The following is a 41,960-nucleotide window of genomic DNA, read 5'->3' as shown; positions in this document are numbered from 1 at the left end:
CCCGCCTGCTGGGCAGGGAGTGGGGCTCACACGACGACGCGCCCCCGGCGCACACCCTCACGATGATCCGCTACACCACGACAGGGGACGCCGTCGGCCGCCCGAACAGTCCAGCTCGCCTATCTGCAGAACCTGTGACCGGCGGGGCCTGGCTACGACGGCAGGCCGTCGGCTGCGGCTCGGAGTTCGGCGTAGGCGTCCAAGCGCTCGTCGTCATCTGGCAGCAGTAGCCGTCGTTGCTCCTCGGCGTCGCGGGTGACCCACACCCCAGGGCCCGGCGAGTCAGCGAACTGATCAGCGGGAACATCACCCGCAAGCAAGGCCTGGTCGACGACTACTTGCGCCGAGGAAGCCTGTGCGCGGGCGATCGGCCCTGAATCCGACACAAATGAACCCAGGGCCTACCCTTCACCAGCCGACTCCGTCAAAGGCCCCACTGAGGCCCATGTGCAATTGAGGAAGAACTCCAAATATCCAAGAATTTTCAGTAGTGCACTGGAGAGAAAGACAATGCATCAAGCCTGTCGCCAATGTACATTGGCCCCATTTCGGGATCCTTCATCATTCTGTACAGAAATTCGGGAACGGACATTTCATAAGTGAGCCATGAGTCTTCCCCTTCCTCCTTTACGATGATTTCCCATTCGCTAGGATTGTCGACGCAAGTCCGCCAGAAGAAGCTGTCACCAACCTCTGAGGCGCCCCATTGCAGCAGCCCTCCCTGTCCTGGATAGACGCCGTAGGGCTCAAAGAATGCAGCAATCCATGGATTACCGGCCGCCTGATCGGCCAGGCGCAGAGCCTTCTCTACAATGCCTTGAGGATGGTCGGAGAAATCCGGCGCATAAACGTCTATAAAGTCGCAGAATTCGCCACGCCCAAATACTTCGACATACTCCTTATATGACCCTGGAAGGCCGATCCCGAGTGCGCCTTCAATGGCATCCCATTCGATCTCGGAATGTCGGCCATGCCATCCCACGGCATCCGCCAAATTCGCCAACCATGACATTGGTCTCACCTTTCAACTAGGGAATGTTTGGGACCGGGAATTCGATTCGAGTGCCGCGGTTTCCGACGGCAGTTAGAGTCACGGTGTCGGGAAGCGGGTTCCTGTCAGTATATGCCGGGCGCGACGTAAAGTATATCGACTCACCGGTCTTGAGGGCCGAAGCTATCCTGGCCTCCACGGAAGACATGACTGGACTGTTGGCATTCGCCCATAGCGGCACGAGATTTCGGCGGTCCTCGCCATCCCCGCCCAAGCTTCTGGCGAGTAGGTGCCCCCTATTAAGGCCAGAATTTCCCTTATATCCCGGAGGTACATTCCAGACATTTTCTATGGGATATTCGGTGGGGCTTCCGATGATGTTGGTGAGCCCATCCGCCTGCGGATTCTCAAGCTCGCCAGTTCGCTTGGTTTTTTTACCCACCCAATTTATATCCGCTATATTTAGGCACGCCTGAACTCCCGTAGCGCGCCCAACGTTATCCACGGGTTGGTAATAGACCGAACTCTTCCCTCCGTTAAGGCAGTCCCGTTCAGCCTCGTCGTCGTCGAATTCCTTATTTCCTGCCAAGGCTACAGAATCCTTAGTGACAAGAATTCCGGACTCATCTCGAATGGAAGTTGGATTGAACGGTTCAATAGGCTGACCGCCGAATGCCGTACCTGGGATACCCTGCTGGGTCGGCCCGAGTTCCGGGCCGTTGAGCGGTGTGCCGGCAGGTGCGGAGGTGGAGCAATGCGTGCACGGGACGGGTTCGATCGTGTGGGGGTCGGGCTTCGGTTGGCTGGGACTCGTCGCCCCGCCGCCGCGCGGCTGTGCGTGGTGGTGGCCGGTAGGGGTGTCGCAGCTGCTCCGGGAGAACGGGTTCAGAGCAAGAGCGCCCCCTTCGAAGATTCCTCCCCAGGGGATGCTTCCGAACATCTCCGGGATTGCTCCGGCGCCGAGCGGAGAGGCATACATGCCCCATGACGGCACATCAAGCGATCCACCAGAGTAGCCAAACGGATGCATCGCATCGTTGACGCGCTGCTGTTCCAGCATCTGCTGCATGTCGTACTGCTGCCGGGCAGCAGGAGCGTAGTCAGGCTGGGTCGGGGCAGGCTGCGGCGCTACGGCCAGCGGGGGCGTCGAGACTGCGGGAGGCGGCGTGGGATCCTCGTTGTCCCCGTCGTCACCGCCGCCGCCTCTGGGTGCTGCTACGGGGAACGGAACACAGGCGCGGTGTCCGCTGGTGTCGGCCGCGTTCATCGGGTCGCTGTTCGCGTAGGCGTAGAGGTTGGCGGCCGATGTGGTGCCGATGGCTAGTTGGGCGGAGTCGCGGCTGGTGAACTCGGCGGTGGAAGGGTCGTACCAGCGGCTGGCCGCATTGACCTGTCCACTGGTCGGATCGGTCCAGCCGCCTTGGTAGCCGAGCCGGCTGCCGGTTGCGGCGGTGCCGTCCGGCTTGCCCCACGGGTCGAAGGCCCCGGAGCCCGCCATGGCAGTGCCGTTGGCAGTGAACGTGCCGACCAGGTCGCCGTGCCGGTTGCTGTAGGCGAAGTTGGCGGTGCCGGCGGCACCGACGGAGATGAGGCCGCCGTTGGGGGTGCGGCTGTACGTCTCTGTACCGTCCGTAACGAGGTGGTTGCTCGAGTCGTCGTAGCCGAAGGTGCGGCCAGCGGTGGAGGCGAGTCGGCCAAGCGCGTCGTAGGAGTAGGCCTGGCCTCCCTGCGTCACGAGTTCGTCGAACGCGTCGTAGCTGGCCGTGGAGGTGGTGCTGCCGCTACTGACGGACGACCTGGTGCCTCGTGGGGTGAACGTGTAGGCGTTCGCCCCTGCGGTGAGCAGCTGGTTGCGCTGGTTGTAGGTCGCGGTCGTCGCACCCGACCTGGTGAGGTTGCCATTGTCGTCGTAGCCGTAGGAAGTGGTGCTGTCCCCCTTGTTCCAAGTAGACAGCCGTCCCGACTGGTCATAGGTGTAGCTCGCGTTCGGCGTGCCGGCGAGTCCGGTCGTATTCTGGGTCTTCAACCGGCCCGAAGGGTAGTAGCCGTATGTCTCGGAAGCCTTGGTGACGCCGGAGGTGCTCAGGGTGTCGCTTGTGAGGTTCTGCTTTCCGTCGTAGGTGAACGATCGCGTCGTGCTGCTGCCGTAGCTGACGGATTGCAGGGTTCCGGACGGGTTGTAGGCGTAGCCGACTGTGCTTGCGGTGAGCGGGTCGGTGAAGGACTTCAGGCGTCCCGCTGTGTCGTAGCCGAAGTTGGCGGTGCCCGCCGCGTTGGTGCGGGATGCGAGGAGGCCGTCCGCGTTGTAGGTGAAGCTCGCCTGGCCCTGCGGACCGGAGCTGGTCCACAGCATTCCGCGGTCCTCATAGCTGAAGGTCTGCGGGCCGTTCGGGGTGGAGACAGAGGTGATCCGCCCGGCGAGGTCATAGCCGATGGTGCGGGTGGGCGTCGGCGCCTCGCCTCCGCTGCCGTTCTGAGCGGTGATTCGTCCTGCGGGGTCGTAGGTGTACTGGATCTTCACGCCACCCGGCTTGAGGACGGTGACCGGCTGCAGGTTCGGGTCATATGCCGTGGCGTATGTGCGGTCGGCGAGGTTCGGGTAGGCGGAGGTCGCCGGTTCGACGGTGGATTCTGCCAGTCCGAGGGTGTTGTAGGTGAAGTAGGTGCTCTGGCTGTTGCCGTCGGTGTAGACAGTGCGGTGGCCCGCGGCGTCGTAGCCGAGTGTGGTGGTGATGTTGTGGGTGGCGTCCACCGGTTGGATCTGGCGGACCGGCTGGCCGAGTCCGTTGTACTCGGCATGGCGGGTGTTGCCGTCGGCGTCGGTGGATGCAAGGACGTTGCCGTTGGCGTCGTACTGGATGCGACTCGTCGACACCACCGCTCCGCTCTCGTCGAGGTCGGTAACGCTCACCGGGCGACCGACCTGGTCGTAGGTCGTGGCAGTCGCCCGTCCGGTTCGGCCGGGTGTGTCAGCCGGCGCGGTGGTCCGCACGGGAGCGCCGACGAGGTCGTAAGCCGTGGTCGTGGTGTTGCCCAGCGGGTCGGTTGTACTGGTCGGTTCCCCTACCGCGTTGTAGGAGTTGAGGGTGCTCTCCCGATTGGCGGTGATGACGCTGGTGCGGTTGCCGGCGTCGTCGTAGCCGAAGCTGCCGGTGTAGACCGCGGGGGTACCGCCGCTCGTGCCGTGGGTGGTCTGACGGACCTGCTTGCTGATCGTGACGGGGCGGCCGAGGTCGTCGTACGTCGACAGGACGACTGCGCCTGTCGGGTCGGTGGCCGACTGAATTTCACCGTCGAGGTCGTAGCTGTAGAGCCACTTGCGGGTCACCCCGGCGACCGCTGGCAGGTCCTTCTCGACGAGGTTGCCGAGCTGGTCGTAGATGTTGGTGGCCGTGTTGCCCTTGGCGTCGGTGAGGACCTTGGGGCGGCCCATGGTGTCGAAGTCGGTGCGGGTGATGGCGGTGAAGGTGCCGCTGGCGTCGGGTGCGGTGTAGGTGTTGCTCGCGGTGGCGAGGTGTTCGCCGGCGGCGTCGAAGGTGTGGGTGGTGGTGGTGATGTTGCCAGTCGGGTCCTTGGTCTCGGTGCTCTCGCCGAAGGTGTTGTAGCCGGTCCGGGTCTGGGGAGCGACGGTCAGCGTGAGGGGCTGGCCGGTCGCGGGGTTGAAGGTGGTGGTGGCCACCGGTGGTTCGGTGGTGACGACCTGCTGGCCCGCCTCGTCGTGAAAAATGTTGACGGTGTAGGTGGCGGGGTTGGCGCCGCTGACGTTGCCGTTGGGGCTGGTTTGGGTGAGCGGCAGGCCGCGCTGGTCGTAGGTGAAGGTGGTCGTGGAGTCCTGCGGCGGGTTCTTGGCGGTCTGCGTGGTGACGTTCCCGGCGACGTCGTAGGTGAAGTCGGTTTCCCGGGTCGGGGTTCCGTCGGTGATCGTGGAGCGCACCACGTGGCCGGCGGCGTCGTAGGTGTTGCTGCTGGTGCGGTTGAGACCGCCGGGGTCGACCGTCGTGCTGGTGGCGCGGCCGGCGGCGTCCCAGGTGTTGGTGACGGTGGTCTTGCCTCCGCCGGTCACGCGCTGGGTCAGGTTGCCCGCCGCGTCGTAGCTGTTCTGCTGCAGGACGATGTTGCGCTCGGTGCCGTCGAAGTTCTTCGCGACGGGGTCGAAGTTGTGGAATCCGTCGGCGTCGATCTCGGAGACGGTGTTGTCGTCGTTGTAGTACGTGTGCGTGGAACGCCCCATCGCGTCCGTCACCCTGGCCAGGCGGCCGGCCGGGTCGTAGGCACGGGACTCCACGATCTGCGGACGGGCACTGATCGGGCTGGTCGGGCTGCCGATGTAGTTGGCGATCGTGGTCTGCTGGAGCCAACCCATCGGGGCGTACGAGTAGTTGTAGGTGGTGCCGGCGGCATCGGTGCTGGAGACCTTGTTGCCGTACGTGTCGTAGGTGTAGCTGGTTGAGCGGCCGGCCGGGTCGGTGACCCGCGCGAGGTGGCTCGTCGTGCTGGAGTACGACCAGGTGGTGGTGCGCGGCGCGTCACCGCCGGTGAGGTCGGCGACGGTCTGGGTGAGGGGGTTGCCGTCGGTGTCGTAGGCGGTCGCGGTCCGGCGGGTGTGTACGGTGCCGGTGACGGCGTCCGTCGTGGCCGGGTCCGTGCGGGTGAGCGGGTTGCCCTGGCCGTCCCAGGTGAACGTGGTGGTGACCTTGGTGGGGGTCTGGCCCTGGCCGCAGTTGGTGCACGCCTCGGTGCTGGAGGTGAGGCGGCCGAGATTGTCGTAGGTGTAGGTGGTGACCAGGCCAAGCGGGCTGACGGTCTTGGTGAGGTCACCGGCCGCGTTGTACGAGTTGACGGTGCTCAGGTTCGCCGGCACAGACGCCTGGTTGGGGTAGGCGGCGTGGTCGACGTACGGGGACTGTGAGGTGACGAGTCCGGCCGGCTGGGTTCCCGTCGCCGGGTTGCCGTCGCTGCCGACGGCGGCCTCGGTCCCGCTGGTGCGGGCGAGGTAGGAGGTGCGCCCCTGCGGGAAGTCCGAGGTGGCGGGCACGGTCGTGGACAGCAGCTCACCGGCCTGGTCGTAGCTGTACTGCGTGCGGTAGGTGGCGTCCCCGGCCCCGTTGGAGCGGGCGTCGCTGCGATCGGTCACCGTGTCGTTGACGGCGCCGAGGTGGTCCGGTGTGCTGTCGAGGTAGTAGTGGGCGTAGCTGGTGTGGCAGTGGGTGGTGTCTTGGCAGGTCGTGCGGGAGAGTACGTTGCCTCGGTCGTCGTGGCCGGTGGTGGCGGTGTGGCCGTCGGCGTCAGTGACGGTGTAGGGGAATCCGTTGGTGTCGTAGGTGTAGCGGGTGGTGTTGTTCCAGGCGTCGCTGCGTGCGATGAGCTTGGCGGTGCGGGTGTCGTAGCGGTACGTGAGGGTGTTGCCGGTGGGGTCGGTGACGGTGGCGGTGGTGACGGGCGTGGCGGTGCCGCCGTTGCCCATGGCCTTGTAGTGGGCGGCGACCGTGGCGGCGTCGAGCCGGCTCGTGTAGTACGAGGCCTCGGCGATGCTGCCGGTGAAGTGGTCGGCGCCGCCGCCAGGCCAGTTCCAGCCGGTGGTGGTGCCGGCGCCGAGGTAGACGTACGGCGTGCCGTTGAAGGTGATCTTGCGTCCGCTAATGTCGGAGGCGCTGGGCTGTCCGTCGATGTAGATGGTCTGGCCGCTGTCGTCGGCCGCGAGGACCACCTGGTGCCACTTGCCGTCGTTGACCGTCCGGTCGGAGGTCATGGCCGCGCCGGAGCCCATCCAGAACTCGCCGTGGATGCGGCCGTCCGATCCGACGTACAGGGCCGGGTTCCAGCTGTTCCCGAGGGGGGCGCCCACGGGGAAGTCCTGGTAGCTGTAGAGCGGTCCGCCGCTGGTGGTGTTGAACCAGAGCTCCATGCTGGCGGGGCCGTGGGTGGGCGCGGCGTTGGACGGGAGCTGGATCTGCGAGGTGGTGCCGTTGAAGACCGCCGCGCGCTGGTTGCTGTAGTCGTTGGACGGGCCGTTGGCGTTGAGAGTGACGTTGCTGTACGTTCCGGCCGTCAGATCGGGCATGGCGGTGCCGAGTTCGGCGGCCGCGTACCAGGAGCCGGACGGGTCGTTGAGGCGCCAGTACTGGATAGGTCCGGCCTCGACGACGGCGGCGCGGTAGGCGCCTGCGGCGTCCAGGCCGCCGGTGGTGCCGGGGGTGGTGGCGACACGGTAGTGGGCGGCGATCGTACCGGGGGTGAGCGGGTAGCTGTAGATCGCGAATTCGGTGATCGCGCCGTTGAGGTGGCCGCTCACGTCGGTCGGGTGGTTGGGCCAGGCGCCGTCGTCCGTGCCGGCGCCGAGGTAGACGTAGGGGGATCCGTTGTAGGTGATGGGACGGGCGACCGTGCTGGCCGCGGCCTTGGTTCCGTCGAGGTAGAGGGTCTGGCCGTTGCTGTCACCGCTGAGCGCGACGTGGTGCCAGGCGCCGTCGTTGACCGCCGCCGGGGTGGCCAGGGCGTTCGCGGTGTCACCGGTCCACAGGGCTCCGTAGAGCTTGCCGTCGGTCCCGACGTACAGGGCGGGGTTCCACTTGCTTCCCTGCGGGTGGTCGGCACCGAGTGGGAAGTCCTGGTAGCCGTAGATGACGCCGGGACTCTTGGTCTTGAACCAGAGCTCGACGGTCGTGGCGCCGTAGGGCTTGGGAGCGGTGTTAGCCGGCAGCTGGATGTAGGAGGTGGTGCCGTCGAAGCTGGTGGCCGTGGAGGTGCCGGAGGCCCAGGGACCGCTCTGGCAGCAGGTGGTGGAGTGGTAGCTGCCCCGGTTCTGCGCCAGTGCCGCGGAGGAGACGACCTCGGTGGCCTGGTTGCCGCTGGTGTCACCCATTCGCCAGTAGCCCGTGGGGTGGGCGTCGACGACGGCCGCGTCGTACTGGGTGGCGCCGCCGCTGGTGGCTACCTGGTAGAGGTTTGCGACCGATGTGCTGTCCAGGCCGCGCGGGAACGCCATCACGTCGGCGATCTGGCCGTTGAAGTGTCCTGAGTCGTCACTGGGGGCGGCGGGCCAGCCGAGGGAGACGGCGCCGGCGCCGACGAAGACGTGCTCGGTGCCGTTGGGGGTGATGCTGCCGGTCAGCGGGCCGGCACTCTGAGCGCCGTCCACGTAGAGCTGTTGCGATGTGGGGCTGTCGGCAGACAGTACGGCAAAGTGCCACTTGTTGTCGTTCACCGTGGCGGCGCTGGCCATGGTGTGGGAGGCGTCACCGGTCCACAGCTGCGCGTGGAGTTTGCCGTCGGTGCCGACGTACAGGGCCGGGTTCCAGTGCAGGCCCCACTGGCTGTGGGGCGCGTCGAGGGGGAAGGACTGGTAGCTGAGCAGAACGCCGGCGCTGCTGGTCTTGAACCACACACCCAGCGTTCCCGGGCCCGACTGGGGTGCGTAGGAGGCCGGCAGCTCGGCCCAGGAGGTGCTGCCGTTGAAGGAAGCGGACCCGGCGGAACCCGTCATCGGCCCGGCGGCGCCTAGGGTCACGCCGGAGTAGGTGCCGTTGTTGGGGGTGGGCCGGGGGCTGTAGACCTGGTTCGAGGCCTGGACGCCCTGGCTCTCCGACAGGCGCCAGTATCCTGCGGGCTGCGATCCCATGACCTGGCCCCGGTACTCCTGGGAGGAGCCGGAGACGGTCGGGTTGGCGAGCTTCCAAGTGCCGCCGTTCGCGTCGGTGACCTGGGAGGCGCGGTCCTTGGCGGAGTCGTAGGCGGCGGCGAGCTGGGTCTTGCCGGAGGGCAGCTTCAGCCCCGACAGCTCCGTCGAGGGCTGGCTGCCGGCCTGCCACAGCGCCTGGACAGTCGGGGCGCCGAGGGTCCGGTTGTAGAAGCTGACGTCGCTGATGCTGCCGGTGAAGTAACTGGCCCGGCCGGTGAAGTCGCTGAACGGGCTGTCCTGCCACCAGGCGCTGGTGAAGCCGCCGCCGATGGCACCGGCGCGTTGTCCCGGCGCGAGGACCGGGCCTGCCAGCGTGCCCTGGGCCTGACCGTCGAGGTACAGCGTCTGGGACGCTCCGGACGCCGACAGCATGGCGAAGTGCCACTGGCCGTCGTTGACCGCCTTGGACGACTGCATGGGGATGGAGGAGCCGGCCCAGAACTTGCCGTGGAGCTTTCCGGAGGTCCCGACATAGAGCGCGGGGGTGTAGTCGCCCGCCGTGGTGCCGCTGCCGGGGAAGTTCTCCGTCTGGTAGCTGAAAAGCACGCCGGAGCCGGTGGTCTTGAACCAGAGTCCGACCGATGTGTAGGACGACGTGGCCAGTGCGGTCTGCGGAAGCGTCACATAGCCGGTACTTCCGTCGAAGGTCGCCGCCGTCGCGGATGCCGCCGGCCCGGGGGTGCCCAGGGTCACGCCACTGGAGGAGTAGGTGGCGTTGTCGTTGCCCTGGTTCTCGACCACCTCACTGGCCGCGGTGGTGCCGGAGGCTTCGCCGAGGCGCCAGTACGAGACGGGGGCGGAGTCGAGGATAGCCGAGCGCAGGTGGGAACCAGGGGTATAGGTGTAGCCAGTGCAGGGCCTGGTGGTGTTGGTTCCGGCCGGCGGGGTGCAGACGCTGTTCAGCTGGTCCGGGTTGCCGCTGTCGTACGCGTAGGTCCAGGTCTGGGCGGTGTTCCAGTCCGTCCCGACCGCGGGATCGGTGTAGACCTTGGCGACGTGCCGGTTGTCGGTCGTCCACTCGAAGTGCAGCGCCCGGCCTGAGGCGTTGTCCTTGACCGTGGTGAGCTTGCCGTTGGCGTAGGTGAGGTCCTGGATGTGTCCGGCCGCGTCGGTGACCCGGGACAGCGCGAAGGCACTGCCGCTGGGTATGTGGAACTGGTAGACCACGCCGTCCTTGGCGGTCAGGTCGAAGCCGGTGTCGACCTTGGTCAGGGAGGCGAACTCGCCCGGCGGTGGGGTGTAGACGTTGCCGCTGCCCAGCCCGAAGCGCGCGGTGCGTCCGTTGGCGGTGGTCAGGACCACGGAGCCGGTGCCGTCCGCGTCCGGCTGTACCTGCATGTCGAAGGCGGACGTCCAGCCGGCGCCGAAGAGCGTGGAAGTGCGGGGGTCGAGGGAGTTGTACGAGCGGGTCAAGGTGAGAGCGGGTCCGACCGTCTTCACGCTCGCGTCCGTCGCGGAGGTGGTGTAGTTGCCCACGTGGGCGTCGAAGTCGTGCCCCGCCCCGTCGCCGGCGGCCCCGCCGAGGTGGGAGGTGATGACGGGCTGCTGCAACTGGGTGGAGAAGGTCGCGTATCCCGACCACGGGCTCGCGCCGATGTGGTCCCCGCTCATGACGGTCCACTGGTAGCTGCTGTTCCAGGATAGTTTCCCGGCCGGAACGGCCCAGGTCTGGTTCGGCTGCCAGCCCGACTCGGCGATCAGCTGAGGGTCACCTGAGGACGGGTTGGTGTAGACGCGGAAGTTGTAGTCCACCCCGGTGCCCGGGTAGTTGTCCGGATCGTGGCCGCTGGCGTACAGCTGCGGGGACAAGGTGCTGACCACGGAGTTCGACAGCGGCACCATCATGTCGATCTGCGGGTCGACGTTCTTGGCTGCGACCCAGGTGCAGGTGTGGTACGGGATGCCGAAGTCGTCGCGCAGCGAGTACGTGCCGTTCACCACGCCGTCCCAGCACAGCTGGTAGCTCTGTCCCGGAGCCATGGGCGGGATCGTGGCGTTGAAGGTCACCGACTGCCCCGTTTGAACCAGACCGGGAACGCCGGTGGTGGTGCCCGCCCCGGGCCACAGTTCGTGCCAGTTCGCATCGTAGAACCGCGGCCGGACCTGCATGCTACTGGAGTTCCACCAGTTCTCCGCAAGGTTCGTCATCGTGACCTGCTGCCAGCCCGGCGTGACCGCCGTCGGCTGGATGTACCACTCCGGGACGGAGTAGCTGGCGGCCCAGTCGACGTAGGTGAGCTTCAGGAACGGCGGGTGTTGGGTGTTGACGCTGTCGAACTGCTTCCAGGCCTGGATATCGCTCGCGTCTGAGGTGAGCGCGAAGCCGTAGTTGCCTGCGCCGTGGGTCCAGCTGTTGACGAGCTGGACTCCGGCCGTCGTCGGGTCGTCGCCAAGGTTGAACGGCACGGTGACGGGTGAGCCAGGGCAGTAGGTGCTGTTGGGGGCGGTGAAGTTGGCGGAGGCAAGCACCGCTTGGTCGAAAGGCACCTGGGAGAAGTCGTTGACGCTGCCGGGATCCCAGGGGGAGGTGATGGCGTGCACGGCGACGTCCCGCGGCTGGCAGCCGCCGCTCCAGATGGCATTCAGATCCAGCTCGGCCTTCTGGACGTACCGGTTGCTCAGGTTCGTGCCGAGGGAATCGAAGACGAGGTAGCTGACGTCGTAGGAGGCTCCGCCGTTGTAGCTGCCGGTCTTGAGGCTGTTCTCGCTCGCGTGGTTCGTGGCGCTGTTCGAGACGATGTAGGTCGAACGCGTGGCGTTGATCTGACCGGTGGGATCGACCTTGACCGGGAAGACCCGCTTGGGATCCTTCAGCCAAGCGGCGTCAAGGTCCATTTGGAGGGCGGGCTTGCCGTCCACTGCCGTCAGCTTGTACGTGACGGCGTTGGAGAAGACCCCTTCCCCGGAGTGCGGGTCGAGGGCCGAGTCCTCCATGAACCCGTGCGGGATGGTCATGCGGACCTTGCCGGACTCGTCGGTGAAGCGGACGTTGCCGGAAGCGTCAAGGGAGGCCGATAGCCCCGTGGGGTTCAGCGGGAACACCCACGTGGTCGGGGCGGAGGCGCTGTGCAGGACCAGCGACTCCTTGATGCCCTGCGCGAGCGTGTTGTAGACGACGTCGGAGTCCGCGAGCGCGCCGGGGTAGGTGAGCGTGTTCGCCGCCGCGGTCGCCGTGACCGGCTTGGCACCCTGAAGGCTGTAGGTGATCCTGTGGCTGGCGTCCAGCGTCCAGTCGATCAGGGCAGTACCGTCGGCGCTCGGCGAGAAGCTGAGCGCCTGATCGTTGGCCGCCTCGGCCCACCTGCCGTCCCGGCGGCGGAACAGGCCGGTGTCGATGTTCTCCCAGGTCCCGTCGGGCTTCTGGAAGTGGACCGGCTGGCTGTAGACGCGCATCGTCTTGGTGCCGTCAGGGTTCTGGAAGACCGAGGTGGTCGAGGTCCTGGCTCCGGTGACCTCGGTGGCTCCGCCGGCGGGGTCGGTCGGGCCGACCCAGGCGGCCGGCGAGTCCTTGGTCGGCTTGACCTGCCCGGTGGCGGCCTCTCCCTGGCTCTTCGGGGTACCGTCCGAGCCCTTCGTCTGAGGCTTGGGCAGGGCGGGCGGCGTGACCTGCTTGCCCTTCACCGGCTCGGGTGCGGCGGGCTCGTGGGGCTTACCGCCGTCCTGACGGTTCGCCTTCTCGGGCGCCTCCCCTGGGGCCGTTATGTGGCCCGCCGACACGCCGCCGTTGGCGTGGCGCGAGGTCTCGCTGGCACCGACCTGGTGCCCCTGCCGGCCAGCATCGTCCGAACGCTGCTGCGGCACTTGAGGGGGCTGTACCGATACGGCGGGCGACGGGGCATGCTCCCGGGCGAAGGCCTCCGCGGGCTGGAGTCCCACCGACTGCAGCAGAGCCAACGACAGCAGCGCAACAGACCAACGCCGCTGCAAGCCGCGTATTTCGTTCCTCCTGGCCGGACCGCTCCGCGCACGACGGACCACACGATGACGGACGCTTCCGTCCTCAGGGCCCAACGCTATTTGCGATTCACGGCGTGACAAGCGGCGCACGGCCGACCCTCCGGGGAAATGAGTCTGAGACCGCCCATCGGGCAGGCCGAAAGATCTTCTATCGATCACGACCGCTTCCGGTCCAGCGCTCAGCGGCCTCGCCGGGTCCGAGATGCCGCGCTATCACCTGCTTTGCCGGTAAATGATCTTGGCAAAAGTTCCGCAAAGCGCGGTCGGCAGCTTGATCCCGACGTTCCCCGCAGCGCGCCTGCGTATAAGATCGCCACCGATCTAGGCACCTTCATGCATTACTGGTGCACCGTCACACCTTCTACGGAGCACCATCGATGGCCGCGATACGCCGGTTTTTCCACGCCTGCGGTGTTGCCGTATTCACTGCGGCTTCCCTGGCTTCCGGAGCGCCCGTCAGCAACGCCGAGGGCATCCGCTCCAGTGAATGGCCGCTTGACGCCGAGCACTTCAAGACCGACCGGATCTGGTCGATCAGCCGTGGGGCCGGAACGACGGTCGCCGTCGTCGACAGCGGGGTTTCGGCCTCGCATCCCGACCTGGCCGGGCAGGTCCTTCCCGGCAGTAGCCTGATCGGTGACGGTGACGACGGCCGGACGGACACGTCGGGCGAATCCCACGGAACCGCCATTGCCGGCATCATCGCAGGCAACGGAGGCCCGGCACCCGGTGAGGGCATGATGGGCCTCGCGCCAGACGCGAAGATCCTCCCGGTCCGCGTCAGCACCGGGAACCAAGTCTCCGCCCCCATGGTCGCGCGTGGCATCGTGTGGGCGGCCGACCACGGCGCCCGGGTCATCAACGTCTCCCTTGGCGCAGCCGATCCGGACCCCCTGCTCAAACAGGCCGTCACCTATGCCATGAACAAGGACGCCGTCGTCGTCGCCTCGGCGGGCAACGAGGGTGACCGGGGGAATCCACCGATGTATCCCGCCGCTTTCCCCGGCGTCGTCTCCGTCTCCGGCGTCGAAGAGAACGGCGGATTCTGGAAGGCCAGCGAATCCGGCCGCGGCATCGTCGTCTCGGCACCCGCCGCCGACATCTATTCGACCAACAACCAAGGCCGGTACGTCAAGGCCGACGGCACGAGCTACGCGGCAGCCTACGTCTCGGCCACCGCCGCACTCATCCGCTCGGCGCATCCTGGTTTGACGGCAGGTCAGGTCATTTACCGAATCATTAGCACGACCATCGAGAGGAACGGCCGACCTGACTCGAAACTCGGCTTCGGGAGAATCGATCCGCTCGCGGCTCTGGATTCCGCCGCCGACGGTGATCGCGAGAACCCCCTTCTCCACGAGTCGGCTGAACCCGGATCCGATTCGCATTCCAGCATGTTCGTCATCGCCGCATCGTCTGTCGCGTTCGTATTGGCCGCCTGCGCCGCAGCCATCCTCTGGCGCAGGGCCCGCAGTAGCGGGAACACCAAGGCAACCTCGCCGACCCGGCCTGCCGCCAATGCGGTCGGCAAGCAGTCCCAACGGAACCCTCGGTCACCCAAATCCCGTTCCAAGCGGAACGGCTGACCACCTTCCCGCCCAGGAGGGCACCGTCTCATGTCACTGCGCTCCGGCCTCGGCCGCCGGCCCCTTTTCGTCTCCGCCCTGGGAGCCGCCATTGCTGCCGCCGTATTCGGTTACGCACTGCTCATGGGTGACGGTGCCTCTCACCACACCGGCGCACCCAGGGCAAACGATGTGTCAGGGCGGGCGACTGCGTGCCTGGCAGCGGACAGCGCAAGCACGACAGGTGGCGACACCGTCACCAGAATCTGGTCCGCCATGCAGTCGGCCGGATCACAGCACGACGCCAATGTCCAGCAGGTGGTCGAACCAGCGGCCAACGCAGAACAGGCCTTCCCGCACCTCGCAGGACTGCTCGTCCAGCACTGCGACCTGATCGTCACCGTCGGCGCGCCCTTCGGCCAGGCGACTCCCGGCATCGCAGCAGCCGCACCGTCGGTACCGATCATCGCCGTCGACTCGACACTGGCTACCACGCCTCCAAATGTCACTCTCCTCACGGGACCCGACGCCGTGGCATGGATCACCGAGCGGGTCGGCGGTCTGCAACGACGCGCCTCAGGAACTTAACCCCAGGTATTCAATCGGGACGGCCGCCACCGCGCCGTCAGCCCACCCGTGGCTCCGGTGGCTCCCCAACGAGGTGCTGGCGCCCGAGCTGGAGCTGCGCAGGGCGGAAGAGGTGTTGAGGCGGCCGGACGTCCTGGCCCGGGTCGACCCCAAGGTCCGGGCCGAGCGGCCTGCCGGACCGGCTGTTTCGGATCAATCCGTAAATCCCGCCCCCGCTGCACCTCCGGCCGCGCCCGCTGTTTCGGTTCGGTCCGAAAAGGCGTCCGGCCTGGCCGGGGCGGCGGCGCCCGCTGATTCGGGCCGAACCGATTCGGGGCGCCTGCGCGGGTGCCTGCACTGGCCGCCCCGGTCGAGCGGAGGACTTCGAGGCGCTGCGCCGCGCTGCCTGCACCATCCCGACCGTGCGGTTCGGCGAGCCGGACCGCCTCGACGACCTGGACCTGACGGTCGGTGAGGGATGGATGGTGGCCTCCTGGGATGTTCCGGGGGCTGAGGACGTCCACCAGCTGTTCTACCGGGGCCGGCCGATCGGCTGGACCGCGCCGCTGCCGGAAGGCCCGTGGGGGCAGGCCGGGCACATCGCCGTCGTGCACCGGGACGCCCAGGCCGCCGTGGTCCTGACCGACCCGGCCAGCGGGGCCCGCACCCACCGCACGGTCGGCGAGGCCCTGGACGCCATCCAGCGTGCGCACGCCAGCCGGCTCCGCGCCGAGCGGGCGATGCCCGACGTGCCGCACCTGGCCCTCAAGCGCCCGACCGGCTGGAGCACACCCTCCGACCGCGGCCTCGGCACCCCGCACCGTGCCCCGCTCGACGACGGCCTGATCCACCTCACCTGGCCCGATCACCCGGGCGTCCAGGAACTCCAGCAAGGCGGCCGCCCGGTCGGCTGGATCGAGGAGTACGACGTCCAGCGCGGCACCTGGACCGCCCTGATCGACAGCAGCCTCGTCGCCAACGCCGCCAGCGGCGAACCCCTGCGCTGCCCCGACACCGACGCCGCCCTCGCCCTGCTGCGCCGGGCGCTGGGGGAGGACCTCACCCGCTGGTAGATCCGCACCCGCGGCGTGGCCGCTGGCGGTGCGCCCGCCCGTCTGCGGGCTGGCCGCCGTGTCCGTGCTCGCGTCAGCTCGTTGGTTGGCCGTGACCACACCACCGACGGGCTAACGGAAGCCGGACCGACATCCTGAACCCGGCGGACAGCATCGCTGCCCTCGTCGCCCTGACCGATGCGGTGCTGGAGCGCAACGGGGCGGTCGCCGCCGTCCGCGCGGCCGACAGCCGGCTGACCGAGGCGATCGGCCGCGCGGTGGCTGGCGGCCTGCCTCCCGAAGACCTCGCTGCCGCCCTCGCACCGCTCGTGCGCCTGGTGCCCGTGCGGGACTTGGATCAGGCTGCCTCACTGTCCGCGCCGGCCGGAGAGGTGCCTGGAGTCAGCCCCTGGTTCAAGCCGCCCCAGCCGGTGACCTGAACAACACCGCACCCCGTGCGGTCCGCACCACGCACCCGCACCGCACCGCGCGGGCTTCCGCAACGCACCCGCAAAGGCCGGTGCGGTAGTCGCGCCGCTACCGCACCGCACCATGCGGTCCGGCCCGCAACGCGCGCCGGACCGCGCGCGACGGACAGTCCCAGCAGCGCGCGGCGCGCCCATGGACAGTGCTGCAGAGTGCGTCGCGCGGTGGTCCGCCGCACTGGTGCGGCCACGCGTTTCCCCTGGACAACGGCGTATTTCCCCTGGACAAAGTGCCAACGCGCGGTGACGGAGGAAGCCCGGCGACCGCACCGCACCGCACCGTCCTCCGGCCGCGCACCGCACCGCACCGGCCGGTGCGGTGCGCCCCCGTCCCGCACCGCACCGCCGCCACGCGGACCTCGCCCCGCACCCGCACCGCGCGGTCCGCGCAGACCGCGCGCACCCGCGTCGCGCGCGTCGGCTCCTGGGCGCGCGGCCTGACGGTCTGTGGTGTCGGTCACGGACATACCGGGAGGACAAGGCCCAAGACCGGGGCGAATCGGGCGGGACAACGCGCTGGTCAAGGGGGGTGGACAAGGGGTGTGGTCAGGCCGCGGACAAGGGGTGGTGTGCAGTGTCGGCGGCACCCGGGCGCTGGTCCGGGTGCCGGGCCGGCCGCCGCGCCGACCCCGGCTTCCTGCTGACGGAAGGCCACCTTGATGTCCACCACCTCGCTCGCCGTGCCCGGTCCGGACGACGGCGACCAGGGCGCCGACCACCACCAGGCCGGCCAGGCGAAGGCCTCGCCCGGCTGTGGCAAGGGGCCCGGCGCCGCCTCCGCGGGCACCTCCGCCGGCACCTCCGTGCCCCCGGCGGCCGACAGGCCCGTTTCCGCAGGCCAGCAGTCCCGGACAAGGGGCGCACGGCGTGGCGACAACCCTTTTCCTGCCGCTGCTGAGGTGCGGTGGAAGGCGGACTCGACGGAATCGGTGCGGCGTGGGGTCTTGGTGTCGCTCGGCCTGTTCCAGCGCGCCACCGCGAGGGAGCTCTGGCATCTGGTCCTGCTGGGACAGCGGAACGACAAGGCCACCCGCGACGCCCTGGTCGACCTGGAGGCCGCCGGGAGGGTGCGGGAGGAGCTGCGCCTGCCGGACAACCGCAAGCTGTGGACCCTGACCGCCGCCGGCCGCCGCGAAGCCGCCCGACTGCTTCCGGCCGGGACGAAGCTGTCCAAGCTGCGCACCGAGCGCGACGGCCGGGCAACGGCGTACTCCGAGCACGCCCTGGACGTCGTCGCCACCGCCGGCCTCCTCGCCCGCGCCGGGTTCGGGTACCTGGAGGCGTTCACCACCGAGGTCGAGCACCCGATCCCGCACCGTCGCTCCCTGTTCACCGACCTCGTGCTGCGCGACCCCGGCTCGGACGTGCCGGTGCTCCTGGTCGAGGTCGACCGAGAGAACGAGGGCGTCGGCACCCTCGTGGAGAAGCTCACCTCCTACCGCACCTGGTGCGAGCTCCCGGCGAAGGGCACGACGAAGGCGGCCTTCGAGAAATCGCTGCGCGGCTGGCGCGCGCGTACCCACGCCCTGCGGCTGTGGCCCACCGTCTACCCGCCCACCGGCCGCGAGGGCCTGCCGCCGGTCGCCCTGGTCCTGGAGGCCGGCCGCAAGCGCGACCGACCCGACGCCAAGCGGCTCACCCCCCAGCAGAAAGCGGAGAAGGCCAAGCGCGACCACGAGCGCCTGCTGAACCGCATGACCGAGGTCGAGGCCGCCTCCGAGGACATCTGGCACGCCCCCGCGTACGGGGGCGACGCCGTCCACGCCCGCGACCACCACCGCGCCCTGCCGGTCGTCGCCACCACCCTGCCGCTGCTGCGCCGCCACGGGGCCGACGCCCCGGTGTGGCATCGGTTCGGTCGCCGCGGCTGGCACACCCTCACCGACGCGCTCGACAACCCGGACGGCGACCGGCTGCTGGCCGTCGAGCGGGCGGAGGCGGATCGGGCCCGCCGGGCGCGGGAGGCGGCGGAGCGGGAGCGGCGCCGTCCGGCCTGCCGCCGCTGCTCGGCGCCGTTCTCGGACGAGCGGTGGGAGGAGAAGGAGCGGGGCTGGAACGACGACGGGCTGTGCGCCGGCTGCCGCCAGGCCGACGCGGACCGGAAGGCGCGGGAGGCAGCCGAGCTGGAGCGGGCCGCCGCCGAAGCCGCGGCCGCCGAGGCGAAGCGCACCAGCTCCTGGTGGCGCCGGTCCTGACCCGGCTCTGTCCCCGGTGCAGGCCGCTGACCTGCACCGGGGAGTTCCTCGGTTATCTGGGGTTGAGTGCAAAACGTCGCAGATCAACGGCCATCTGATCGGGTGAGGCACATGAGGCAGCGGGCGCTCCATTCCCTGCTGTGCTTGGTCATACGGCTGACGCCAAGGGCGTCTCGGCCGCACTGGTCAGGGTCCTGCTCGGGCGCGGGAGCGCATGCAACTGGCCGGGCCCGGTCCGTGGTGGACCGGGCCCGGCCAGTTGCCACGGTGGAGCGGGTCAGATGCCGCTGCCCTGAATGGCAAGGAAGGGGGCGATGCGGCGGTTGCCGTTACCACCACGGTCGAGGTCCCGCCAGTCCCGATATTCGAAGCCGGCGATGGGCACCATGGTGCCGTTGTATCCCTGCGCGGTTCGGTGCGCCAGAGAGGAGAGGGTGTCCCAGTTGTTCTCCAGGTCGGTGCCGAACCGGCCGATGGTCCGCGGGTCCTCTCCCGGCGGGGCCGGTTCCGGGGTCGGGTCCGCGTCGGCGTAGATGACGGCGGCGATGCGGTGCTCGATCCAGCCGAAGCGGGCGGCCTCGGAGGTGGCGCCGATGAAGAAGGCCATGGCCCGGAGCACCTCGTTGGAGTTCCGGTTCGCCGGGGTGGCGTTGCTCAGGGCATCCAGGTGCCTGAGGAAGTTGGCCGCTGTGTACGGCTCGGCAGCGCGCCACGTCGGCGTCGCGGCAAGGGACGCGTAGCTCCCGTCAGAGTTGATGGGGTTCACCCAGGGAGCGGTCTGCGCCCTCTCATGGACCCGGATCGACTCCGCCAGGCCCCGGGTGTAGTTGGCGTTGAGCCGGTAGTGCTGACCGTGGGAGGAGAAGCCCATGAAGTACAGGTTGTCGACGGAGAAGTACAACGCGACGTCGGCCCGCTGCTGGCCGGTGGCGTTGGACCAGAGCAACACCCGGATGACGCGGTTGGTGGCGTTCGTCCGCCCGGCGACCGTCGTGTCCAAGTAATGCTCGTTGCCCTGTACGCCTGCCATCCCCTGGCCGGCGAGTTGCCGCATCCGGTCCACCACGCGCGCGTAGGCCCCCGACTGGTTGGAGGTCTGCTGATTGCCCACGGGCGGGTCCTGGGGCCGGCTCGGATGCGGGCGGGGGACGTCGAAGTCCTCCAGATGCCAGTCGATATCGGTCCACAGGTCGCTGGTGTTGGCGTGAGCCTGGGGTGCGGCGAGGCCGTTTACTGTGCCGCAGGCTGCGGCCAGGGCGAGCAGCAGGACCGCCAGCTGCCTTCCGGTTCGGCGCACGGTGGTTATCGGATGCAGGTGCATCGGGTGGTTCTCCTGGAGTTCTTGCGCGCGGGTGTGGGTCGCGCAGCGAAGACCCTCGCGAACGCCTGCCGCTGCGTCGGGGCAGGGGTGTTCTCGTGGGGGTACGGACAAGTGGTCCGGGAAGACGGTGCTCCCGCCCCCGGGCCGGGCGGTCATGTCCCGCTGGGACGGTGCGCTCGGACGGGGCGGTGACTGTCCCGAAATGACTTCGGGCGGTCCTCCCGCGCAGGTCTCAACCCAACCGGCTCGGGGCGGGGTGAACCAGGAAGTTTCACCGGAAAAAGTACGTACGGCATACTTCTTCCGGTTGGGGTTCGGCGTTCGGCGGGGCCACGTCGAACCAGGGGAAGATCATCAGCATGGCCTCGACCACACCGGCCGACTACTCCTTCGGCACGCTGCTGTGCGCGCTGCGCCGCGGGGCGGGACTCAGCCAGGAGGACCTGGCGCACGCCTCGGGGGTGAGCGTGCGTACTCTGTCCAACCTGGAGCAGGGCCGCTCCCGTGGGCCGCAGCGCCGCACCGTCCGGGCGCTGGCGAAGGCGCTCGGCCTTGATGCGGCCGGCGCCCGGGAGCTGGAGGAGGCCGCGAGCGCGGGCCGGCCCCGCACCACCGGCACAACGGTCGCCACCGCGCCGGACGTCCCCGCGCCCGCCCTGACATCGGAGCCCACCGTGACCGCGAGCGCACCGGACCTGCTGCCGCGCGCGCCGCGCGGCTTCCACGGCCGCACCGGCGAGCTGGCCGCCCTGACCCGGGCCACCGCAGGCGAGGCCCCGGTGTGCCTGGTGGTGGGGCCCGCCGGCGTCGGCAAGACCGCCCTCGTCCTGCACTGGGCCCGCCACGACCCCACCGGCCTGGCCGACGGACGCCTCTACGCCGACCTGCGCGGCTTCAGCAACACCGGCGAGCCGACCACCGTCGAGGTACTGCGCGAGTTCCTCGCCGCCCTGGGCGTGCCGGACGAGCGGATACCGCACGCGGAGAACGCCGCGGCCGCCATGTTCCGCTCCCTGGCCGCCGACCGCCAGCTCCTCGTCGTCCTCGACAACGCCCGCGACGCCGAACAGGTCCGCCCGCTCCTGCCGGGCGGCGACCGCTGCGTCACCGTCGTCACCAGCCGCCACCGCCTGGCCGCCCTGATCGTCACCGACACCGCCCACCCCCTGGCTCTCGACGTCCTCACCCCCCAGGACGCCACCGCGCTCCTGGCCCGCATCCTCGGCACCGACCGCATCGACGCCGAACCGGCCGCCGCCCTGCGCCTGGCAGCGCTGTGCGGCGGCCTGCCGCTGGCCCTGCGCGTGACGGCCGCCCGCCTCGCCGGACGGCCCAGCTGGACCCTGGCCGCGATGGCCGACGAACTCGCCGACGAGACACGCCGCCTCGCCCTGCTGGACCTGGAGGACACCGGAGTGCGCGCCGCACTCCACCTCACCCTGCGCCAGCTCCCCGAGCAGGTCCGCCACTTGTTCGCCGCCCTCGGCCGCCACCCCGGCAGCCACGTCGACCGCTACACGGCCGCCTCCCTGGCCGCCACCGACCCGACCACCGCCGAGACGGCCCTGGAACACCTCGCCACCGCGCACCTGGTGACCGAGACGGCGCCCGGCCGGTGGGCCATGCACGACCTCGTGCGGCTCTACGCCCGCGGCCTGGACGCCCACCCCGACACCCTCAAGCGCGTCCTCGACCACTACATCACCACCGCCACCGCCGCCGTCGCGGCCGCCGAGCCCGGCTCGGAGGACTGCTTCCCCCTCCCTGCCGACTTCCTGACACCCACTGCAGTGCGTCAGTTCGGCGACCGGGCCGCAGCCGTGGCCTGGTTCACCGCCGAGCGCGACAACCTCACCCAGGCCATCGCCGGCGCCGACACCGCCCGCCTGCACGAGCGGACCTGGCGCATCGTCATGACGATGTGGCCGCTCATCGTCTGGCGGGTGCGCGACGGCTGGGCCCCGCTCCTTCAGACCGCCCTCGCCGCCGCACGGGCCGACGCCGACGAGCACGGCGAGGCCTGCGTGCTCAACATGCTCGGCTGGGTCCTCACCGAGGAGGACCGCCCCCCCGAGGCACTCGTCCACCTGGAAGCCGCCCACGCGCTCGCCGCCCACGCCGGCGACGCCTTCGCCGAGGCCAACGCCCTGATCGTCCTCGCCATGGCCCAAGCCGCCCTCGGCGACCTCGACCAGGCCGCGACCAGCTGCGAACGCGCCGCCGACCTGGCCCGCCAGATCGGCGACCGCAGGATCGAACGCCTCGCCACCCAGCACCTCGCCCGCCACCAGGCCGACGCCGGCCAGTGGCACCAAGCCCTCACCACCGCGACCGACGCCCTCGAACTCGACGGCTGGCCGGAGGTGACCGACATCCCCCACATCCTGCTGCTCGTCATCACGGGCGAGGCGCTGGTCGGACTCGGCCGGTACGACGAGGGCACTGCCCAGCTCGACCTCGCTGCCCGGGAAGCGGAGCTCGCCGGCTACGATGACGGCGCCCTCCGAGCCCTCGCCGCGCTCCTGCGGGCAGCCCCCGAGGAAGGCGTCCAGGCCCGCTACGAAGCGGCACTCGCACGACTCACCACCCAGGTCTGACCACGGCCGCACCCACACCGGCGGCCCGGGCCGACGGAAAGGCCACACCTCGGCGCCGGAACCCGAGAGCACCCGGACCTCGTCGCCCACATCGTCCACGCCGCCGGGACCACCCGCCACCGACGTACCTCACGTGCCTGACGAACCCCCAGATATCCACCAGACACGTACCCGGCCGGAGGTCAATTCTCATGTGACTTCTCTGAACTAGCAGGCCTGGGTGAACTGCGCGGCCGCACCAGCCATGGACTCACGTGCGACTACAAAGCGTTGATCGGAAGCCGCCTCGCAGATCCGGCGGAACCGCTCAACTTGGAAGCCTTCCGGAACGGCCACCTCGGCGCCTCCACCACATTCGCTGGCAGAGCATGCACTATGAAATCATGCAAATGACAGAGGTCTATGCCTCCACCGCAGCAGTCACCATTCCAGTGCTCGCGCTGGCGAGCGCAGTTGAAATGCGGACCATCGGTCGGCGAATTGGCGATCTACCGCCACCCAAGAGGATCTCAACGCTCGCCGTAGTGGCGACGATTGTAATCGTCGCCTGGTGCGCGGCAATGGCCTTTGGGCTTATCGCGGAGCTTAAGTGTCTCGACTTTCTTGCTGCATCTGACGCTATGCGAGGAAAGCAATCTGCCGATTGGTGGTATAGTACAAGTTTCATCAATGGCGTCATCGCTGCACTATTTCTACCACTTCTTTTCATCCCGGTGAATGTGTTTCTACTTTATACTGCCGGGAAAATCCTTCACTATCTGGCTGATAAACTGTCACCACTCTCAGATGAGTCCGGCGCCAACCAGGGCAGTGGCCAAGATTAATGGGGCAGCTTGAGCATACGACCCGATATGGGACTCCCGCCCCTGGTTAACATGCCTCTCGGGATGCCGTCCAGACATTTACTGGTAGCGTCATTCTGACTCACGCGCCTCAGGGCTGCTGGGCGCCCAAGATAGTCGGCACCCCCGCTGACCTGCGCTGGGGAGTTTCGCCATAGGGCCGGTGAGTTTCGCCCCGGGCCGCCGGTGAGTTTCGGGCGTCATCGCAGGTCAGCGGCCGGTTAGAACGGACTGCCATACGCCGTCCGGGTGGCGGCGGGGTTCGGCGGGATGGCGAGGTGGGCAGAGCCTGCGACATGACGACACCCACCCGGCCCCGCCGCCGCCGTCCGGCCGCGCCCACCGCGTCCGCGCCCGTTGATACCGTCTCCCCGGTCCGTGCCGGATGGCCGCCGGCCCCGGCCCGGCCGGGCAGCGGCGGGTGCTGCCGGACCTGGTCCAGCGAGCACCTGACCCCGGGCGGGATGGCCGTGAGGACCACCTGGCACGAGCCCGCCTGCCCGGCCTGGGCCCGGCCGTGACCACCCCGGCCGGCCCGGGCGCCCGCTTCGAGTCCGGCGCCACGGTGGTGCGCCGCGACATCCACCTCGGCAAAGTCTGGTCGGCCCAGCCCCACCGGGCGATCTCCGACACCGGCACCCTGCTCGAGATCGGCTACTGGCCCGGCATCCGTGCCCTCGCCCCGACCACCTGGACGCAGGCGCTGCGCACCGGCGACGACACCACCCGCAAGAACGGCCTGGCCAACCTTGCGGCCGGCACCTGGGAACTGGAGCCGTGGGCCTGGCGGCACACCGTCCTGCGCTCCCGCTTCGACACCACGGGGCAGTGGTTCTCCCTGCACCACTTCCAGACCCCGGCCGGCGAGCCGCTGCGCCTGTACGTGAACTTCGAGCGCCCGGCGGTCCGGACCCGGATCGGGATCGACACCCTGGACCTGCTCGTCGACCTGCTGGTCGAACCCGACCTGTCCGCGGCGACGTGGAAGGACGAGGACGAGTACGCGCACGGCCGCCGCCTGGGCTTCATCACCGACGCGGATCACCAAACCTGGCAATCCGCAGCTCGACACAGCCGCGTCCGCCATGATCAGTGAGACCGGACATCGGGCGAGACGTGCCTGCGGTCGGGGTGCGGCACTTCTGTGCCGGCACCGGAGCCCGGCAGGCGCGGGCGCCGGTCGAAGTACTGCTCGACGGCGTGCAAGTCCAAGGCGGCCCGGGACAAGGCCAGGGCCGACGCTGCCCAAGCCGGCCGAGACGGCCTGGACGGCCTGGACGGCACCCGGGCGGACGTCGTGCGGCACGCGGAGGCGGCCGTGGAGGCCGCCCGGGCGTTCCTGGGTGCGGTGGACGCCGACCCGACAGGCGCCTACGACGCGTTCCAGCGGACACTCGCCTCACTCGGCGTCCGGGCGCAGGAGGCCGCCGAGGACGTCCGCGACGAGGTTCGCTGGCCGGGCGTGACCGGAACCGCACTGGAGCTGCGCCGGGCCGAGGAGACGTTGACACGCCCGGACGTCCTGGCCCGCGTCGACCCCCAGGTCCTGGCCCGGCGGCCTGCTCGGCCGGCAGATTCGGACCGGTCCGTAAATCCCGCCCCGGCCGGGCCGGCGGCCGCGCGGGCGGTTTCGGACCGGCCCGAAAAGGCCCCGGCCCCGGCAGGGAGCGCAGGAGCGGATGTTTCGGACCGGTCCGAAACCGGGGCGCCCGCGCGGACGTTGGCGGCCGTCGAAGCAGCCGTCGGCCCGGCCGCCCGGGCGGAGGACTTCGAGGCGCTGCGCCGCGCGGCGTGCACCGACCCGGTGGTCCGCTTCGGCGAGCCGGAGCGCCTCGACGACCTGGACCTGACGTTCGGCGAGGGCTGGAGCCGGACCTCCTGGGACGACCCGCGTGCCGAGGACGTCCACCAGCTGCTGCACCGGGGGCGGCCGGTCGGCTGGACCGCGCCGCTGCCGGACGGCCCGTGGGGACGGGCCGGGCACATCGCCGCCGGGTACCAGGGCGGGCGGGCCGCCGAGATCCTGACAGACAGGACCAGCGGGGCCCGCACCCACCGCACCGTCGGCGACGCCCTGGACCTGCTCCAGCGCGCCCACGCCGAGCAGCGGGCCCGGGCCAAGGGCACGACGGCGACCCCGCCGCAGCTGGCGCTCAAGCGCCCGACCGGCTGGAGCACGCCCTCCGCCCGCGCACCGGAGCGCCGAAGAAGAGGAGCAGGAGAGTCGGCGCACAGAGCAGGAGCGGAGACAAGATCCCGGCCACCTGATGCTGCGCGCCGACGGCGTGACGGGGTGTCCGCTGCGCGGTGGCCCGGCGGCCCCGCTGCGCGGCGCCACCGGCCGGGCGGGGGAGGGCGGCGGGGACGGCCAGCGGGCCACCCAGCGGCTCCGGCTGGCCGTCTATAGCTCCGTCCACCCGCACGCCCGTCCGTTGCTGTTGAGCGGGTGCCAGATGGGTGCGGACGGTCCGCGCTGGATGAGGTCCTCGATCCGGGCGGCGCCGGCCGGGACGGCGGCCAGCATTTCGGCGACGGCTGGGTTCTCCTCGGCGGCCAGGCGCAGGTCCGCCACCGCGCCGCGGATCCCGGTGGCCGTCGTGCCGACCAGGACCACCAGCAGCCGAGGGAACGCTCGCCAGCGGCGCTCCCATGGCCCGGGCCGGCCTGTTCCCGCAGGGCGGCGCAGGCTGCCAGCTGCGCCGTGGTGTGCTCGGCGCCGACGCCGGGGCGGTCGATGAACGCCTGCAGTCGGTGGCGCTCGTCGCCGGTGCCAGCGGTGTAGGCGAGCTCGGCGGCGGGCCGGTACACCCCGCCGTCGGCGGGCAGTTCCGGGGCGGGGATGAGGTCGAGCGGGCCGCAGTCCTCGCCGTGCTCCCGGGCGTCGGTGACGAAGGTGGCGTGGATCCGGCCGACGTCGAGCAGGTGCTCGCGCCCGTGCCGCACGGTGAGCTGCTCGGCCTCCGGCACGGCGGCCGTCTCGCGGTCCGCCGCCGTCCGCGTGTTCGTCGTCGCCCGGTGGGTCTGCCCGCCCGCCGTCCCGGCCGCTTGCTGCCGTCCTTGCCGCCGTGGGGGAGTCGCCGGTGGACTGGCTGGGGATCAACGCCCGCAGGACGCGGCTTCGGCCGCGGCGCAGCGTGACACCACTGCGCTCTCACGGCCAGGGCTCGGACAACGAGCGCGTCATGGTCGAGAGCGGCGGCCGGCGCGGCAGCCTCCAGGGGCTGTGTCGCAGATCACAGAATTCGGGTCGGGTTTCGTTGTCGGTCCGGGCCCGCGCCGGGACCGGGAGGGGAAGGATTTTCAGCGACACCCGAGGGGAAGCCATTGCCTGCCGAGGACCTGTCATCCGTCAACCGCGTTCACAAGGAGCCGGTTCCCATCGCCCGTACCGGGCCGGACCCCGCCGACGGGGCCGGCCGGGAGTCCGTACCGAGTACGGGTTCGCCTGCCGCCGCCCCGGTTCTCCTGGTCACGCGCGGCGACATGACGGCCGCCGGGACGGGCGCAGCCGCCATCGCTGACGCGAAGGCCAGGTTCGCCTCGCTGCGGCTGTCCGACCCGGATCATGACTACAGTCTGCGCTCCGATTCCAGCGGCATCTGGGCGATCCCGGCCGGCCGGATGACTCACTGGACGGTCGAGTCCAGGTTCCGGGAGATGCGGTTCTCCCACGTGCTTCGGGCGCTGAACGCTCGTGAGGCGGCGCTTGTCGGCGACTTGAGGACGGTCCGCTCCTTCGCGTCCGATGCGCTGGGCTTGTGGAGCGGGTGGGGCGAGCCGGTCTCCACCGCTCTGCTCGGCGGCTGGTCGGACCCGCTGGATGCCGAAGGTGAACTGACCCTCGCCGCGGTGGAACAGATCAAGGCGGAGGCCCTCGCCATCCACCGCCAGCTCACCCCGCTCTGGCGCCGCAAGGTCAGCCGGAAGCGGCTGCTGCTGCTCGACACCCCGCTCGGCGACGGACTGACCCTCCACGATCTCGTCGCCGGCCAGGCCGCCGACAGCGCCCCCGCCGAGGACTGCTTCGAAGACCACCGCCTGAGGGCGGTCCTGGCGGTCCTCTCTCCCGACGAGCGGGCCGTGGCGCTCGCGCTCGCGTATTCGGGGGTTGGCACCTGGGCCGAGGCCGCCGCGGCCGCTGGCGTCGCGCAGCCGGCGGATTTCGGCGAGCGGGTCCGGCGGAAGGTGAAGAGGCTGGCCGCCCGCAGCGCTGGCCGCTCCCTGCCGGGCACGACGACTGCGGGGGCCGGCCGGTGACCGCCGCCGACGCCGACCGGGCGCGTCCTGCCGGGCGCCGGGAGGTGGTGCTGCGTATCGTCCTGCCGAGCGTTCCGACGTGCACCGCGACGCTTGGCACCGGCGGTCTGGGGGCGGCCCTGCTTCGCGGCACGGTCCCGGCCACGTCCGCGCTCGTCTGGCCGCTCGTCGTCCTCGTCCTCGGCTCGATGGCGTACGACGTCGGGCTTCGTACCCTGCGCCGCCGCGGCGACTGACCGTGGCGTCTGCCGCCTGGTCATCGCCCGGGCGGCAGACGTGGGGCAGGACACCGGTCACCGGCATGCCCAGTGACGCCTCCGGTGGGGGCTGCCACGTCGGCCGTGGCGGGCCGGCACACCGCCCCGATCGTTGGGCGTCGGCCCGCCGTGCGTTGGCGAGGAGGACGGTGCCGGCCGTGACGGCGGCCCCGGCTGCGGCATCAGCACCGTTCGGAGACGGCCGGGCCTCTCACGCTGGCCGCCGCGAAGGCACCGCAGCGCCGGCACCGCGCTGCTGAACCTGCGTAAGGGCGTGCTCGCGCCCGGCCGCGAGCCGGATGAGCAGGGCCTCGGCGACGGGGAGCAAGGCGGTGCCGACACAGCACCTCGCGATCCCCGCCACCGCCAAGCTCGACGACTACGCGGTGGGTGCGTGGATGCGCCGCCAGCGCAAGGCCGCGGGCCTCACCGCGGACCAGGTGGCCAAGCTCGACGGCCTGGACGAGCTGTGGCGCCTGGAAACGGACTGGAACATGTCGTACCGCCGCCTGCTCGCCTACCTCGCCGCCGGCGGCACCCGCACCGGCCCCGCCAACCGCACCGGCCTCGGCGACGACCCGGCCTTCCGGCCCGGCACCTGGCTGCGACCACTGCGTCCGCGCCCGCCTCCCCGGTCCGCACCGGATGGCCGCCGGCCCCGGCCCGGCCGGGCAGCGCCGGGTGCTGCCGGGCCCGGTCCAGCGAGCACCTGACCCCGGGCGGGGTGGTCGTCCGCAGCACCTGGCACGAGCCCGCCTGCCTGGCCTGGGCCCGGCGGTGACTACCGGCACGGTGGCCGGGCAGGTCCGGGTGCGGGTGTGCGCGGTGCTGGTCCACGACGGCCGCGTCTGCCTGATCCGCCGCCACCGGGAAGTCGGCGACCAGCACTCGCTGCCTGGCGGCGTGGTTGAGGACGGCGCCCCCTGCAACCCCTTCCCTGGGCCGTCCGAACGCGGCCTTCCCTGTGGCCCAAGAGGGACCGGTGAAGCCGTGGCCGGTCGTTCCCGCGCGCGCGTCCTCACGGTCACAGCGCAGCTCGGTGCAGGTCTTCGTGACCCGCGCGCCTCCGCACCCGCCACGTCGCAGAAGGGTAGATGCCGCTCGGGGAACGACGCCACCTGGCGATCGGCCCCCGGACGGGACGCCGTCGCCGGCGCGACCACCGAACAGGGAGGCGGGCCCAAACCAGGCCGAAGGGCCGACTGCCCGCAGCAGCCTGCCCGGGCGAACAAGAATGCTCAGGTTGGTTCCTGACTGCATTGCGGCGACTTGGGTCAAGTTACTGATGCCTCCATTCGCACCGGCACGTCACAGTTGAGGCCCGGCTCCGGCACGGGGGCTCAGGAAGCCAGCGCACCCGCTGCCGCCGCCCCCTGATCACTGCGGACCGGGACCGCACCGGCTCGGCGGTGTCGGTTGGAAGACCGGTCCACACCGCCGACGAACCATCAACCGATCAAAGAACGGAGCGCCCGCATGTCCAGGTCCGACATCCGGTTCCACAGCGCCGGCATCGAGATCGCCGCGCATCTCTACACTCCCGACACCCCTGGACCGGTCCGCTACCCGGCCCTGGTCGTTGGACACCCGGGCACCGGGGTCAAGGAGCAGACCTCCGGCACGTACGCCAGCCGGATGGCCGAGCGCGGCTTCATCACGCTCGCCTTCGACGCGGCCCACCAAGGCGAGTCCGGCGGACACCCACGCGGCCTGGAGGACCCGGCGCAGCGGGTGGAGGACTTCAAGGCGGCGGTGTCCTACCTGCTCACCCGGGAGGACGTCGATGCCGGAAGGATCGGCCTGCTCGGCATCTGTGCCTCCGGCGGCTACTCGCTGGCCGCGGCCGGCGGTGACAGCCGGGTACGGGCGGTGGCCACCGTGAGCACCGCCGACCCCTCCCGCCAGTTCCGGCTGGGGGCCGACGGAGGACAGGACCCCGCCGTCTTCCGGACCCTTCTGGACGCGGCCGCCCGCGCCCGTACCGCAGCTGCCCGCGGCGAGGACCCCGGGGTGATGACGATGTTCCCCCAGACCGCAGAACAGGCACGCACCCTGGGCGGTCAGCACGGAGTCGAAGGCTTCGAGTACTACTGCACCTCGCGTGCAGAGCATGAGCGGTCCGCCAAGTTCCTGGCCTGGGAAAGTATCGACCGGCTCGCTGGCTACGACCCGTTCTTCGCGATCCCGCTGATCGGCCCCCGTCCCGTCCTCCAGGTCATCGGTGAGCGAGCCGTCACCGCTTGGATGGCCGTCGAGGCCCACCAGCGCGGCACCGGCCCCAAGGAAATCCACTGGATCAAGGGCGCCAGCCATGTCGACCTCTACGACAAGCCCGAGTACATCGACCCCGCCATAGAAAAGCTCACCACCTACTTCACCCACCACCTGGCCAGCGTCACCGGCTGAGCGACCCGGGCGCAGATCGCCAGGACGTGCCCATCGCACGCCGGTGATGCCGAAACGGCCGCGTGCCCCGTGCAGTCCCGACCTGCAAGCGGACTCGGAGACCAGGCGATGGCACCGACAAGGCTCAGTACGCCGCGCGGAGGCGTCCCACCAGCGCAAAGGCGTAACGGCTTCGTGCCCGCACCTGCTCACTCCGACAGCGGCACCACGGGCGATTTGCTCTTCCGTGGAAAATTCACTGCCGATTTCATGGAAGGCCGCTCTGTATCGGCGCGTTCGGAATGGCGCGCCGACAGGGCAATGCTCTTTCCTCTATTCTGCGGAATTGGGGGAAACTCAAGATCGTCACGCCATGGGCGATCTGCCGGGATGTCCAAGAAGCAATCGGAATGAATTTCCATATACTTAAGGAAAGAAAAGTGGACATGCATAACTCCCCGAAGCGGCGGTGGCTGTCGGCCGTGGCCCTGCTCACCGCAGCCTCGGTTGCGTTCCTCGGGGTCTCCTCGGCCCATGCCTCTCAGCCCGGAGAGGGGACCGATTGGGCGCCCGAGATCGTTGGGGGCCACCGAGTCAGCACACCCGGGGCGATGGTGGAGTCCCGTGACCCGAACAACGGCAACCTCCTCCAGGTGTGGCGGGCGAACAACAACACCATTCGCGTCTCCGTTGGTCACGGCCAGGACATCGAGCTGGCCGGGGCCACCACGTACGCGAACCCGGCGATGCACCTAGCGGTGTCGGACGGCCAGTCGTCGACTTTCCGGGTATTCCACACCGGGACCAACGGATTCGTTTTCTACACGGAGGTGACCGTCACTGCGGGCAGTCAGACGCCCCAGGTGCGGCCTGGGTGGTCCCAAATCCCCAACGGCGTCGCAACGCCCAACTTCTTTTCCGTGTCCGTGGTTGCGGCCCCGAATCGCAGCACCTTCTTGACCTATCGGGGAAGCAGCAGCAACGAGGAGTGGAGCATTTTCCTCAGCGGGACATCGAACTCCTGGAACAATCCGACCTTGGTCCTCGGTGCGAGGAGTGACTACCCCATGAGCCTCGAAACGGACCTCAGCTCGTGGAACCCCGGTTGGCGAGGCACCATCATGGGCACCTGGCTCGGCACCGATGGCCAGGTCAACGTCATCCGCCAGACTTATGGCGAGGGCAGCTGGTGGGGGCACGAGATCCTCGCCGGCGTCCAGGGCGACGGCGCTCCCTCTGTGGCGATCACGGGCAACGGGCGGGGCCAGGTGGCAGTCCGCCGGGCCGGCGACAACCGGATCGCCCTCACCCGGGTCGACGCCAGCGGCGGCTGGCAGGGAGGATGGGACTTGGAACTGAATGGCTTCAGGGCCCGGGCCTTCTCCCTTTTCGCTTACCAGGCGGCGATCTACCTGCTGGCGACCGGTGGCACCGGCGAGGTGGACTGGAAGCAGACTTGGCAGAACTGACACCTGCCCGCATCCCCTGCCCGCAGGGTGGCCACTACCGCTGGGTCAACCTGGATGTGCCAAGCGACATCGGAGACCAACTAGCTGTAGGTGACCGCAGCAGTGCATCCGATAGCGGAGCCGGGATGGCTTAGCTCCAGCAGGACTTCTCCATTCCCTCTGGTCACGGCTTGGGAATGGGAAGTGTAGCGAGCGGGCGACAGGTCAGGGGCGGTCTTCATGGGGCCGCCCCTTGATCGTGTGCAGCCGTCGTTGGTAGTGACAGCGGCGGGGCACCTGCGTGCCGGTCTCGGCGTATGCGGGCGAGGCGCAGAGCCCGGGGCGAGGCTTGCCGGGCCACCGAATCTGCGGCCCCGCAGATCGTGGTGGCAGATAGCGCGCCTCTGTGACGCCTATCGCGCTTCGGCCCAGCTGTGCCGAAGTGCGGTACCGGTCACCAGGTGTACCGAGCGACATGGGTGAAGCCGCAGGATGAAGCACGACGGTTGTCACCGTTTGCTCGCGGTATCTGTCACCTGCGGTTGGAACGCGGACCTTCTGTCACCGGCTGATTGTCAGGGCTCAGATTCATGAGTGTCGGGCGCTTTTATGGCTTGAGAGGGTGCCTCCAGCCGATCGCCGCTGATCTTGACGTTTTCGCACGCAGGCGCCCTGCCAGAGGCGACCAGCCGAGAAGCGGCGTCCGCTGAGGACGGCTGGCGGTCCGTGTCGGTGGGGAGGGCTTGGGGGTCAGGGCATGTTTTTGATGGTGCAGTGGGTGATGGTGCCGGTGTTCCCTCTTTGGGTGGTGCACGTGTTGACGCCGCCTCCGCCGTCGATTCTGCCGGCGTTGCCGGGCACGGTGACGGTGTTGCCGTCGGTGTCGGTGTATGTCGTTGTGCCGGTGCCGCGGGCGGCGATGACGTCGTCGTCGCCGTTGCCGCCCTGGAAGGTTCCCTCGGAGTCGTTTCCGGGGCCGGCCGTGCCGCTTGGCGCTCCTTGTTCGCCGGTTTCGCCTTGGTTGCTGGTTCCGCCTGGTCCGCCGGTGATTTTGGTCAGGGTGGCGGTGCCGGTGGTGAGTGCCTTACCGCTGTTGCCGCTCCCGCCTGGTCCTGCGCGGAATACTGGGCTGTCGCCGTTCGGGTCGCCGAACCCGAGTGCGCCTCCTCCGCCGGATAGGGTCAGGGCGGTTGTGGCGGTGACCGTTCCGGCGTTTCCGGTACCTCCCGGGCCACCGGAGCTGGCTGATCCGCCTCTTCCGCCGGTGGAGGCGACCTTGGGTGCCGTGACCGTGCCGATGTTGCCCCCTCCGCCGTTTCCGCCCGGTGCGCCCAATCCGTTGGCATAGATAGAGCTGCCTCCGCCCTCGCCCCCGGTGAGAGTGGTGGCGGTCGAGGCGGTGATGGTCCCGGTGGCGGCGTTGCCCGAGCCGCCCTCGCCACCGTAAGTGGCGGCTGCGCCGTTGCCGCCGCGGGCGTCGACCTCGGGTGCCTCCATGTTTCCGGTATTGCCCGGCCCGCCGTGGCCGCCCACCTCTTCACTCGTCGCACGCGTGTTGTTGGAGTTGCCTCCGCTGGCCGATGCCTTGACGGTGGCGTTGAGCTTGCCGGTGTTCCCGGTTCCGCCGTTCCCGGAGGTACCGCCTGAGCCGCCTGAGCCGCCTGATCCGCCGGTGGCGGTGGCGGTTTCGGCGGACACGGTGCCCGCGTTGCCCACACCGCCCGCGCCGCGCGTACTGCCGCCGGTGCCGCGGCCACCCAGCTCACCATCACCGCCTGTCTGGCCGGGCTGGCCATCGGGCAGCTGATCGCCGGGCCGCTGAGCGACACCTACGGCCGGCGGCGTCCGTTGCTGGCGGGCCTCGCCCTCTACACGATCGCCAGCGCGCTCTGCGCGGTGGCACCCGACGTCCGGACCTTCGTCGGCCTGCGCCTGGTCCAGGGCATCGGCGGGGGGTTCGGCATCGTCATCGCCAACGCCATGGTCCGCGACCGCACCTCCGGAACCCGCACCGCACGTCTCTTCTCCGCACTGACCTTGATCACCGGCCTGGCGCCCGTGTTCGCGCCGGTCCTCGGCGGCCAGCTACTGCGCGTCACGGCCTGGCCCGGAATCTTCGTGGCCCTGGCCGTACTCGGCGCCGTGATGCTGGCGGCCTCCGCCGCAGGACTGCCGCAGACCCGCCCCTCCGCGTCACGCCAGCCGCTGCCGGCTGTCGTCGGGCAACTGCTCAGCGACCGGGTCTTCACCGGGTACGTCCTGGCCAACGGCCTGGTCTTCGCGGCGATGTTCGCCTACATCTCCGGCTCGCCGTTCGTCCTGCAGGAAATCCACGGCCTGTCACCGCAGCAGTACAGCGCCGTGTTCGCCGTCAACGCCGCCGGACTCATCGCGGCCGCCCAGATCAGCGGCCGGCTGGTGGCCCGGGCCGGCGCCCGCGTGCTGCTGCTCGCCGGTCTGCTGGGCGCGACAGCCGGTGGCACCACGGTCCTGGGCGCGGTGCTGACACGGGCACCCCTGCCCGTGCTCCTGATCGGCCTGTTCGTCCTGGTCTCCAGCGTGGGCCTGGTCATGCCGAACGCCGCGGCCCAGGCCCTGGCCGACCACGGCGGACACGCCGGGTCGGCAGCCGCTCTGCTCGGCTTCAGCCAGTTCATGTTCGGCGGGGCACTCGCTCCGCTGGCCGGCGCGGGTGGCGCCACCGACGCCTTGCCGATGGGAATCATCGTCGCCGTGCTGCCGGCGCTCGCTCTGCTCACACTCGGCGTCCTCACCCGGTCGATGCCCGGTGAGCGCACTCGCAGCCCGGCTCGCCAAGGACCTGCCGGGCACCGGCGACCGCGCCGGCACATCGATCGCGGACGAGCCGGCATCCAGTGAATCGGGCCAGCGTCCGGCGAACAGGGTGATTCCGCGATCAGCGTGACAGACATACGACGGGTTCTCCAGCTGTGGGGCGATCAGCTCGGCGGCCACGGCGAGGACCGGAACGGGGACGGTCGCGGTGCGCAGGTGCAGCAGCTGGGCGGCCGCCAGCTCGCCGGGCGTCGCCCGAGTGCGGGTGGTGGGGATGAGGAAGCCTATGCCGCACGGCTGCTGAGTGCTGGTCAACCCGGACCGTTCTCCCGCGCACCGGCCGGTGTGATCACCGGCCGGTGAGGGCGGGTCACCCCGAGTACGTGCTGTTCGCGCCTGCGGTGGCGGTGCGGTCGGCGGTGGTGGCGGCGTCCAGTCCGTCGGCGAGCAGGGTGACCTCGCGCGGCAGGTCGCCGAGCACGCAGGACGGCATGGCGGCCGCGAGCGCGCACACCGCGACCAGTGGCAGCCGCTCGCCCGGCGCGAGGTCGGGCAGGGCGCCGGTGTGGGTGGCGCCGAGCAGCACGTCCGCGCCGAGCGCGTAGCGCAGCTCCTCGGCCAGCTGGCCGTCGCCGCCCGGGATCACCTCCTGGTGGCCGGCCCGCTCGATCCCAGCGGCCGCGTGCTCCAAGGCCAGGGCGTGGCGCTCGTCCTCCTGGCGGCCGGCCAGCTCCCGCACCCACGCGGCCGCGGCCTCACCGGCGTCGCGGCCCCGGCCAGCTGGACGGGGTCGAGCGCCTGGTCGTCGGGCCCGGAGCCGGGCTGGCCCTCGGCCCTGTCGGGGGAGGAGGGCAGCGGCAGCCAGGACAGCGGGGAAGTCGTCATGCCGGTGCAACCCTGGCAGCGCCCACCCGGGCATGCTGCTGCTCCCCGTGCAGCAAGGCGACCCCTTGCTGCCGGAGGTGCAGCAGCAGCGCGTGCTGCACCGCCGGGTGCTGCGACTGCGACAGCCCGCGCAACCGCCGGCTGCGCAACTGCCGGAGCCGGTGCGACGGTGGGGTCTGTCCAGTGAACGGTGTAACTCGGTTGGGTTGAGTTAACGGCGGCCGGCGGAGAGTCGGCCGTCGAAGGCGATCTCGAAGGCGTTCAGCGCGGTCTTCCAGCGGGTCATCCAGCGCTTTCGGCCGTCACCGATCGGGTCGAGGGACATGATCGCCATGTAGACGCACTTCAACGCGGCCTGCTCGTTCGGGAAATGCCCGCGCGAGCGGACGGCCTTGCGGATCCTGGCGTTGACGGACTCGATCACGTTCGTGGTGCAGATGACCCGGCGGACCCGACGTCGAAGCTCAAGAACGGCACGAACTCCGCCCAGGCGTTCTCCCAGAGCCGCACGATCGCGGGATACTTCTTCCCCCAGGCCTCGGTGAACTCCACGAACCGCTCCAGGGCGGCGTCCTCGGTCGGAGCCGTGTAGACAGGCTTGAGCGCCTTGGAGATCTTGTCCCAGTCCTGCCGGGCCGCGTAGCGGAACGAGGCCCGGATCAGGTGGACGATGCAGGTCTGGGTGACGGCCTGCGGCCAGACCGCGGCGATGGCGTCCGGCAGGCCCTTGAGACCGTCGCAGACGACCATGCACACGTCCGCGACGCCGCGGTTCTTGATCTCGGTCAGAACGTGCAGCCAGTACTTGGCGCCCTCGCCGCCGTCGCCGGCCCACGACCCGAGGATCTCGCGGGTGCCCTCGACCGTGACCGCCAGCGCCACGTAGATGGGCCGGTTGGCGACCTGGCCGTCGCGGAGCTTCACGTGCACGCAGTCGATGAAGACCACTGGATAGACCGGATCGAGCGGCCGGTTCTGCCACTCGGCCATGCCCTCGATCACCTGGTCCGTGATCGTGGAGATGGTCTGCTTGGATACTTCCGCGCCGTAGACCTCGGCCAGGTGCGCGGAGATCTCCCCGTGCGTCAGACCGCGGGCGGACAGCGAGAGCACCATCTCGTCAACTCCGGACAGCCGCCGCTGGCGCTTGCGGACCAGCTGCGGCTCGAACGAGCCTTCCCGGTCGCGGGGGACGTCGATCTCGACCGGGCCGACCTCGGTCAGCACGGTCTTCGACCGGATGCCGTTGCGCGAGTTCCCACTGCCGGCCCCTGCCGGGTCGTGCTTCTCGTAGCCGAGGTGGTCCGTCATCTCGCCCTCGAGGGCGGACTCCAGGATCTTCTTCGTGAGTAGCTGGAGCAGGCCTCCAGCACTGGTGAGCTGCAGCCCGCTCACTCGGGCCCGGTCGACCAGCTGCCCGATCAACTGGTCGTCCAAGGCGTCCGGCTGCAACTCCACCGGCTTCGCTGCCTCGACAGCCGCGGCCGAGACGGTCACTTCCTTCATCAGGTGCTACTTCCTTGATCGGGAGTTACACCGTTCTTTGTACAGACCCTCCCGCGTCGCATGAGGCGTAGGGACCGGCTCCGGAAGCCTCCTCCGGATGTGTACTTGGCGGTCGGGTGGTCGATGATGTTGTCGGGGGAAGTCCTGCCGGGTCCGGCAGGGGCGGTTTCCGGGGAGAGTGGAGTTGTCGGTGGGGGGCAGGGGAGAACCGTGGGACAAGGGTTTGTCGGCGAAGGACCGTTTTGAGTACTGGCGGGACGTGCTGGCGAAGTCGCGGGAGTGTGAGACGACCAGTGCTCAGGCGGACAGCTTCGAGGCGGACTTGCGGTACGCGGAGCTGGGGCCAGTGGTGCTGATGGGGTCGTCGTTCCCGTCGGCGCAGTTCCGGCGCACCGGGCAGATGATCCGGCGTTCGGACCAGGAGTTGTACTACCTGACCCTGCTCGTCTCCGGGAGCCACGGGCTCAGGCGCGGACGTGACCAGGTGGAGACGTTCCACGTCGGGGACCTCGCCCTCATCGACAGCTCTACCCCGCACGACGTGCGGATGCTCGGGGACCGGACCCCTGACGGGGCAGGCCTGAAAGTCACCGCCATCGGTATCGACATTCCTCGGTCTCTGTTGCCGGTGCCCGGTCGTCTGGTGCGTGATCTGCTGGGCCGGAGGTTCTCTGCGAGTGAGGGTTCTGGCGCGCTGCTCACGCAGTTCATATTGGGGCTGGAGCGTCAGGCCCTGACGTTGGGGCCTCCGGAGGCAGCGCGACTCGGGGAGGCCGTAGTCGACCTGACGGCGGCCTGGGTCGCCCGGGAACTCGACGCCCTCCCCGTCCTGCCGCAGGAAACCCGGCGGCGGGCCCTGATGGAGGGCGTCCGCGCGTTCATCCGGCACAACCTCCACGACCCCGGCCTGACCCCGGCCGTGATCGCCGCCACCCACCACATCTCCGTCAGCCACCTGCACCGCGTCTTCACCCACGAGTCGCACGGTGAGACCCTCGCCGCGGCGATCCGCACCCAACGACTGAGGAAAGCCCACCGCGAACTGGCCGACCCCGCGCTGCGCACCGTACCGGTGCACGCCGTTGCCACCCGCTGCGGCATCCCGCGGGCTGCCGAGTTCAGCCGGGCCTTCAGGAGCGCCTACGGGCTCTCGCCGCGTGAGCACCGTCGCCGGGCCCGGGCCGGGCCCGGCGACGCGTAGCCGCAGATCGTACGGACCCGTCGAGCGCGGCGTCCTGCCGCGCTCGACAGACTGCAGGCCGTCTGCGGTGATTCAGGCAGAAGTTTTTTGCCGTATCACCGTTGTCGCTGGTCCGGGTGGATCAGATGTCCCAGTACTGGTCCTGGAAGTAGCCGCAGGTGGTCTGCTTGGCGGGGTTTGCTTCTTCCGTTCCCTGGACCAGGAGGCACTTCTTGCTGTGGTAGTTGACCCACCACGTGGAGTTGGCGCTGAGCCTGTGGGCGTACCACTTCTGGTCGTCCAGCCCCGTGCAGGTGTACTGGTAGACGGGGGCGCCGTCGTCGTACCCCTGGGCGGTGAGGCACTGGCCGCTGTAGTCGTTCCTGATCTCGGTGAGGGCACCCGAGTCATTGAGGTGCCAGCTCTGGTCTTGGAGTTCCCCCAGGTGGTCTGGGTTGCCCGCGAGCCGTAGGCGCCGCTCGCCAGGACGGCCAGGCACTTGTTGCTGTTCTGGTTGCACAGCCCTTAGTGGCCGGGCGGGTTGACGACGTCTCGAATGGAAACGCCCGTGGCCGACGCGCCGGTCACGGGAAGAAATGCGGCAGATGCGGCGAGAGCCGCCATGACAAAACCGATCCGCTTGACTGTCATGAGTTCCTCTTTCGTTGGTTTTCGGAAATTCCGCAGGGTGCATTCCTTCGGCGAAATGCCGCAGGGGGCCATGTGGTGCGCCACTGATTTCAGGCCGTGGCCTTCCGGGGGGTCAGAGCCAGCCGCGGTGGGCGGCTTTGATGCCGGCTTCGAAGCGGCTGCCGGCGTTGAGGCGCTCCATGATCGAGGACATGTGGCGGCTGACGGTGCGGGTGGAGATGCCGAGGCGCTGACCGGCGGTGTCGTCGGTGAGGCCGGAGCCGAGCAGGCGCAGCAGTTCGCGTTCGGTGGGGGTGAGCCCGGTGCGGGGGTCGTCGGGGTGGGTGGCGCCGAGCGGGACGGCGGTGTGCCAGGTCTGCTCGAAGAGGTCGAGCAGCGCGGCGAGGATGCCGGGCTCGGTCACGTGCAGGGCGCCCTTGCGGTTGTCCGCGGGGTCGACCGGGATGAGCGCCTGGCTGCGGTCGATGATGACCATGCGCGGTGGGATGGTGGCGGCGGTGCGGACCTCGCCGCCCTGGCTGAGCAGCCAGTGGGCGTAGGTGGCCACGTGCGGCTGGTTGCGGGTGGACTCCTGGTAGAGGGTGCGGATCGCGATGCCGCGCGCGAGGGCCTCGGAGTCGGTGACGCGGCTGGCGGCGAGGTCGTGGGGCAGCTGGTCGCCGGGCTGGCTGCCGAGTGCCTCGGTGGTGGCGCTGCGGCCCATCCGTTCGAGTCTGGCGTGGATGGCGTCCATGCCCAGCAGGCGTTCGCCGTGGGCGGTGCGGTGTTCGGCGCGGTCGGCGACCATGCGGGTGACGGCCGCCCTGGAGGCCGCCAACGCGGCCTGCCGGGAGGCGAGTTCGGCTTCCTGGGTGGCGAGGATGTCGGCCAGGCCGATGTCGGGGCTGACCGCGCGCAGCTCGCCGGGGCGCTGCGCGGAGGCCCGTACGAGGGTGAGGCGGCTGAGCTCCTGGAGGTGCTCGTGCACCTCGACGGGGCTCAGGCCGCAGCCGGCGGCGATCTCGTCCACGCCGTGGGCGGGGTGGTCGAGCATCGCCCGGTACACGGTGGTGGCTCCGGCGGTCAGGCCCAGTACTTCCAGCATGTCGCGCCCCCCGGCACTCGTCGGCCGCCTCCCGGGCGGGCGGCCAGGCGCATCCAAACAGAGGCGCGACGGCCCGTTCAAGGCTCGAATCGAGGCGTTCGGTGGGATTTGCGGGTTCTTGAGAAGGCTCCTTGATGCTGCGTGCTCATATCTGAGCATGCAAAGCCAAGAAAACTTGGCATGACCTCGTCATGATGTCGGGAGTCCGCCAGGCGACTGGGCGCCAGCGGGAAGCCCTTCCGGCGCCACGGGCGAGCGAGGAGAGTAGTGATCGCCGCCAGGAAGGCCCGACAGGGAACGATCCGGGGCGGCAGCCGGACAGGGCGTCAACCGCGGGACGCCCCAACGGATCGGCACACCTCTCCCGTCCATCCCAGAAGGGCCCCGTCATGATCCGTACCCGTATCGCCCAGGCCGCCGCGGTCGCCGCCGTCTCGCTCACCGCCCTCCTGGCCGCCCCGGCCGCCTTCGCCGCCGCCGACCCGGCCACCACCGTCACGACCACGACCACGGCCACCGGCTCCGACAGCATCGGCTGGGGCGGCACCCCCACCGCCGCGCCCGCCTCCACCGACAGCATCGGCTGGGGCGGCTGAACCCGCCGGATGGACATCGTCTACGCCAGCCTGAAACGCCGACAGCCCGCTGCGGTGGCCGGGGCGACCGGAGCAGCCGAGGCAGCCGAAGCCGTCGACGCCCTCTGGGCGCACGCCGAGCCCGCCGACGGACTCCAACACGCCAGCGCACAGCCCGCCGACGACCGCATCGACCTCCTGCTCTACCTACTCAGCCGCGGCCCTTCCGACCCGCCCAGCCAGCTCGACCCCGCCGCCGTCCGCGCGTACGGCCTGATCGCCCGCAGCCACCGCACCTCACCGACGCTCCTACAGCGCTACCTGCCCCCGGAGCTCCCGCGAGCCACGGACCACACCGCTCGGTGACGACCGCGCCGACGGCATCCGCCACACCCACGGGCTGCAGACCTCCTGCCCCGCACTGACCGCACCACGCCCCCGGCCGTCACGTCACGGCCCGCACCGGCCAAGTGCACTGCCTGACCTCCCGGAGCCGCAGGTGAGCGCCGCTCACCCGTCCAAGGCCCCTGCTCCGCTGCCGCCGCCGCGCCGTACGGCCCGCGACGACGCTCACCGAACTTCCTGGCTCCGTCGGCCATGGCACCGCCGTGCCCGCCGGAGCACCACCGACCGTTCAACCCGCCATCTCTCACCCAGGAGTACCCGCCATGTCTACGCCCATCTCCCGTCGCGCTGCCGCTCTCGCCCTCGCCACCGCGATCGTGCCGGTCAGCCTGGCCTTCGGCGCCTCGTCCGCCCACGCCAGCGTCGGCTCGAACATCGTGAGCATCGCCCAGGCCAACAACTACAAGATGGCCTGCTCGACCAACAGCGCCGGCACCACCGGCTTCAACTCCAGCTGCACCGGCGGCCCCGAGAACTGGTGCGCGGACTTCGCCAAGTGGGTCTGGGCACAGGCAGGGGCCAACGTCTCGGGCCTTGACCCGAGGGCCGGCAGCTTCGGACAGTACAACGGCGGCCTCCACAGCACCCCGCACGTCGGCGACGCGGTCGTGTTCAACTACGACGGCGCCGGCTACGCCGACCACGTCGCTATCGTCACGGAGGTCGGCAACGGCACCATCAAGTCCATCGGCGGCAACGAGGGCGGTCAGCGCGGCAACTGGGCCGCGACCTCGCACGTCCGGGTTGACGGACCGTACAGCTCGGCACTCGGCTACAGCTCTTACATGGGCCAGTCGATCAGCGGCTACGTCTCCCCCATCGGCGGGACCGACAACGCCCCGGCGCCCGCCCCCGCCCCGGCCCCCGCAGCCAAGGACGTCACCAACCTCTTCGCGATCGGCGCGGGCGGCACCGTCTTCAACGCCAACGCCGACTTCGCGGCCGGTGCCTGGAGCGCCTTCCAGCAGGTGCCCGGCAACTCCGCTATCAAGCAGGTCTCCGCCGTGGCCGTCGGCAACATCGTGCACCTGTTCGTCATCGCCGCCGACAACACCGTCTACACCGCTGACGGCAACTACGCCACCGGTACCTGGAGCGCCTTCCAGCCGGTGCCCGGCAACTCCGGTATCAAGCAGATCACCGCCACGGCGGTCGGCAGCACCGTGCACCTGTACGCCATCGGCTCCGACAACACCGTCTACACCGCTGACGGCAACTACGCCACCGGTACCTGGAGCGCCTTCCAGCCGGTGCCCGGCAACTCCGGTATCAAGCAGATCA

General features: G+C 69.8%; 27 protein-coding genes and 2 pseudogenes. 20 read left to right on the top strand and 9 right to left on the bottom strand.

The features are described 5' to 3' along the window. Positions 1 to 484: 484 nt before the first annotated feature. Entirely contained in the window at positions 485 to 1,012 is a 528-nt protein-coding gene (locus tag ACFYUY_RS38450) for an SMI1/KNR4 family protein (protein WP_387907918.1), read from the bottom strand. Positions 1,013 to 1,028: 16 nt separating this feature from the next. After that, positions 1,029 to 12,470 carry a LamG-like jellyroll fold domain-containing protein gene (locus ACFYUY_RS38445; protein WP_387907915.1) on the bottom strand — a complete coding sequence of 3,814 codons (11,442 nt, stop codon included), beginning with the start codon at positions 12,468 to 12,470 and terminating at the stop codon, positions 1,029 to 1,031. Positions 12,471 to 13,003: 533 nt separating this feature from the next. Here ACFYUY_RS38445 and mycP point away from each other — a divergent pair. The 5 genes from mycP (at position 13,004) to ACFYUY_RS38420 (ending at position 18,490) form a co-directional block, all read left to right on the top strand. Then, positions 13,004 to 14,212 carry a type VII secretion-associated serine protease mycosin gene (mycP, locus tag ACFYUY_RS38440; RefSeq protein WP_387907912.1) on the top strand — a complete coding sequence of 403 codons (1,209 nt, stop codon included), beginning with the start codon at positions 13,004 to 13,006 and terminating at the stop codon, positions 14,210 to 14,212. A 30-nt stretch (positions 14,213 to 14,242) separates the two neighbouring features. Next, on the top strand, positions 14,243 to 14,779 hold the full coding sequence (locus ACFYUY_RS38435; RefSeq protein ID WP_387907910.1) for a hypothetical protein: 537 nt from the start codon (positions 14,243 to 14,245) through the stop codon (positions 14,777 to 14,779). 401 nt (positions 14,780 to 15,180) lie between these two features. After that, positions 15,181 to 15,831, top strand: coding sequence for a hypothetical protein (locus ACFYUY_RS38430; protein WP_387907907.1), 651 nt, complete (start codon positions 15,181 to 15,183; stop codon positions 15,829 to 15,831). Positions 15,832 to 16,013: 182 nt separating this feature from the next. After that, the gene (locus ACFYUY_RS38425) at positions 16,014 to 16,250 is read left to right on the top strand and encodes a hypothetical protein (RefSeq protein WP_387907904.1); all 237 of its coding nucleotides are present in this window, start codon (positions 16,014 to 16,016) and stop codon (positions 16,248 to 16,250) included. A 992-nt stretch (positions 16,251 to 17,242) separates the two neighbouring features. Continuing rightward, entirely contained in the window at positions 17,243 to 18,490 is a 1,248-nt protein-coding gene (locus ACFYUY_RS38420; RefSeq protein ID WP_387907901.1) for a replication-relaxation family protein, read from the top strand. Between the two features lie 277 nt (positions 18,491 to 18,767). Here the strand turns inward: ACFYUY_RS38420 and ACFYUY_RS38415 are convergent, their stop codons facing one another. After that, complete coding sequence (locus ACFYUY_RS38415) at positions 18,768 to 19,811, bottom strand: ribosome-inactivating family protein (protein ID WP_387907898.1); 1,044 nt, start codon at positions 19,809 to 19,811, stop codon at positions 18,768 to 18,770. 359 nt (positions 19,812 to 20,170) lie between these two features. On the opposite strand from ACFYUY_RS38415, the gene ACFYUY_RS38410 reads away from it, so the two are divergent. The 4 genes from ACFYUY_RS38410 (at position 20,171) to ACFYUY_RS38395 (ending at position 25,657) form a co-directional block, all read left to right on the top strand. Next, on the top strand, positions 20,171 to 22,408 hold the full coding sequence (locus tag ACFYUY_RS38410) for a helix-turn-helix domain-containing protein (RefSeq protein WP_387907896.1): 2,238 nt from the start codon (positions 20,171 to 20,173) through the stop codon (positions 22,406 to 22,408). A gap of 368 nt (positions 22,409 to 22,776) precedes the next feature. Next, entirely contained in the window at positions 22,777 to 23,232 is a 456-nt protein-coding gene (locus ACFYUY_RS38405) for a hypothetical protein (protein WP_387907893.1), read from the top strand. A gap of 535 nt (positions 23,233 to 23,767) precedes the next feature. Then, complete coding sequence (locus ACFYUY_RS38400; protein ID WP_387907891.1) at positions 23,768 to 24,346, top strand: DUF402 domain-containing protein; 579 nt, start codon at positions 23,768 to 23,770, stop codon at positions 24,344 to 24,346. 48 nt (positions 24,347 to 24,394) lie between these two features. Further along, the gene (locus ACFYUY_RS38395) at positions 24,395 to 25,657 is read left to right on the top strand and encodes a hypothetical protein (protein WP_387907888.1); all 1,263 of its coding nucleotides are present in this window, start codon (positions 24,395 to 24,397) and stop codon (positions 25,655 to 25,657) included. Here the strand turns inward: ACFYUY_RS38395 and ACFYUY_RS38390 are convergent. Further along, the gene (locus ACFYUY_RS38390) at positions 25,652 to 25,864 is read right to left on the bottom strand and encodes a hypothetical protein (protein ID WP_387907886.1); all 213 of its coding nucleotides are present in this window, start codon (positions 25,862 to 25,864) and stop codon (positions 25,652 to 25,654) included. The two genes, ACFYUY_RS38395 and ACFYUY_RS38390, sit on opposite strands and share 6 nt — an antisense overlap. Positions 25,865 to 25,899: 35 nt before the next feature. On the opposite strand from ACFYUY_RS38390, the gene ACFYUY_RS38385 reads away from it, so the two are divergent. The 6 genes from ACFYUY_RS38385 to ACFYUY_RS38360 all read left to right on the top strand — a co-directional run bounded on the left by ACFYUY_RS38385 (position 25,900) and on the right by ACFYUY_RS38360 (position 31,618). Beyond that, positions 25,900 to 26,388 carry a hypothetical protein gene (locus tag ACFYUY_RS38385; protein WP_387907883.1) on the top strand — a complete coding sequence of 163 codons (489 nt, stop codon included), beginning with the start codon at positions 25,900 to 25,902 and terminating at the stop codon, positions 26,386 to 26,388. A 186-nt stretch (positions 26,389 to 26,574) separates the two neighbouring features. Then, positions 26,575 to 27,507, top strand: a complete 933-nt coding sequence (locus ACFYUY_RS38380) for a hypothetical protein (protein WP_387907881.1) — start codon at positions 26,575 to 26,577, stop codon at positions 27,505 to 27,507. Beyond that, the gene (locus ACFYUY_RS38375) at positions 27,504 to 27,743 is read left to right on the top strand and encodes a hypothetical protein (protein ID WP_387907878.1); all 240 of its coding nucleotides are present in this window, start codon (positions 27,504 to 27,506) and stop codon (positions 27,741 to 27,743) included. The genes ACFYUY_RS38380 and ACFYUY_RS38375 overlap by 4 nt, the downstream gene beginning before the upstream one ends. Before the next feature lie 353 nt (positions 27,744 to 28,096). After that, positions 28,097 to 28,477 (top strand): helicase associated domain-containing protein, encoded by a 381-nt coding sequence (locus ACFYUY_RS38370; RefSeq protein WP_387907876.1) that lies wholly within the window; start codon positions 28,097 to 28,099, stop codon positions 28,475 to 28,477. 763 nt (positions 28,478 to 29,240) lie between these two features. Then, complete coding sequence (locus tag ACFYUY_RS38365; RefSeq protein WP_387907874.1) at positions 29,241 to 30,170, top strand: alpha/beta hydrolase; 930 nt, start codon at positions 29,241 to 29,243, stop codon at positions 30,168 to 30,170. Between the two features lie 419 nt (positions 30,171 to 30,589). Next, complete coding sequence (locus tag ACFYUY_RS38360) at positions 30,590 to 31,618, top strand: hypothetical protein (protein WP_387907871.1); 1,029 nt, start codon at positions 30,590 to 30,592, stop codon at positions 31,616 to 31,618. Positions 31,619 to 32,347: 729 nt separating this feature from the next. Here ACFYUY_RS38360 and ACFYUY_RS38355 read toward each other — a convergent pair. Beyond that, on the bottom strand, positions 32,348 to 33,295 hold the full coding sequence (locus ACFYUY_RS38355; protein ID WP_387907869.1) for a hypothetical protein: 948 nt from the start codon (positions 33,293 to 33,295) through the stop codon (positions 32,348 to 32,350). A gap of 54 nt (positions 33,296 to 33,349) precedes the next feature. On the opposite strand from ACFYUY_RS38355, the pseudogene ACFYUY_RS38350 reads away from it, so the two are divergent. Then, a pseudogene (locus tag ACFYUY_RS38350) lies at positions 33,350 to 34,477 on the top strand (multidrug effflux MFS transporter); the annotation flags it as partial. A gap of 286 nt (positions 34,478 to 34,763) precedes the next feature. On the opposite strand, the gene ACFYUY_RS38345 reads toward ACFYUY_RS38350, so the two are convergent. After that, positions 34,764 to 35,132, bottom strand: coding sequence for a hypothetical protein (locus ACFYUY_RS38345; protein ID WP_387907866.1), 369 nt, complete (start codon positions 35,130 to 35,132; stop codon positions 34,764 to 34,766). A 357-nt stretch (positions 35,133 to 35,489) separates the two neighbouring features. After that, a pseudogene (locus tag ACFYUY_RS38340) lies at positions 35,490 to 36,775 on the bottom strand (IS256 family transposase). A gap of 232 nt (positions 36,776 to 37,007) precedes the next feature. Between ACFYUY_RS38340 and ACFYUY_RS38335 the strand changes: the two are divergent. Continuing rightward, positions 37,008 to 37,985 (top strand): helix-turn-helix domain-containing protein, encoded by a 978-nt coding sequence (locus ACFYUY_RS38335; RefSeq protein WP_387907863.1) that lies wholly within the window; start codon positions 37,008 to 37,010, stop codon positions 37,983 to 37,985. Positions 37,986 to 38,106: 121 nt separating this feature from the next. Here ACFYUY_RS38335 and ACFYUY_RS38330 read toward each other — a convergent pair whose 3' ends face one another. Beyond that, the gene (locus tag ACFYUY_RS38330; protein ID WP_387907860.1) at positions 38,107 to 38,463 is read right to left on the bottom strand and encodes an RICIN domain-containing protein; all 357 of its coding nucleotides are present in this window, start codon (positions 38,461 to 38,463) and stop codon (positions 38,107 to 38,109) included. 264 nt (positions 38,464 to 38,727) lie between these two features. Beyond that, a complete protein-coding gene (locus ACFYUY_RS38325; protein ID WP_387907857.1) occupies positions 38,728 to 39,699 on the bottom strand; it encodes a LuxR C-terminal-related transcriptional regulator in 972 nt (323 codons plus the stop codon). Positions 39,700 to 40,088: 389 nt separating this feature from the next. Here ACFYUY_RS38325 and ACFYUY_RS38320 point away from each other — a divergent pair, with 389 nt between their 5' ends. The 3 genes from ACFYUY_RS38320 to ACFYUY_RS38310 form a co-directional block, all read left to right on the top strand. Then, the gene (locus tag ACFYUY_RS38320; RefSeq protein ID WP_380402585.1) at positions 40,089 to 40,295 is read left to right on the top strand and encodes a hypothetical protein; all 207 of its coding nucleotides are present in this window, start codon (positions 40,089 to 40,091) and stop codon (positions 40,293 to 40,295) included. Positions 40,296 to 40,304: 9 nt separating this feature from the next. Then, the gene (locus tag ACFYUY_RS38315; RefSeq protein WP_387907855.1) at positions 40,305 to 40,640 is read left to right on the top strand and encodes a hypothetical protein; all 336 of its coding nucleotides are present in this window, start codon (positions 40,305 to 40,307) and stop codon (positions 40,638 to 40,640) included. Between the two features lie 302 nt (positions 40,641 to 40,942). After that, positions 40,943 to 41,960, top strand: a 1,018-nt coding sequence (locus ACFYUY_RS38310) for a CHAP domain-containing protein (RefSeq protein WP_387907852.1), incomplete at its 3' end; no start/stop codon positions are given.

Origin of the sequence: Kitasatospora sp. NPDC004745, from assembly GCF_042873275.1 — a bacterium.
In the GTDB taxonomy this organism is placed as follows: Bacteria; Actinomycetota; Actinomycetes; order Streptomycetales; family Streptomycetaceae; genus Kitasatospora.
The sequence above is the reverse complement of the archived record's forward strand: the minus strand, read 5'-3'. Positions and strand labels throughout refer to the sequence as shown.

What these genes read in the sequence shown, in the direction of transcription:
- ACFYUY_RS38410 (WP_387907896.1), top strand. Translation starts at nt 20,171, where the DNA reads ATGGCCTCGACCACACCGGCCGACTACTCCTTCGGCACGCTGCTGTGC.
- ACFYUY_RS38405 (WP_387907893.1), top strand. Translation starts at nt 22,777, where the DNA reads ATGCACTATGAAATCATGCAAATGACAGAGGTCTATGCCTCCACCGCA.
- ACFYUY_RS38365 (WP_387907874.1), top strand. Translation starts at nt 29,241, where the DNA reads ATGTCCAGGTCCGACATCCGGTTCCACAGCGCCGGCATCGAGATCGCC.
- ACFYUY_RS38450 (WP_387907918.1), bottom strand. Translation starts at nt 1,012, where the DNA reads ATGTCATGGTTGGCGAATTTGGCGGATGCCGTGGGATGGCATGGCCGA.
- mycP (WP_387907912.1), top strand. Translation starts at nt 13,004, where the DNA reads ATGGCCGCGATACGCCGGTTTTTCCACGCCTGCGGTGTTGCCGTATTC.
- ACFYUY_RS38315 (WP_387907855.1), top strand. Translation starts at nt 40,305, where the DNA reads ATGGACATCGTCTACGCCAGCCTGAAACGCCGACAGCCCGCTGCGGTG.
- ACFYUY_RS38385 (WP_387907883.1), top strand. Translation starts at nt 25,900, where the DNA reads ATGGCCCGGGCCGGCCTGTTCCCGCAGGGCGGCGCAGGCTGCCAGCTG.
- ACFYUY_RS38435 (WP_387907910.1), top strand. Translation starts at nt 14,243, where the DNA reads ATGTCACTGCGCTCCGGCCTCGGCCGCCGGCCCCTTTTCGTCTCCGCC.
- ACFYUY_RS38320 (WP_380402585.1), top strand. Translation starts at nt 40,089, where the DNA reads ATGATCCGTACCCGTATCGCCCAGGCCGCCGCGGTCGCCGCCGTCTCG.
- ACFYUY_RS38325 (WP_387907857.1), bottom strand. Translation starts at nt 39,699, where the DNA reads ATGCTGGAAGTACTGGGCCTGACCGCCGGAGCCACCACCGTGTACCGG.
- ACFYUY_RS38415 (WP_387907898.1), bottom strand. Translation starts at nt 19,811, where the DNA reads ATGCACCTGCATCCGATAACCACCGTGCGCCGAACCGGAAGGCAGCTG.